We start from the raw sequence: 47487 nt of genomic DNA on the forward strand, positions 1-47487 counted from the left end.
CCCGACTTTTGACGCAGTGTCTTGTTAACAGGGGGATTTACCATGCTTATTGGCTATGTACGCGTATCAACAAATGACCAGAATACCGATCTACAACGTAATGCGTTGAACTGTGCAGGATGCGAGCTGATTTTTGAAGACAAGATAAGTGGTACAAAGTCCGAAAGACCGGGGCTGAAAAAACTGCTCAAGACATTATCGGCAGGCGACACACTGGTTGTCTGGAAGCTGGATCGGCTGGGGCGCAGTATGCGGCATCTTGTCGTGCTGGTGGAGGCGTTGCGCGAACGAGGCATCAACTTTCGTAGTCTGACTGATTCAATTGATACCAGCACACCAATGGGACGCTTTTTCTTCCATGTGATGGGTGCCCTGGCTGAAATGGAACGTGAACTGATTGTTGAACGAACAAAAGCAGGACTGGAAGCTGCTCGCGCACAGGGACGAATTGGCGGTCGCCGTCCCAAACTTTCACCAGAATAATGGGCGCAGGCCGGGCGACTAATTGCATCAGGAGTTTCTCGCCAGAAGGTGGCGATCATCTATGATGTTGGCGAATCGACTTTGTATAAGAGGTTTCCAGCCAGGGTTATATAAAACCGCAGACACGGCGTATACAAGAACGTGCTACGGTTGACTGAAAAGTTAATGTTGTATGTCACAGGCCTTTTGCGCCGTAAAGCCCCGTCCTTTAGGGCGCGGAGGACGTTAAAGAAAGTGGTGTTCTTTGTGTTGCTGAACTTATGCAAAATTTTTTTGCACCATAAATCCAACAACACATTCAATAACACATTGCTGTATCACTATGAAAATAAATGTGTTTTTATTTGATTTCACACATATCACAATTGATGCATTTTTTAGTGATTAACAGCGCCATAAGGAAACTCTCAAAACAACACAAACCGGGCGGGCATTATACGCGCATTCTTTACTCAGACCAGTTTTTTCACCAGCGCTTCACTATGACGAATACGTTCTGGTGCCAGTTCCAGATCCTGCTGAATCAGCGCAATGAACAGCAAATCCGTTAACATTCCCTGAGCGTGACAAGCAGAGATTGAAGCACTGTTTGTCGCTTGTTCTTCGGCAATGGTATACAGGCAATGAGAAGCACGCTGTTGCAGGGCATTCGGAGTAAAGCCGGTAATCGCCAGCACTTTTCCGCCCACTCGCAGCATCTCATCTGCCGCCAGGTTTAACTCGCGTCGTACACCGGTGTAGGAAATGGCTAATAACAGATCGTCAGGGGACGACGCCTGTACTGTTGCGAGTAGCGCATGCATATCGCGCAGTGCGGCAGCATTGAAGCCAATCTTCATCAGCTTCCAGGCAAAGTTTTGCGCCACCAGACCCGAAGCGCCAATACCGGTCAGAATTATCCGCCGCGCAGAGCGCAACATTGTTACGCATTCATGCAGTTTCTCTTCACTATTAACGTTTAGCGTTGCGTACATAGCGGCGGTATTTTCTTTAATCAGTTTTTCGCCGACCAGCCGTAACGGATCATCACCGCGGATTTGGTTATGAATGGGCACGGAGGGCGATTCCGGCTGGCTTGCCAGCGCTTCACTCAACGCCAACTTAAGCGCCGGAAAACCTTTATAGCCGAGTTTTTGCGCGAACTTCACGACGCTGGACTGACTGACTCCGGCTTCGTTGGCCAGTTGCTGAGAGCTTAAATGGCGCGCCGTATCAGGTTGTAGCAGCAGATAATCCGCCAGTTTTTTATCACTCTGGGCAAGCCCTTGGTAACGCTGACGGATACGAAGTAAGCCGTTCATATCTTTCCTCGCGATGAAATAGTGGCGACAACAGGCAATATGAGACACACGCGAGTGAATTTTATATTCCATTGCCGCTAATTGCCATGAATTAAAAATTCCAGTTAGCCATGATGCGGTCGATTGTTGCCGGAAAAGTGATGATCTATCTGTTAGGCTATGTAGTAGCGAAAATTAATCAGGATGTTTCAGTCCAGAGGAGTATGGTTTGGCAACTCACGAGCGTCGTGTGGTGTTTTTTGACTTAGATGGAACATTGCATCAGCAGGATATGTTCGGCAGTTTTCTGCGCTATTTACTGCGTCGCCAACCGCTGAATGCGTTACTTGTCCTGCCGTTGTTACCGATTATAGCCATTGCGTTATTGATAAAAGGTCGTGCGGCACGCTGGCCGATGAGTCTGCTTCTGTGGGGGTGCACTTTTGGTCACAGCGAAGCACGTTTACAGACGTTGCAGGCCGATTTCGTGCGCTGGTTTCGCGACAATGTTACCGCCTTTCCGCTGGTTCAGGAGCGATTAACCACCTACCTGTTAAGTTCCGATGCTGATATCTGGTTGATTACCGGCTCTCCGCAGCCGCTGGTTGAAGCGGTTTATTTCGATACGCCCTGGCTGCCGCGGGTTAATCTTATCGCCAGCCAAATTCAGCGTGGCTATGGTGGTTGGGTATTGACGATGCGTTGTCTGGGACATGAAAAGGTCGCACAACTGGAGCGCAAAATCGGCACGCCGCTGCGGCTGTACAGTGGCTATAGCGACAGTAATCAGGACAATCCGCTGCTTTATTTCTGTCAGCATCGTTGGCGAGTAACCCCGCGCGGTGAACTCCAGCAACTGGAATAGAGTAAAGCATAGCGTCCGTGTATAATGCGCCGCGCTTTTATAACCGGAGTTTTCTTTTTGTCTGAAGTCGAATTTAGCCACGAATATTGGATGCGTCACGCGCTGACGCTGGCGAAACGTGCCTGGGATGAGCGGGAAGTGCCGGTCGGCGCGGTATTAGTGCATAACAATCGGGTAATCGGCGAAGGCTGGAACCGCCCGATTGGTCGCCATGATCCCACCGCACATGCAGAAATCATGGCCCTGCGGCAGGGTGGTCTGGTGATGCAAAATTATCGTCTGATCGACGCCACGTTGTATGTCACGCTTGAACCATGTGTAATGTGTGCCGGAGCGATGATCCACAGTCGCATTGGTCGCGTGGTCTTTGGTGCGCGTGACGCGAAAACTGGCGCTGCGGGATCTTTAATGGATGTGCTGCATCATCCGGGTATGAATCACCGAGTGGAAATTACGGAAGGAATACTGGCGGATGAGTGCGCGGCGTTGCTCAGTGACTTCTTTCGCATGCGCCGCCAGGAAATTAAAGCGCAGAAAAAAGCGCAATCCTCGACGGATTAATTTTGTTTCTCTTCACTCCCTTTCCTGGAAAACAGCAGAGAGGGAGAATGGGTCAAATAGTTTGATGACGACTGGGAAAGAAACGAGAGAAAAGGAAATTTCTCTTTGCCCAACTCCGTAGGCGATACCGCCGGATAATCCTGCGCCAGTTGCATCGCCGCTTCTGTAGCCTGCTTCTCTTTCTCTTGCAGATAACCCACCAGGCTAATCTGATACTTACGAATATTTTCGACATAAGCGTAGGCTTCATGCCCACGAGCGTAGCCGTAAGTCAGCTTGCTGTAATAGGGTTTCTGGCTAAGTAAAGGCAGACGCTGTTTTACGTCAGCCCAACTGTCAGGATTCCCTTTGGTTTTTGCCGTCAGGGCGCGGGCATCCAGCATATGCGCATAGCCCATATTGTACGCAGCGAGGGCAAACCAGATCCGTTCGTTCTCCGGCACACTTTCCGGCACTTTACTCATCATATCCTGCAAATAACGCACGCCACCGCTGATGCTCTGTTCGGCATCGGTACGATCCGTAATGCCGAGGCTTTGCGCGGTATTTTTGGTTAACATCATCATGCCGCGCACACCCGTCGGTGAAGTGGCCTGTGCATCCCAGTGCGATTCCTGATAAGCAATAGCGGCCAGCAAACGCCAGTCAATTTCTTCGGCGTATTTCTCAAACAGGGGCTTTAACTGCGGCAGTACCGCATCGACGGCGCGTAAAAATGTGCGCGTATCGACGTAATCAAAATCATCGCCATGCCCCAGGTATTTCTCTTCAATGCGTGCCAGCGTACCGTCTTCATTCATTTCGTTGAAGAAGTCGAGCAGGGCGGCGGAAAGGGTATTATCGCCATCTAACGGGCTAAACCAAGTCACCGGTTGTTCATCGGTGATATCGAGCGCTACGGCGAGCTCCGGGTGAACGCGCTGAAACAGGCTGATGGCGACAGAATCAGCAATGGTGTAATCGAGTTTTCCTTCGATGACATCTTCCATTAATTCCGCAGAGCCTTTTTTGTCGTCTACCTTCCAGCTTAATTCCGGGAATTTTGTTTCTTTCAGGGTCTGGAGATCGTTAACTACCACATGACCCGGTGCAACGGTGAGTTGCTCCGCCGTCAGGTTGCCCAGCGTACGTGGGCGATACTGACCCACTTTATAAACCAGTTGTTGTGACACGGAATAATAGGTAGGGCCAGGCTGATAATTTTTTACCCGCTCACTGTTATAGACCAGTCCTGCCGCCAGCAGGTCGGCGTTACCATTATCAAGGTCGTCAAACAGCTGGCTGATATTCTGCCGCACGGTCACTTTCAGTTTTACGCCGAGGTAATCGGCAAACTGTTTCGCCAGTTCGTAATCCAGGCCAAAAGGTTTCCCGTTGATTTCGTTATAAGTCAGGGGAGTATGAATGGTGCTCACACGCAACTCTCCCCGCGCTTGAATGGCGGCGATACGGTTGTCGGCTTTACCAAACCAGGGAATGGATGGCCAGAGAGCGACCGCGAGCAGCAGTGCCAGAATGCCGATGAACAGATAATTAATCTTTAATTTTTTCAATTAGTTAATTCTCTGTGTCGTGCGCGTCCCAGCTTGAAAAAACGTAATAATAGTGAAAGGTTTACTCATAAATGAGCGGCATTTTGCGTAAACCTGCGCCAGATGGCAACTTATTACAGCCATTGGCGGCACGCGTTGCTAATTCACGATGGTGATTTTATTTCCACGCAAACGGTTTCGTCAGCGCATCAGATTCTTTATAATGACGCCCGTTTCCCCCCCCTTGGGTACACCGAAAGCTTAGAAGACGAGAGACTTATGATGGAAATTCTGCGTGGTTCGCCTGCACTGTCGGCATTCCGAATCAACAAACTGCTGGCACGTTTTCAGGCTGCCAGGCTCCCGGTTCACAATATTTACGCCGAGTATGTCCATTTTGCTGACCTCAATGCGCCGTTAAACGATGATGAGCACGCACAACTTGAACGCCTGCTGAAATATGGTCCGGCACTCGCCAGCCACGCCCCGCAAGGCAAACTCCTGCTGGTGACCCCGCGTCCTGGCACCATCTCTCCCTGGTCTTCGAAAGCGACCGATATTGCCCATAACTGCGGGCTACAACAGGTAAACCGCCTTGAGCGCGGCGTTGCTTACTATATAGAAGCCGGTACGCTGACCAATGAACAATGGCAGCAGGTTACCGCTGAACTGCACGACCGCATGATGGAAACGGTCTTTTTTGATTTAGATGATGCAGAGCAGTTGTTTGCCCACCATCAACCGACTCCGGTCACAAGCGTTGATTTGCTGGGGCAGGGCCGTCAGGCGCTGATCGACGCTAACCTGCGTCTTGGCTTGGCTCTGGCGGAAGATGAAATTGACTATCTGCAGGATGCTTTCACAAAGCTTGGTCGTAACCCGAACGACATCGAGCTGTATATGTTCGCTCAGGCGAACTCTGAGCACTGCCGCCACAAAATTTTTAACGCCGACTGGATTATCGACGGTGAACAACAGCCGAAATCGCTGTTCAGGATGATCAAAAATACTTTCGAAACCACGCCAGATCACGTTCTCTCTGCTTATAAAGATAACGCCGCCGTAATGGAAGGTTCTGAAGTGGGCCGCTACTTTGCTGACCACGAAACGGGCCGCTACAATTTCCATCAGGAACCGGCGCACATCCTGATGAAAGTCGAAACTCACAACCACCCGACGGCGATTTCTCCGTGGCCGGGCGCGGCGACCGGTTCCGGCGGTGAAATCCGCGATGAAGGTGCCACCGGGCGCGGCGCGAAGCCGAAAGCTGGTTTGGTTGGTTTCTCCGTATCCAACCTGCGAATTCCTGGCTTCGAACAGCCGTGGGAAGAAGATTTCGGTAAGCCTGAGCGCATTGTTACCGCGCTGGACATCATGACCGAAGGCCCGCTGGGCGGTGCGGCGTTTAACAACGAATTTGGTCGTCCGGCACTGAACGGCTACTTCCGTACTTATGAAGAAAAAGTGAACAGCCACAATGGCGAAGAGCTGCGCGGTTATCACAAACCGATCATGCTGGCGGGCGGGATCGGCAACATTCGCGCCGATCACGTACAAAAAGGCGAGATCAACGTCGGTGCGAAGCTGGTCGTTCTCGGCGGCCCGGCAATGAACATCGGTCTTGGCGGCGGCGCGGCGTCTTCCATGGCGTCTGGTCAGTCTGATGCCGACCTCGACTTTGCTTCCGTACAGCGCGACAACCCGGAGATGGAGCGTCGTTGCCAGGAAGTGATCGACCGTTGCTGGCAGCTTGGTGATGCTAACCCAATTCTGTTTATCCACGACGTCGGTGCGGGCGGTCTTTCTAACGCGATGCCGGAGCTGGTGAGCGACGGCGGACGCGGCGGTAAATTTGAACTGCGCGATATTCTAAGCGACGAACCGGGCATGAGCCCGCTGGAAATCTGGTGTAACGAATCCCAGGAACGCTACGTGCTGGCGGTTGCTGCCGATCAATTACCGCTGTTTGACGAACTGTGTAAGCGTGAGCGCGCACCCTACGCGGTGATTGGTGAAGCGACCGAAGAACTGCATCTTTCTCTGCACGATCGTCATTTTGATAATCAGCCGATCGATCTGCCGCTGGACGTCCTGCTTGGTAAAACGCCGAAGATGACCCGCGATGTACAAACGCTGAAAGCGAAGGGCGATGCGCTGGTCCGTGAAGGGATCACCATTGCAGACGCGGTGAAACGCGTACTGCATCTGCCGACCGTGGCGGAGAAAACTTTCCTGGTGACCATCGGTGACCGCAGCGTAACCGGCATGGTGGCGCGCGATCAGATGGTGGGGCCGTGGCAGGTGCCGGTCGCTAACTGCGCGGTCACTACCGCCAGCCTCGACAGCTACTACGGTGAAGCGATGGCGATTGGCGAGCGTGCGCCGGTTGCGCTGCTGGATTTCGCCGCCTCTGCCCGTCTGGCGGTCGGTGAAGCGTTAACCAATATTGCCGCAACACAGATTGGCGATATCAAACGCATTAAACTTTCCGCCAACTGGATGGCGGCGGCAGGCCACCCTGGTGAAGATGCGGGCCTGTATGAAGCCGTTAAAGCCGTGGGTGAAGAACTTTGTCCGGCGCTGGGCCTGACGATCCCGGTGGGTAAAGACTCTATGTCGATGAAAACCCGCTGGCAGGAAGGTAACGAAGAGCGCGAAATGACGTCGCCGCTGTCGCTGGTGATTTCTGCATTTGCCCGCGTGGAAGATGTACGTCACACCATCACGCCGCAGCTTTGTACCGAAGATAACGCACTGCTGCTGATTGATTTGGGCAAAGGCAATAACGCGCTGGGCGCAACGGCGCTGGCGCAGGTTTATCGTCAGCTTGGCGACAAACCGGCAGATGTACGCGATGTTGTCCAACTGAAAGGCTTCTATGACGCGATTCAGGCGCTGGTTGCACAGCGTAAGCTGCTGGCGTATCACGACCGCTCTGATGGAGGCCTGCTGGTAACGCTGGCGGAAATGGCCTTTGCAGGTCATTGTGGCATTGACGCGGATATCGCCTCTCTGGGTGACGATCGCCTGGCGGCGTTGTTTAACGAAGAACTGGGTGCGGTGATTCAGGTTCGTGCCGCTGACCGTGAAGCGGTCGAGTCCGTACTGGCACAGCATGGGCTTGCGGATTGCGTCCATTATGTTGGGCAGGCGGTTTCCGGTGACCGTTTTGTGATTACCGCCAACGGGCAGACTGTATTCAGCGAAAGCCGCACTACGTTGCGTGTCTGGTGGGCAGAAACTACCTGGCAGATGCAGCGCCTGCGTGACAACCCGGAGTGTGCCGATCAGGAGCATCAGGCGAAATCTAACGACGCCGATCCGGGCCTGAATGTAAAACTGTCGTTCGATATCAACGAAGATGTGGCAGCACCGTATATTGCCACTGGCGCACGTCCGAAAGTTGCCGTACTGCGTGAGCAGGGCGTGAACTCGCATGTTGAAATGGCGGCAGCTTTCCAACGTGGGGGCTTTGATGCTATCGACGTGCATATGAGCGACCTGCTGACTGGACGTACGGGACTGGAGGATTTTCACGCCCTGGTCGCGTGCGGAGGTTTCTCCTACGGTGATGTGCTGGGTGCCGGTGAAGGTTGGGCGAAGTCTATCCTGTTCAATGACCGTGTACGCGATGAGTTTGCAACCTTCTTCCATCGTCCGCAAACGCTGGCCCTGGGGGTATGTAACGGTTGCCAGATGATGTCTAACCTGCGTGAACTGATCCCGGGGAGTGAGTTGTGGCCACGTTTTGTGCGTAACACCTCCGATCGCTTTGAAGCGCGTTTCAGCCTGGTTGAAGTAACCCAAAGCCCGTCTCTGCTGTTGCAGGGGATGGTGGGCTCGCAAATGCCGATTGCTGTCTCTCATGGTGAAGGGCGCGTGGAAGTGCGTGATGCGGCGCATCTGGCGGCACTGGAAAGCAAAGGGCTGGTGGCACTGCGCTATGTCGATAACTTCGGCAAAGTCACTGAAACCTACCCGGCTAACCCGAACGGTTCACCGAACGGTATTACGGCGGTTACGACTGAAAGTGGTCGAGTCACCATTATGATGCCGCACCCGGAACGTGTTTTCCGTACTGTCAGCAACTCCTGGCATCCGGAAAACTGGGGCGAGGATGGCCCATGGATGCGCATTTTCCGCAATGCGCGTAAGCAGTTGGGGTAAGTCATCAGTTCATTGGTTTTGCAGCCCGGATGCGGCATTAAGCACCAACCACTATCATAAGCTCCCAACTCCGGGAGCTTTTTTGTGTCTGTAAATCACGACAATGGGTGGTTTACCGTGTCGCTTTCTGGCGACACTTAAATGATTGATTTTATTGCAATCTAATAAGTTTATCTTAAGTTGTCTCTTTTTAGCGACACAGTGGCTGATTTACATTCAAATAGCGAAGAAGCCATAAATCCCTCAAAGCAACGTATAATCAGTACGTTACCAAACTATTTTCTTTATTGGCACAGTTACTGCATAATAGTAAGCAGTGGCTCATTCACCGACTTATGTCAGCCCCTTCGGGACGTGCTACATAAAATTCGAATGACGCACAACAAGGTGCCTGCCGTCCAACTTCTGATATCAGCGTAGCTATATCAACCATCGGGCGAAACGTCGAGTTAGGCACCGCCTTATTCCATAACAAAGCCGGGTAATTCCCGGCTTTGTTGTATCTGAACTTCCCCTCGGTTAGCATCAGGCTATTCGCGTCTGACGAGAGTAACACCTTGAAACGCTGGCCCGTTTTTCCCCGCTCATTACGACAACTGGTAATGCTGGCATTTTTGCTAATTCTACTACCCCTGTTGGTGCTGGCATGGCAAGCCTGGCAAAGCCTGAATGCGCTTAGCGATCAGGCGGCGCTGGTTAACCGCACTACGCTTATTGATGCCCGGCGTAGTGAAGCGATGACCAACGCGGCGCTGGAGATGGAGCGTAGCTACCGTCAGTATTGCGTGCTGGACGACCCTACGCTTGCGAAGGTTTATCAAAGCCAGCGCAAGCGTTACAGCGAAATGCTCGATGCCCACGCAGGCGTACTGCCAGACGATAAACTTTACCAGGCATTGCGTCAGGATTTGAACAATCTGGCCCAACTTCAGTGTAACAACAGTGGTCCCGATGCTGCCGCCGCCGCGCGTCTTGAAGCCTTTGCCAGTGCCAATACCGAAATGGTGCAGGCCACGCGCACAGTGGTGTTCTCTCGTGGGCAGCAACTTCAGCGTGAAATCGCCGAACGTGGGCAATATTTTGGTTGGCAATCGCTGGTGCTATTTCTGGTGAGTCTGGTGATGGTGCTACTTTTCACGCGGATGATTATCGGGCCGGTGAAAAATATCGAGCGCATGATCAACCGTCTGGGGGAAGGGCGTTCTCTGGGCAATAGCGTTTCGTTCTGTGGACCGAGCGAGTTACGCTCGGTTGGGCAACGTATTCTTTGGTTAAGTGAGCGCCTGTCATGGCTGGAATCCCAACGCCATCAATTTTTAAGACATTTATCTCATGAATTAAAAACGCCACTGGCGAGTATGCGCGAGGGCACTGAATTACTGGCTGATCAGGTTGTCGGGCCGCTTACGCCAGAGCAAAAAGAGGTGGTGAGCATTCTTGATAGCAGCAGCTGCAATTTGCAAAAACTGATCGAACAACTGCTTGATTACAACCGTAAACAGGCGGACAGTGCGGTGGAACTGGAGAATGTTGAATTAGCACCGCTGGTGGAGACAGTGGTTTCTGCTCATAGCCTGCCCGCACGGGCTAAAATGATGCATACCGACGTCGATCTCAAAGCAACAGCTTGCCTGGCGGAGCCAATGCTGCTGATGAGCGTACTGGATAATCTTTACTCCAATGCGGTGCACTACGGGGCTGAATCCGGTAACATTTGCCTTCGCAGCAGTTTACATGGTGCGCGGGTTTATATTGATGTCATCAATACAGGCACGCCCATTCCGCAAGAGGAACGCGCCATGATCTTCGAACCCTTTTTTCAGGGAAGCCACCAGCGAAAAGGGGCGGTGAAGGGCAGCGGTCTGGGATTAAGCATTGCCAGGGATTGTATTCGCCGTATGCAAGGGGAACTGTATCTGGTCGACGAGAGCGGGCAAGACGTTTGTTTCCGCATTGAATTACCGTCGTCGAAAAACACGAAATAATGCTAACAGCCTATCCTATCAGGCTATTTTATTTGTCAGTTCGGCCCCGGGTAGTGCTCGAAATCTTCACGTACGATATGTACGCCCCGGTTTCTCCGCGCAGTCCATGTCCAGACTGTCTGCAACAATTACGCCCACTGGGATAGGCTTTAAGTCTGGTGAATATGCGACACATTTTTCAACGATTATTGCCCCGACGGCTGTGGCTGGCAGGGCTGCCATGTCTGGCATTGCTGGGTTGCGTGCAGAATCACAATAAGCCAGCCATTGATACGCCAGCAGAAGAAAAAATTCCGGTTTATCAACTGGCTGACTATCTTTCTACTGAATGTAGCGACATCTGGGCGCTGCAAGGTAAATCAACCGAAACCAATCCGCTTTACTGGCTGCGGGCGATGGATTGTGCTGATCGTTTAATGCCTGCGCAGTCGCGTCAGCAAGCTCGCCAATATGACGACGGCAGCTGGCAAAATACCTTTAAACAAGGGATTTTGCTCGCCGACGCCAAAATTACGCCGTATGAGCGCCGCCAGCTGGTCGCGCGTATTGAAGCGTTAAGTACCGAGATCCCGGCACAGGTTCGCCCACTGTATCAACTCTGGCGCGACGGTCAGGCGCTGCAACTGCAACTGGCGGAAGAGCGCCAACGTTACAGTAAACTCCAGCAGTCCAGCGACAGCGAGCTGGATACATTGCGCCAGCAACATCACGTTCTACAGCAGCAACTGGAACTCACCACCCGCAAGCTGGAAAACCTGACCGATATTGAACGCCAGCTCTCGACCCGCAAACCGGCTGGAAATTTCTCGCCGGATACGCCGCACGAGAGTGAAAAGCCCGCGCCATCCACCCATGAGGTCACTCCTGATGAGCCATAAACCTGCGCATTTATTATTGGTCGATGACGATCCGGGATTGCTGAAACTGCTTGGCCTGCGCCTGACCAGCGAAGGCTACAGTGTGGTCACGGCGGAAAGTGGCGCTGAAGGATTACGGGTACTGAATCGCGAAAAAGTAGATTTAGTTATCAGCGACCTGCGGATGGATGAAATGGACGGTATGCAGCTATTTGCTGAAATCCAGAAAGTGCAGCCGGGAATGCCAGTAATTATTCTTACTGCGCATGGTTCTATCCCCGATGCCGTTGCTGCAACACAGCAGGGCGTTTTTAGTTTCCTCACCAAGCCTGTCGATAAAGATGCGCTATATCAGGCAATTGACGATGCGCTGGAGCAATCCGCGCCAGCCACCGATGAACGCTGGCGCGAGGCAATTGTCACCCGCAGCCCGCTGATGCTGCGTTTGCTGGAACAGGCGCGGCTGGTGGCGCAATCAGACGTCAGCGTTTTGATTAACGGTCAGAGCGGCACCGGGAAAGAGATTTTCGCCCAGGCTATCCACAACGCCAGCCCGCGCAACAGCAAACCATTTATTGCTATTAACTGTGGCGCATTGCCCGAGCAATTGCTGGAGTCGGAGCTGTTTGGTCATGCGCGTGGCGCGTTTACTGGCGCTGTCAGCAATCGCGAAGGTTTATTCCAGGCGGCGGAAGGCGGAACGCTATTTCTCGATGAAATTGGCGATATGCCTGCGCCGTTACAGGTCAAACTGCTGCGCGTGTTGCAGGAGCGTAAAGTGCGCCCGCTGGGCAGTAACCGCGATATTGATATCAATGTGCGGATTATTTCTGCCACTCACCGTGATCTGTCAAAAGCGATGGCGCGCGGGGAATTCCGCGAAGATCTCTATTACCGCCTCAACGTTGTCAGCCTGAAAATTCCGGCACTGGCGGAGCGCACAGAAGACATTCCGCTACTGGCAAATCACCTGTTGCGCCAGGCGGCAGAGCGACATAAACCGTTTGTCCGCGCGTTCTCTACCGATGCGATGAAACGCCTGATGACCGCGAGCTGGCCGGGTAATGTGCGCCAGTTGGTCAACGTGATTGAACAGTGCGTGGCGCTGACCTCATCTCCGGTGATTAGTGATGCGCTGGTGGAGCAGGCGCTGGAGGGTGAAAATACGGCGCTGCCAACCTTTGTTGAGGCACGTAATCATTTTGAACTCAACTACTTGCGTAAGCTGCTGCAAATCACCAAAGGCAACGTCACCCACGCGGCGAGAATGGCGGGGCGCAACCGGACAGAATTTTATAAACTGCTTTCCCGACACGAGCTGGATGCAAACGATTTCAAGGAATGAATTGGCGTTATGTGTTACGTTTAGCAGATCAAAAGACAGGCAACCTTTTCAAGGAATAGCATGAAAAAGATTGATGCGATTATAAAACCCTTCAAGCTGGACGATGTCCGCGAAGCACTGGCCGAAGTCGGTATTACCGGCATGACGGTGACCGAAGTGAAAGGCTTTGGTCGCCAGAAAGGCCATACCGAGCTGTACCGCGGCGCGGAGTATATGGTGGATTTTCTGCCGAAAGTGAAAATTGAGATTGTCGTACCGGACGACATTGTCGATACCTGTGTCGATACCATTATTCGCACGGCGCAAACCGGCAAAATCGGTGACGGTAAAATCTTCGTCTTTGACGTGGCTCGGGTCATTCGCATCCGTACCGGTGAAGAGGACGACGCGGCAATTTAAACCGCGTCAAGGGTTGCCGGATGTTTCCATCCGGCAACATCAAATTACAGCACCTTATGCGGGCCAAAGCATTCGTAATGAATGTTTTCCTGCTTCACGCCCAGATCCACTAACTGTTTCGCGGTAAACTGCATGAAGCCAACCGGGCCGCAGAGATAGAACTGCATTGTCGGATCGCTGAACGCACCTTCCAGTTTGCTCAAATCCATCAGACCTTCGCTATCAAACTGACCTTTAGCGCGATCGGCTTCGCTCGGCTGACGATACCAGGTGTGCGCGGTAAAGCGCGGCAGTGACTGCCCCAGTTCCTTAACTTCATCAGCAAAGGCGTGAACTTCGCCATTTTCTGCCGCATGGAACCAGTTCACTTGTGCTGTGTGGCCTGCTTTTGCCAGCGTGTCGAGCATTGCCAGCATTGGCGTTTGACCAACACCGGTAGAGATTAACGTCACTGGTGTGTCATCTGCGACAGCCATAAAGAAATCACCTGCCGGAGCGACCAGTTTCACGACATCGCCAACATTGGCGTGATTGTGCAACCAGTTGGATACCTGCCCACCCTCTTCGCGTTTCACCGCGATACGATAGCCTTTGCCATCCGGTTTGCGAGTCAAAGAGTACTGACGAATTTCCTGATGCGGGAAACCTTCCGGCTTCAGCCAGACGCCGAGATATTGCCCCGGACGGTATTCTGCCACTGCGCCACCGTCGACCGGCTCCAGTTCGAAGCTGGTGATAAGCGCGCTGCGCGGTGTTTTAGCCACAATGCGGAAATCGCGAGTACCTTCCCAACCACCGGCTTTGCTGGCGTTTTCGTTATAGATTTCCGCCTCGCGATTGATAAATACATTAGCCAGTACACCATAGGCTTTACCCCACGCGTCCAGCACTTCCTGCCCCGGGCTGAACATTTCGTCCAGCGTTGCCAACAGGTGTTCACCGACGATGTTGTACTGTTCCGGTTTGATCTGGAAGCTGGTGTGCTTCTGCGCGATTTTTTCTACCGCTGGCAGCAGCGCAGGCAGGTTTTCAATATTACTGGCGTAGGCGGCAATAGCGTTAAACAGGGCTTCACGTTGATCGCCATTACGCTGGTTACTCATGTTAAAAATTTCTTTGAGTTCTGGGTTATGAGTAAACATACGGTCGTAGAAATGGGCGGTTAACTTTGGCCCCGTTTCCACCAGTAAAGGGATGGTGGCTTTTACTGTAGCGATGGTTTGAGCGTCAAGCATATGGTCTTCCTTTTTTGCATCTTAATTGATGTATCTCAAATGCATCTTATAAAAAATAGCCCTGCAATGTAAATGGTTCTTTGGTGTTTTTCAGAAAGAATGTGATGAAGTGAAAAATTTGCATCACAAACCTGAAAAGAAATCCGTTTCCGGTTGCAAGCTCTTTATTCTCCAAAGCCTTGCGTAGCCTGAAGGTAATCGTTTGCGTAAATTCCTTTGTCAAGACCTGTTATCGCACAATGATTCGGTTATACTGTTCGCCGTTGTCCAACAGGACCGCCTATAAAGGCCAAAAATTTTATTGTTAGCTGAGTCAGGAGATGCGGATGTTAAAGCGTGAAATGAACATTGCCGATTATGATGCCGAACTGTGGCAGGCTATGGAGCAGGAAAAAGTACGTCAGGAAGAGCACATCGAACTGATCGCCTCCGAAAACTACACCAGCCCGCGCGTAATGCAGGCGCAGGGTTCTCAGCTGACCAACAAATATGCTGAAGGTTATCCGGGCAAACGCTACTACGGCGGTTGCGAGTATGTTGATATCGTTGAACAACTGGCGATCGATCGTGCGAAAGAACTGTTCGGCGCTGACTACGCTAACGTCCAGCCGCACTCCGGCTCCCAGGCTAACTTTGCGGTCTACACCGCGCTGCTGGAACCAGGTGATACCGTTCTGGGTATGAACCTGGCGCATGGCGGTCACCTGACTCACGGTTCTCCGGTTAACTTCTCCGGTAAACTGTACAACATCGTTCCTTACGGTATCGATGCTACCGGTCATATCGATTACGCCGATCTGGAAAAACAAGCCAAAGAACACAAGCCGAAAATGATTATCGGTGGTTTCTCTGCATATTCCGGCGTGGTTGACTGGGCGAAAATGCGTGAAATCGCTGACAGCATCGGTGCTTATCTGTTCGTTGATATGGCGCACGTTGCGGGCCTGGTTGCTGCTGGCGTCTACCCGAACCCGGTTCCTCATGCTCACGTTGTTACTACCACCACTCACAAAACCCTGGCGGGTCCGCGCGGCGGCCTGATCTTGGCGAAAGGTGGTAGCGAAGAGCTGTACAAAAAACTGAACTCTGCCGTTTTCCCTGGTGGTCAGGGCGGTCCGTTGATGCACGTAATCGCCGGTAAAGCGGTTGCTCTGAAAGAAGCGATGGAGCCTGAGTTCAAAACTTACCAGCAGCAGGTCGCGAAAAACGCTAAAGCGATGGTAGAAGTGTTCCTCGAGCGCGGCTACAAAGTGGTTTCCGGCGGCACTGATAACCACCTGTTCCTGGTTGATCTGGTTGATAAAAACCTGACCGGTAAAGAAGCAGACGCCGCTCTGGGCCGTGCTAACATCACCGTCAACAAAAACAGCGTACCGAACGATCCGAAGAGCCCGTTTGTGACCTCCGGTATTCGTGTAGGTACTCCGGCGATTACCCGTCGCGGCTTTAAAGAAGCCGAAGCGAAAGAACTGGCTGGCTGGATGTGTGACGTGCTGGACAGCATCAATGATGAAGCCGTTATCGAGCGCATCAAAGGTAAAGTTCTCGACATCTGCGCACGTTACCCGGTTTACGCATAAGCGAAACGGTGATTTGCTGACAATGTGCTCGTTGTTCATGTTGGATGCGGCATGAACACCTTCTCAGGCCTACAAAATCTTGCAAATTCAATATATTGCAATCTCCGTGTAGGCCTGATAAGCGTAGCGCATCAGGCAATTTTTCGTTTATGATCATCAAGGCTTCCTTCGGGAAGCCTTTCTACGTTATCGCGCCATCAAATCTGTCGTAACTGCGCCTCAACATACAAATAGCCAATTCCCAGCACCTGTTGTGCGCGGCTTAATTGCCCGAAGCCAATTTGCGTCGCTTTCACGCTCGGTCCTTCGTCGCGGTCGAACGGGTTAAATCCTGTCTGGCGAATAATAGTATTAAGCCAGTTCTCACCAAAGGCACAACTGCGACCGTACAACCAAATCTGATTAATATTGAGGATGTTGAGGAAGTTATACAGACTCAAACCAATGGCATTGGCAGAGCGATCAACCCAGCTGGTGATCCACGGTTCTCCACTCTGCCAGGCAGCGATTAACTGCGCGGTTGTCAGTTTTTCAGGCTCAAGCTGAGTATTAACCGGTTGTGATTTTAGCCATACCCGCGCCTGTTTTTTTAATGCACTTAACGAGGCGACGGTTTCCAGGCTGCCGTAACGTCCACAGTCGCAGACGACTCCATCCGGATTAACGATGGTGTGACCAATCTGTCCGCTACCATACAAACTGCCGCGATAAATTTGCTCGTTAATCACGAACGACGAGCCAATGCCGTAATCAACGTTGATCACGCAGAAATCCCGTTCCTGCGAATTATTTTGCCATTTCTCCGCCAGCGCCAGCATCACGCAGTCATTATCGACCAGCACCCGAATGCCCAGCTTCTCTTCCAGCAGATACTTCACCTCAACTGGCGTTGTCCACGGCGCTTGCGGCATGGTTTGCGATACGCCGGTCACCGGATCAACCTGCCCGTGGATTGCCAGCGCCAGATTGATGGTGCGGTCCGGCCACAATTTACGGTGGCGATGCCAGCATTTTTCGATTTCGGACAGCAGCGCCTGCGGCGTCGGTACATCAATCTGTAAATACTCAAATTCGCCTTTCGGACTTAAACAAGCATTAGCAACCTGACACTCAATACTGGTGGGCGTCACGTTCAGGCACAGCGTCCAGTCACCTTCCGGCGCAATCAGCCATGTACCGCTACTATGCCCGCGCGTCTGGCTTTCATCGTCAATATTCACCACCCGTTTTTCGCTTTCCAGTTCCTGCAAAATATTACTGACTGCCGGAATCGAAATTTGCGCCAGCCGGGCCAGCGTTGATTTATTGGCGCGCTTTTGCCGGTACAGCAGTTCCAGAATCACGCATTTGTTATGGTGGCGAATCTGTTGATTGTTAATGCAGGCTCTCATCTTCACTAAACCTTGTTTAGTTAATTGCGTGATTATTCCGCGAAAACATTGCCAGATTGTTCAATACACTGCCACAAATCTTTTAATTCAGTATGTCTTGTTAATATTGAGGGCACCATGACTCCAGTAAAAGTGTGGCAAGAGCGCGTTGAGATCCCGACCTATGAAACCGGGCCGCAGGATATACATCCCATGTTCCTGGAAAATCGCGTTTATCAGGGATCGTCCGGCGCGGTTTATCCCTACGGCGTGACCGATACGCTGAGCGAGCAGAAAACCCTGAAATCCTAGCAGGCGGTGTGGCTGGAAAACGACTACATCAAAGTGATGATCCTGCCGGAACTGGGCGGTCGGGTGCATCGCGCATGGGATAAAGTGAAACAGCGCGATTTTGTCTATCACAATGAAGTCATTAAACCTGCGCTGGTGGGGATGCTGGGACCGTGGATCTCCGGCGGGATTGAGTTTAACTGGCCGCAACACCATCGCCCGACCACCTTTATGCCCGTTGATTTCACCCTCGAAGCCCATGAAGACGGTGCACAGACGGTGTGGGTCGGCGAAACGGAGCCGATGCATGGTTTACAGGTGATGACAGGTTTCACCCTGCGCCCTGACCGGGCGGCACTGGAAATCGCCAGCCGCGTCTATAACGGCAACGCCACGCCGCGTCATTTCTTGTGGTGGGTCAACCCGGCAGTGAAAGGGGGTGAAGGGCATCAGAGCGTTTTCCCACCGGATGTGACTGCGGTGTTTGATCACGGCAAACGGGCCGTCTCCGCTTTCCCCATCGCCACCGGCACTTACTACAAAGTGGACTACTCCGCCGGAGTGGACATTTCTCGCTATAAAAATGTGCCTGTTCCAACCTCATATATGGCCGAAAAATCGCAGTACGATTTTGTCGGCGCGTGGTGTCACGATGAAGATGGCGGTTTGCTGCACGTTGCCAACCACCATATTGCGCCAGGTAAAAAACAGTGGAGTTGGGGACACAGTGAATTTGGCCAGGCGTGGGATAAGAGTCTGACCGACAATAACGGCCCGTATATCGAACTGATGACCGGTATTTTTGCCGATAACCAGCCTGATTTTACCTGGCTTGATGCTTACGAAGAGAAGCGTTTCGAGCAGTATTTCCTGCCTTATCATTCTCTGGGCATGGTGCAAAATGCCTCCCGCGATGCGGTGATAAAACTCCAGCGTAGTGAGCGGGGGATTGAGTGGGGGCTGTATGCCATCTCTCCGTTGAACGGATACCGTCTGGCGATCCGCGAAATCGGCAAATGCAACGCGTTGCTCGATGATGCCGTGGCCCTGACACCAGCGACCGCCATCCAGGGCGTGTTGCACGGTATCAATCCTGACAGACTGACCATTGAACTCTCCGATGCCGACGGCAATATTGTACTGAGTTATCAGGAACATCAGCCGCAGGAGTTGCCGTTGCCGGACGTCGCCAAAGCGCCACTGGCAGCACAAGACATTACCAGTACAGATGAAGCCTGGTTTATCGGTCAGCATCTGGAGCAATATCATCACGCCAGCCGTTCACCGTTCGATTACTACCTGCGCGGCGTGGCGCTGGACCCGCTGGATTATCGCTGTAACCTGGCGCTGGCGATGCTGGAATATAACCGCGCAGATTTCCCGCAAGCGGTGGCGTATGCCAGTCAGGCGCTGAAACGTGCACATGCGCTGAACAAAAAACCGCAGTGTGGACAAGCAAGTTTGATTCGCGCCAGTGCTTACGAACGTCAGGGACAATATCAACAAGCCGAAGAGGATTTCTGGCGTGCGGTCTGGAGCGGCAATAGTAAAGCAGGCGGCTATTATGGTCTGGCACGACTGGCGGCGCGTAATGATAACTTCGACGCGGGTCTGGATTTTTGCCAACAAAGTCTTCGTGCCTGCCCAACCAATCAGGAAGTGCTTTGCTTGCATAATCTGCTGCTGGTGTTAAGTGGTCGTCAGGACAACGCGCGTTTGCAGCGCGAGAAACTGCTGCGTGATTATCCGCTGAACGCCACTCTGTGGTGGCTGAACTGGTTCGATGGTCGTAGCGAATCAGCCCTCGCGCAGTGGCGCGGTCTGTGTCAGGGACGCGACGTTAACGCTCTGATGACCGCCGGGCAACTGATTAACTGGGGAATGCCCACCCTGGCGGCAGAGATGCTGAACGCACTGGACTGCCAGCGCACGCTGCCGCTTTACCTGCAAGCCAGCTTGCTGCCGAAAGCCGAACGTGGCGAACTGGTCGCAAAAGCCATTGATGTCTTCCCGCAGTTTGTCCGTTTCCCGAATACGCTGGAAGAAGTGGCGGCGCTGGAGAGTATTGAAGAGTGTTGGTTTGCTCGCCATTTACTGGCCTGCTTCTACTACAACAAACGTAGCTACAACAAAGCCATTGCCTTATGGCAACGTTGCGTAGAGATGTCGCCGGAGTTTGCCGACGGCTGGCGCGGGTTAGCGATCCATGCGTGGAATAAGAAACACGATTATGAGCTGGCCGCGCGTTATCTTGATAATGCTTATCAGCTTGCGCCGCAGGATGCACGTCTGCTTTTCGAACGGGATTTGCTGGATAAGTTAAGTGGAGCCACACCGGAGAAACGACTGGCGCGTCTGGAAAATAATCTGGAAATTGCGCTGAAACGCGACGACATGACCGCAGAACTGCTCAATTTGTGGCATCTCACGGGTCAGGCAGACAAAGCGGCGGACATTCTCGCCACGCGTAAATTCCACCCGTGGGAAGGCGGGGAAGGGAAGGTCACCAGTCAGTTTATCCTCAACCAGTTATTACGCGCCTGGCAGCATCTTGATGCCAGAGAGCCGCAGCAGGCCAGCGAACTGCTTCATGCCGCGCTGTATTATCCGGAGAATTTAAGCGAAGGCCGTTTACCGGGGCAAACTGATAACGACATCTGGTTCTGGCAGGCGATATGCGCCAACGCGCAGGGCGATGAAACTGAAGCGATGCGTTGTTTACGTCTGGCGGCGACCGGCGATCGCACCATTAACATCCACAGTTATTACAACGATCAGCCGGTTGATTATCTCTTCTGGCAAGGAATGGCGCTGCGACTGCTGGGTGAACAGCAAACCGCACAGCAACTGTTTAGTGAAATGAAACAGTGGGCGCAAGAGATGGCGAAAACCAGTATTGAGGCGGATTTCTTTGCTGTTTCACAACCTGACCTGTTATCGCTGTATGGCGATTTACAACAGCAGCATAAAGAAAAATGCCTGATGGTGGCGATGCTGGCGTCCGCGGGACTCGGGGAGGTTGCGCAATATGAGTCTGCTCGCGCTGAATTGACGGCGATTAATCCGGCCTGGCCGAAAGCGGCATTATTCACCACTGTGATGCCTTTTATTTTTAACTACGTTCACTAAACCCTATTAACTGTAATATTTGAGCGGCACGCGCTGCCGCTCATCACAAAATAATTAGAATAAGCCGTTGTTAATAAAAACCCTACAGGAGGCACTATGCCTAAAAAAATGAGAACAACCCGTAATCTATTATTAATGGCTACGCTATTAGGTAGCGCACTATTTGCCAGGGCTGCGGATAAAGAAATGACCATTGGTGCAATATACCTTGATACCCAGGGATATTACGCTGGAGTGCGTCAGGGCGTTCAGGATGCGGCAAAAGATTCTTCAGTACAGGTACAGTTAATTGAAACTAACGCCCAGGGGGATATTTCGAAAGAAAGTACCTTTGTTGATACCCTCGTGGCGCGTAATGTCGATGCCATTATTTTATCGGCAGTGTCTGAAAATGGCAGTAGCCGTACCGTTCGTCGCGCCAGTGAAGCGGGTATTCCGGTGATTTGCTACAACACCTGTATTAATCAAAAGGGTGTCGATAAATATGTCTCGGCGTATCTGGTCGGCGATCCACTGGAATTTGGTAAAAACTGGGTAACGCTGCCGCCGATTATTTTATTGCCAATAAAATTGACCAGCCGAAAATTGCCGTCATCAATTGCGAAGCCTTTGAAGTTTGTGTGCAGCGACGTAAAGGATTTGAAGAAGTATTAAAATCCCGCGTTCCCGGCGCGCAAATTGTCGCTAACCAGGAAGGGACTGTTTTAGATAAAGCGATTTCCGTTGGTGAAAAACTGATTATCTCCACGCCGGATCTCAACGCCATTATGGGGGAGTCGGGCGGTGCGACACTCGGCGCGGTAAAAGCGGTACGTAATCAAAATCAGGCCGGAAAAATTGCTGTTTTCGGTTCGGATATGACAACCGAAATTGCTCAGGAGCTGGAAAACAATCAGGTGCTGAAAGCGGTAGTGGATATTTCCGGTAAGAAAATGGGCAATGCTGTTTTCGCGCAAACATTGAAGGTTATCAATAAACAAGCCGACGGTGAAAAAGTGATTCAGGTGCCAATCGATCTCTATACCAAAACGGAAGATGGTAAACAGTGGCTGGCAACGCACGTTGATGGTCTGCCCTAATCGCTGATTCGCAGAGGTCCCTATGTTCACGGCAACAGAGGCAGTCCCGGTAGCAAAAGTGGTGGCAGGAAATAAGCGTTACCCCGGCGTCGTTGCGCTGGATAACGTTAACTTCACGCTCAATAAAGGCGAAGTTCGTGCGCTGTTAGGTAAAAACGGCGCGGGCAAATCGACTCTCATTCGAATGCTTACCGGCAGCGAACGCCCGGATAGCGGTGATATCTGGATTGGCGAGACGCGACTGGAAGGTGACGAAGCTACGTTGACTCGCCGTGCCGCTGAACTGGGGGTTCGTGCGGTTTATCAGGAATTAAGTCTGGTGGAAGGGCTGACGGTGGCAGAAAACCTCTGCCTTGGTCAATGGCCTCGCCGCAACGGCATGATTGATTACCTGCAAATGGCGCAGGATGCCCAACGTTGCTTACAGGCGCTGGGCGTTGACGTTAGTCCTGAACAACTTGTTTCAACGCTAAGCCCGGCGCAAAAGCAACTGGTGGAAATTGCACGGGTGATGAAGGGCGAGCCGCGCGTGGTCATTCTTGATGAACCCACCAGCTCGCTTGCCAGTGCAGAAGTTGAACTGGTGATCAGTGCGGTGAAAAAGATGTCGGCACTGGGCGTGGCGGTGATTTATGTCAGCCACCGGATGGAAGAAATCCGCCGCATTGCCTCCTATGCCACCGTTATGCGCGATGGTCAGGTGGCGGGCGATGTGATGCTCGAAAACACCTCCACGCATCATATTGTGTCGCTAATGCTAGGGCGTGATCACGTTGATATTGCGCCGGTTGCCCCTCAGGAAATTGTGGATCAGGCCGTACTGGAAGTCCGTGCGTTACGCCATAAGCCCAAGCTGGAGGATATCAGCTTTACGCTACGTCGTGGCGAAGTGCTTGGCATTGCTGGCCTGCTGGGGGCAGGGCGCAGTGAATTGCTGAAGGCGATTGTTGGGCTGGAGACGTATGAACAGGGCGAAATTGTTATCAACGGCGAGAAAATCATGCGCCCCGATTACGGCGACATGCTGAAACGCGGCATTGGCTATACGCCAGAAAACCGCAAAGAAGCGGGGATCATTCCCTGGCTAGGCGTTGACGAAAATACAGTGCTGACCAATCGGCAAAAAATCAGCACCAACGGTGTGCTGCAATGGTCCACCATCCGCCGCCTGACCGAAGAGGTGATGCAGCGGATGACGGTCAAGGCTGCCAGTAGCGAAACACCCATCGGCACGCTTTCTGGTGGCAATCAGCAAAAAGTGGTGATCGGTCGTTGGGTCTATGCCGCCAGCCAGATTTTGTTGCTCGACGAGCCAACGCGCGGCGTCGATATCGAAGCCAAACAGCAGATTTACCGTATTGTCCGTGAGCTGGCTGCCGAAGGAAAAAGCGTGGTGTTTATCTCCAGTGAAGTGGAGGAATTGCCGCTGGTGTGTGACCGCATCCTGTTATTACAGCACGGCACGTTCTCGCAGGAGTTTCACTCGCCGGTCAATGTGGATGAGCTGATGTCCGCCATTCTGTCTGTGCACTGATGAATTTTACCGAGGAACCTGAAGATGTATGCTTCGTCATTACCATTGCCGCAGGGCAAGAGCGTCTCGCTCAAACAATTTGTCAGTCGCCATATTAATGAGATCGGTTTGCTGGTGGTGATTGCCATTCTTTATCTGGTCTTCTCCCTGAACGCGCCTGGCTTTATCTCATTGAATAACCAGATGAACGTGCTGCGCGATGCCGCCACCATTGGGATTGCCGCCTGGGCGATGACGCTGATTATTATCTCCGGTGAAATTGATGTCAGCGTTGGGCCGATGGTGGCTTTTGTCTCGGTGTGCCTGGCATTTTTGCTGCAATTTGAAGTTCCGTTGGCGATTGCTTGTCTGCTGGTGTTGCTGTTAGGCGCGCTGATGGGAACGCTCGCCGGGGTGCTGCGCGGCGTGTTTAACGTACCAAGTTTCGTTGCCACACTGGGGCTGTGGAGCGCTCTGCGCGGAATGGGGCTGTTTATGACCAACGCACTGCCAGTGCCGATTGACGAAAACGAGGTGCTGGACTGGCTGGGCGGACAATTTCTCGGTGTGCCAGTATCCGCGCTGATCATGATGGTGTTGTTTGCGCTGTTTGTGTTCATTAGCCGAAAAACCGCCTTCGGGCGCTCGGTTTTTGCCGTTGGCGGTAATGCCACGGCGGCGCAGTTGTGCGGTATTAACGTTCGTCGAGTGCGCATTCTTATCTTTACCCTTTCGGGATTATTAGCGGCGGTGACCGGCATTTTGTTGGCGGCACGCCTCGGTTCCGGTAACGCAGGTGCCGCAAACGGTCTGGAGTTTGACGTCATCGCCGCGGTCGTGGTCGGCGGTACGGCACTTTCCGGCGGTCGCGGTTCCCTGTTCGGTACATTGCTTGGTGTGCTGGTGATTACGCTAATCGGTAACGGTCTGGTGCTGCTCGGTATTAACTCCTTTTTCCAGCAGGTGGTACGCGGCGTCATCATCGTGGTGGCGGTGCTGGCGAATATCTTGCTGACCCAGCGAAGCAGTAAAGCGAAACGCTAAACCTTAACGCCCCTGGCGCGGGTGCTGCAGGGATGAAAATTAATCGTATTGTTAATGAGGGATTTATGAAAACGATGCTGGCTGCTTATTTACTAGGAAATTCAACCGTCGATCTGCGGGAAGTTGCGGTGCCGACGCCGGGGATTAACCAGGTACTGATCAAAATGAAATCCTCCGGGATTTGCGGAAGCGATGTCCACTATATCTATCATCAACACCGTGCCACGGCGGCGGCACCCGATAAACCGTTATACCAGGGATTTATCAACGGTCATGAACCGTGCGGGCAGATTGTGGCGATGGGGCAAGGCTGCCGCCATTTTAAAGAGGGCGACCGCGTGCTGGTGTATCACATTTCTGGCTGTGGTTTTTGCCCGAACTGCCGCCGCGGCTTTCCTATCTCTTGTACTGGCAAAGGAAAAGCGGCTTACGGCTGGCAGCGTGACGGCGGTCATGCCGAATATCTGCTGGCGGAAGAAAAAGATCTGATCCTCCTGCCGGATGCGCTGAGCTACGAAGATGGTGCGTTTATCAGTTGCGGCGTTGGCACGGCCTATGAAGGGATTTTGCGCGGCGAAGTTTCCGGCAGCGATAACGTGCTGGTGGTCGGTCTGGGGCCGGTCGGCATGATGGCGATGATGCTGGCGAAAGGTCGCGGTGCAAAACGGATCATCGGCGTTGATATGCTGCCGGAACGTCTGGCGATGGCAAAACAGTTAGGGGGGATGGATCACGGCTATTTAGCAACCACCGAAGGTCTGCCGCAGATAATTGCTGAACTTACCCACGGTGGCGCGGATGTTGCGCTCGATTGTTCCGGTAATGCCGCAGGTCGCTTGCTGGCACTGCAATCCACTGCTGACTGGGGGCGGGTGGTTTACATTGGTGAAACCGGAAAAGTGGAATTCGAGGTCAGCGCTGATCTGATGCACCATCAACGGCGGATTATCGGCTCCTGGGTGACCAGTCTGTTCCATATGGAAAAATGCGCCCACGATTTGACTGACTGGAAGCTGTGGCCGCGTAACGCCATTACCCATCGCTTCTCGCTAGAACAGGCAGGTGATGCCTATGTGCTGATGGCGAGCGGCAAATGCGGGAAAGTTGTGATTAACTTCCCGGATTAAGGAGTTAGCGGATGACCATCTATACCTTATCCCACGGGTCGCTAAAGCTGGACGTTTCTGACCAGGGCGGCGTAATCGAAGGCTTCTGGCGCGATACGACGCCGCTCTTACGTCCTGGTAAAAAAAGCGGTGTGGCAACCGATGCCTCATGTTTTCCGCTGGTGCCATTTGCAAACCGGGTGAGCGGCAACCGTTTTGTCTGGCAGGGGCGTGAGTATCAACTGCAACCGAATGTTGAGTGGGATGCGCACTATCTACACGGCGATGGCTGGCTGGGCGAGTGGCAATGTGTCTCGCACAGCGATGATAGTTTGTGTCTGGTGTATGAACATCGCAGCGGTGTCTATCACTATCGGGTAAGTCAGGCGTTTCATTTAACGGCGGATACGCTGACGGTGACGCTCTCTGTCACCAATCAAGGGGCAGAGACGCTGCCATTTGGTACCGGCTGGCATCCTTATTTTCCGTTGTCACCACAAACGCGGATTCAGGCGCAGGCGAGCGGTTACTGGCTGGAACGGGAGCAGTGGCTGGCGGGTGAGTTTTGCGAGCAGCTACCGCAGGAACTGGATTTTAACCAGCTCGCGCCGTTGCCGCGTCAGTGGGTGAACAATGGTTTTGCCGGATGGAATGGTCAGGCCCGCATCGAGCAGCCGCAGGAAGGTTATGCCATCATCATGGAAACGACGCCACCTGCACCGTGTTATTTCATCTTTGTTTCCGACCCTGCGTTTGATAAAGGATATGCGTTTGATTTCTTCTGTCTGGAACCGATGAGCCATGCGCCGGATGAGCATCATCGCCCGGAAGGGGGTGATCTCATTGCGCTAGCACCAGGGGAATCAACAACCTCAGAGATGTCGTTGCGGGTAGAGTGGCTGTAATTTATAAAATGCCGGATAAGGCGTTCACGCCGCATCCGGCATCTTTCCTAACGCCGATCGAGAGAAATTGCCCCCGGTCCGGTAATTGCCAATAGCAAGAACGCGCCAGCGATACTGACATTCTTCCAGAAATTAATCATATTTGGCCCAACCGCATCGCCGGTCATATCCCAGTAATGGTGACCAATCACCGCCGTACCCAGCGTGTAGAAAATAAACAGCACCGCCAGCGGACGGGTGAAAAAGCCAAGCACGATTAATATCGCGGCGGGCACTTCCATAACTACCGCAATAATCGCTGCCAGCATCGGCATTGGCGCGCCCAACGAGGCCATATATTGGACCGTACCGTCAAAGCCCATCATTTTGGGAAAACCAAAAATAATGAAAATTAAGACCACGGCGATACGGGCAATTAATAACAAAACGGGGCGGGCAGCTCCAAAATCAAAATAACGTAGTGTGTTCATAACCAATCCCTTTGCAAGATAATGTGATTTAAACGTAATACACACTCTTGCACCTCGCCACGCCCCAGGCATTGAGATATTCGCTAATTATCCTGATTACAGTGATTTAAGCGCGATGTTCTCATCTATCAGCAGTTTCGCATCAAACGTTTTGCCGCTCTGGATCCATTTGCGAATTGGGCGAATCTCACGGCCCTGATTCAGCGTGACCGCACCGATAAGCACGCCGTTTTGCAGATTAAACCAAATCGCCTTCTGAGTTTCCGGGTTGCCACGACAAAGCCAGTCATCGCCACGCATATCGCCAATAAACTGTAAGTTATCACTGTACTGATCGCTCCAGAACCACGGCGGCGGCAGTAGCGGTAGCGGTAGCCCTAACATTGCGGCAGCGGCAATTTGCGCCTGGTTATTGGCGTTTTCCCAGCTTTCGCAGCGGTGTAGTGCACCATTATCAAGACGAGTGATTGCCACATCGCCACCGGCAAAGATCGCGGGATCGCAGGTGCGGCAAGCCTCATCAATGACAATGCCATTGGCAGTATCAAGGTTGGCCTCGCGAGCCAGTTGCTCGTTGGCGCTGATACCAATACCGTAAATCACCACATCAGCCTGAAGCGTTTCCCCACTTTGCAGCGTCAGTTCTACTTTTTCACCATCGACCACATGTTCAATGGCATTATTGAGCAGAATGCGCACACCAGCCTGCTGATGGCGCTGTAAAAGATAGCGTTGCACGGGCGGTGGTGCATTACGGCCCATGACGGTTGCCGCCAGTTCAATCACTGTCACCTTACATCTGCGCTGCGCTGCGCTGCGCTGCGCTGCGCTGCGTGGCGCTGGCAGCCAGTTCCAGACCAATAGTTCCGGCACCGACAATCACGACTGACCGTTCGGGCTGCAGAACTTCTCGCAGTCTGGCGGCATCACCGGCATGGTGTAGGGTAAAGCAGCGTTCTCCCAGTGCATCAAGCAACGGCAGCGGTCGAGCTGCCGCGCCGGTTGCTATAAAAAGCTGATCCCAGTGCCAGCTTTCGCCGTTGGTTAACACTAACTCTCGTGTGTCGCGACCCAGCGTTTTGATGGTTACACCGGAATGCAGATGAACATTGTTTTCCTGCCACCAGTTAGCGGGTAACACCTGCTGTAACTGCGGGGAATCTTCCAGCAACATGGATTTCGAGAGTGGAGGTCGTTCATAAGGAAGATGTCGCTCATCGGAAAACAGATGCAGCTCACCGGTGAACCCTTGCTGGCGTAGCGAGGCCGCAGCCATTGCCGCCGCTTGCCCGCCACCGACAATAATGATCGTTTTTTCTTTCATCGTGCTTCCTTAAAGATCCAGCCCAGCCGCTACGTGGCGAATGCCGCGAATCGCTAAACCCGCATCAGCGTTGATCATCACACCGCTTAATGCGCGATTATTGCGCCGCGATGCCAACATCACATACGGCCCCGTAAAATCCGCCGGTTGCGGGAAAAATTGCAGCGGTAAAATGGCGGCAATTTTCTCCGGCGTCAGAGACTGCATTATCGAGGTTTCACTTTGCCCGAGCGCCTGTGGGCCGCGCAGGTCGCTGGCCATACCACACGGGCCGACGCCATTCACCCGCACTTTCGGTGCCAGTTCATAAGCCAGTTGGCGAATAAGTCCGGTTGCGGCATGTTTACTGGTGGTGTACAGCGGGCCACCGCCGCCAGGATACCAGGCGGCATTTGACAGTGTGAAAATCATGCTGCCTTCACTGGCGATTAACGCCGGAGCGCAGGCTTTTGCGCCCAGCAGGTAACCGAGTACGTTGACGTTAAACAGCTCGTGGAAGCCGGTTTCGAGCGTCTCTGCGGGAGTATTAACCAGTGAGGCATTGTGATCCCAGATGCCTGCATTGCCGATAAAACAATCCAGCTTGCCGGAACGAGTCAGGATCTGATCGACCGCGCGTTGATAATCGGCATAACAGGTCACGTTACCTTCCACCGCCAGAATATGTTCGCCAAATCGCTGACGCAGACTGGCGACTTTTGCCGCCGACAGTTCCAGCGTGGCAACTTGCGCGCCTTCTTCGATAAATCGCTCGACCAGCGCCAGCCCTAATCCCGATCCGCCGCCGGTAATAAAAATGGACTCGTTATGCAGATCGCTCATGGCTGCGCCTCCGGTAAGTCGATGAAAATGTCACCACCTTCAACGTGTACTGGATAAGTGGTGAGCGGATCGGTGGCGGGCAGGCATAACGCTTTCCCCGTTTTCAGGCAAAAACTGGCGGCGTGTAGCGGGCACTCCACCGTGGCGTCATCTTCCAGATACCCTTCTGACATCGACGCATTACCATGGCTGCAACGATCGTTAATGGCATAAAACTCGCCGCCCACGTTGAACAAGGCGATGACGGGCGAGGTATCTATCCGGAGAGCCTCACCCTCCGGCACATCCGCAACGGGACACGCATAAATTCGATTCATCAGAACAGTACACTCAGGTTATGGGAAGTGATCACCGCTTGATCCAGGACGATATCCCGTTCCAGCAAGCGCCAGTTGTCATCTTCCAGACGGCGAACTTTGTCGAAACGCGTTCCAACATAGAATGTTTCATCGCGCTCTTTTTGTGCCCGATAAAGTAGATAATTCACCCTCACGGCAAATACGTTTGGGATGTCGGTTTCGCTTACCTGGCAGTTGCTGATTAAGTGACGAGTGCGTGACGGCGGCTCTTCTGCCCAGGCCATGCCCGTTTCCAGACGGGCGATTCGCCGCTCCAGCTGGTCTTTGGTGTCATTGAAAATCCAGGTCGTCGGCGGCTGGACGCCTTTGCGACGGTCGCGTGTTTGCGCGTTAACCGTGGTGCGCATGGTGTAACGAATCTCTTCGTCGAGCTGTGCCAACCAGTCACGAAATTTCCAGTCATCCAGCAGACTGGCTTCGTGAAAGAGAAACTGGCTAATGCGGTGATGTAACTCCAGTGAAACTTGCGCACTCATTTCATCACCTCCTGCTGGTAAGCGGCGGTTTTATCGAGCACTTCCTGCCAGCTTTCGCTACTCAGAAGATCGGCCCAGCGTTGGTACATTCCACGAGCGGCAGTTTCTGAAAAGATATAGTTAGTAATGCCAGGAATGCCGTCGTCGCGGCGCTTTTCCTGACCAAGCCCCATTTCCAGACACAGTTTGCTGTTGCGGGCGCGGTGGCCTTTAAGCAATTTCTGGATTTCACACCAGTTCTCCGAGTCATCCTGCTCGAGAAAACCAGCAGGACCAAAAGCACGAGTGGCGCTGTTTTCAAAAGCGGCTTTAACTTCATCGGAGGCGGCTTTGTCAGTAATACAGAACGCCCACACTTCAACTTGATCAGGGCCGCGCGGATGCCAGACGCGGAGTGTGGCAGTGCCGTTTAGCCATGAAAGCGTGGGGAATATATTGTTATGACCCGCCAGGCGCAGGGCGCGAACTTCACCTAAACGTTGTTCTGCTTCGGCATAGGTTTCGCGGTAATAGCTTGAAACTGCGCCATCGACCCAGACATTAGCATCCGGTTTTTCAGTAAAGAAGAAACCGCTACCGTGACCGTCCTGACCAAATTGCAGCGCATCTTTGGCGGTTTCCCACACCGGGCGGGCGGTTTGTCCATCACCGAGGCGCTTATCGCTGCCATCATCTTTCGCCCCTAATACCTGAACGGCAGAAGCATGGCTGAACAGAGCATGATACTGGTCACTGGCGAACTGCTCTGCCGGGAATTTCCAGTTACAGTTGATCACCCACTTTTGTACGCCGCCGACAATTTCGGTGCCGCCTTCGCGACGATCCAGCATGCCATCCAGATACCAGGCAATGTCACCCAGGTAATCATGCAGGCCCGGTGCGCTGGTATCCCAGTTGCCAAAAATCAGTCCTTTATAACTCTCCACACAAGGAACTTCGTTTAGCCCCCAGTGGGATTTACACAACCCTTGTGGGTAGGCGCGAGGTTCCAGCGGTACATCGATCAACTCGCCGTTAATGCCATAAGACCAGCCGTGATACGGGCAGGTAAAGGCGCGACTGTTGCCACAATCTGCATAACTCACACGCATGGCCCGGTGGCGGCATTGGTTGAGAAACGCCTTGATGCTGCCGTCTTTCTGGCGCACCACGACAACTGCATCTTCTCCCATGTAGGTGTTAAAGAAATCACCGGGTTTTGGGATCTGGCTTTCGTGGGCGAGAAATAGCCAGCAACGACCGAAAATACGCTCAAGCTCCAGTTGGTAAATGTCCGGGTCGGTATAAATACGCGGAGTGACCCGACCGTTTTGGGTGTCAATCAGTTGGTAAATGTTCAAATCTGAGGGTGTGGTCATATTTTTTAATCCTGAAAGATAAGATGTATTGACCTTCTATTTTTGTGCCATAAGGATGTTGCTGGTTGGTTGCTAATATGTGAAATAGTTAATTTCTACCAGCTGAGACGTTTTTTCGATAACAAGGGGAAGGTGATGGAACTACGGCATTTACGCTATTTCGTCGCAGTGGCGCAGGCACTGAACTTTACCCGTGCGGCGGAAAAACTGCATACCTCACAGCCTTCGTTAAGCAGCCAGATCCGCGATCTTGAAAACTGTGTCGGTGTTCCGTTACTGGTGAGGGATAAGCGCAAAGTCGCGTTGACGGCGGCGGGAGAATGTTTTCTCCAGGACGCGCTGGCAATCCTCGAACAAGCGGAAAATGCCAAATTACGGGCGCGGAAAATTGTTCAGGAAGACAGACAATTAACCATTGGCTTTGTGCCATCGGCGGAAGTGAATTTATTGCCAAAAGTATTACCGATGTTTCGTCTCAGACAGCCAGACACCTTGATTGAGCTGGTGAGTTTAATCACCACGCAACAGGAGGAAAAAATTCGCCGTGGTGAACTCGACGTCGGCTTAATGCGCCATCCTGTTTATAGCCCGGAGATTGATTATCTGGAGCTTTTTGACGAACCATTAGTGGTGGTGTTACCGGTTGATCACCCTTTAGCACATGAAAAAGAGATCACCGCCGCGCAACTGGATGGCGTGAATTTCGTCAGTACCGATCCGGCGTATTCCGGTTCGCTTGCGCCGATCGTTAAAGCGTGGTTTGCGCAAGAAAACAGCCAGCCAAATATCGTCCAGGTGGCAACGAATATTCTGGTGACCATGAATCTGGTGGGCATGGGGCTGGGCGTCACTTTGATACCCGGTTATATGAATAATTTTAATACCGGGCAGGTTGTTTTTCGTCCCATTGCCGGAAATGTGCCTTCCATTGCTTTACTGATGGCGTGGAAGAAAGGGGAGATGAAGCTGGCATTACGCGATTTCATCGCCATTGTGCAGGAACGTTTGGCAAGCGTAACGGCATAATTACGCATTATTTTTGCAACATGCGTCGCGGATCGCAGTTTTTTAGTGCTTGTGAACTGGCGTTACAGACATCGGGAAGCAGGCTCGAATATTCTTATTTTTCAACTTGCACCAACATTCGATTAACCCCAGACTAACGCCTCCTGACGGGAGGGACTCATGGTTTTGCAATCCACGCGCTGGTTGGCGCTCGGCTATTTCACATACTTTTTTAGTTACGGCATTTTTTTACCTTTCTGGAGCGTCTGGCTTAAAGGGATTGGTTTAACGCCAGAAACCATCGGCCTGTTATTGGGGGCAGGTCTGGTTGCCCGTTTTCTCGGGAGTTTGCTCATCGCGCCCCGCGTCAGCGATCCTTCCCGCCTGATTTCCGCCTTGCGCGTGCTGGCACTGCTGCCACTTCTCTTTGCTGTCGCCTTCTGGGCGGGGGCGCACGTAGCGTGGCTGATGCTGGTGATGATTGGCTTTAACCTCTTTTTCTCACCGCTGGTACCGTTGACCGATGCACTGGCGAATACGTGGCAAAAGCAGTTCCCGCTTGATTACGGCAAAGTGCGACTGTGGGGCTCGGTGGCGTTTGTCATTGGCTCGGCGCTGACGGGCAAACTGGTCACTATGTTTGATTATCGGGTGATCCTCGTGCTGTTGACGTTGGGCGTGGCATCCATGCTGCTCGGCTTTCTCATCCGTCCGACGATTCAGCCACAAGGGGCAAGCCGCCAGCAGGAGAGCACCGGTTGGTCTGCGTGGTTGGCGCTGGTTCGCCAGAACTGGCGCTTTCTGGCCTGCGTTTGTTTATTGCAGGGGGCACATGCGGCCTATTACGGTTTTAGCGCCATTTACTGGCAGGCAGCTGGCTACTCGGCCTCGGCGGTGGGGTATTTGTGGTCGCTGGGCGTGGTGGCGGAAGTCATTATCTTTGCGCTGAGTAATAAACTTTTCCGCCGTTGTAGTGCTCGCGATATGCTGTTGATCTCGGCGATTTGCGGCGTAGTGCGCTGGGGCATTATGGGAGCAACTACGGCGTTGCCGTGGTTGATAGTGGTGCAAATTCTGCATTGCGGCACCTTCACGGTCTGCCACCTGGCCGCCATGCGTTATATTGCTGCTCGCCAGGTTAGCGAAGTCATCCGTTTACAGGCGGTTTACTCTGCCGTCGCGATGGGCGGCAGTATCGCTATCATGACCGTTTTCGCCGGTTTCCTGTATCAATATCTGGGCCACGGCGTGTTCTGGGTAATGGCGCTGGTGGCGCTTCCGGCAATGTTTTTGCGCCCGAAAGTTGTTCCCTCATGCTGATTCGAGCATTTTGCGGATCTGCTCCTGTTGATGTGTTGTCAGCGTCAGGTCCGTATAGATCAGCGGTGGTGAAAAGAGCGGTAACGGCATGGTATAAGGCGCAATAATCAGTGCCGCGCCACGCGGAGCGCCTGTCTGCAAAAATGCCTTTACCGACATATGCTTAATGTTGAGCGGCAGTAACGTTAGTTCGCGTAACTGCTGCTCAATCTGCGCTTCTCGCTCGCTATCATTCCCGGTCAGTAGAATAATCTGTTTTTCATGCAGATCGTTTTCCTGCATTAGCCAGGCACCGAAAATCACCGCGACCAGACCACTTTCCTCATCAGAAAGATGGACGCCGTATTCACTTTCAAATCCGGCCAGCGCCGCGCGGGTGGTGCGTACCAGGCGTGGATACAGTCTGGCGAACTCTTCCTGCAGGGTATTATCAATACCGATGGCAAACAAACTGCGATTTAACGCCTGGGCGAGGTGGATATAAAGCTGATCACATAACCCCTGTTCATCATAAAAACGAACATTTCCCAGCTCACGAAAATGGTTTACCAGACGTTTGATAGACTGACGCAATTGTCTGTCCCGCTGATGCGCATCCCGCAGTGGATCGGGAACCCGCAACATGGAAAAAAGTAATGCCATAAACAGTGGCTCATCAGGCGGTACATGCTGGAGCGCCCGACGCTGCCAGTGGCGTCCAATTTCCTGCGCTACCTGAAATTCAAGGCAGGATTCCGCCCAGCGACGTTGGAGCGGATTAAACTGAGGCGTAATTCCAGCGTGGTGCTGCAGCAAACAATATTGCAGATACAGACACAGGAAATGAATATCGCGCGATTCAAAGCGTTTTTGCAGCCGTCGGGAGCAGAGATTCACTAACGCTTGTAGATTGGTATCGTCGTAAAAGTTACGCGCAATTCCGCGCCGCTTCAGTTCACTCTTCAGGGCGGGGGTGAATTGGCTGGTAATAAATGACGGACACAGACGGAAACCACGTCGTAGCCAGTGAAATAAACACAAACGTTGGTTAAGCACTGTACCTTCAACCCGGTAGCTACCGTCATAACCAGTCGTCAGTGTGAGTTGATGATAGCGCAGGATCTCCCGTCCTGTTTCGCTGATATCAAGACTGGCAATATCATCATCCACACCATTAAGCTCGCTGAAGGTTGCCATGGTGGCGGTCAACCCCGGCTGAAAGAGCGTCAGCAAGATCTGGCAGCGGCGCTGGGGAGCCGAAAGGACAGATGGTGGAGCAAGCGTAGGCATCATCTGTAGATCTCCCATAAGCATAATTGATAAGAATAGCTAAAGTTTGCTCAGGGAAATGGCGAAGGGAATGCTAATCATCAGAAATGTTGGCAAGCGTCACAGAATTTTTCTCATTTTAAACTGTTCTGACCAGTGGATTAGCATGTCTTAAGGTGGTTTTGTGAATGATTATCGTGCTAGCGATCATGGGTTAGTTCTGCGGATTCAACGCGCTAAGGATAAAGTCCACCATCTGTTCGCGATAAACATTGCCGTGACGATCGGAAAAAGCATCAATGTGTTCGCCATCCGGGATTAGGATCAACCGTTTTGGCTCTTTTGCCAGGCTATACAACTTTTCGCTGTGCTGCCATGGGATAACGTGATCGGCTTTACCGTGAATGAGTAAAAGCGGGATCGGGCTGACGCTGGCGATGTAATTTTCGCCGCTGTAACTCTCATCAAGTAAGTAGCCACTGCCGGGGATCATCTGGTTGGCGATGGTTGCATAAGAGGCAAATGTGGAGTCGAGGATCACCGCACGTATGCCTTCACGATCACCCTGACCAATAACAGCAAGAATATTCGCCCCGCCAATACTCTGCCCGAACAGCACCAGCTGTTGTGGGTTTACATCACTGCGATGGCGCACCACATTGATGGCGCTTTGCGTATCGTCCAGCAATCCGGCCTGGGACGGAGTGCCTTTTGATTTACCAAACCCGCGATAATCAAACATAAAAACGTTGAAATTACGCTCAGGTAACCAACTGACCAGCGGCCAGTGGGCGGACATATTTCCGGCATTGCCGTGAGCATGAATGATGGTTGCGATGGCGTTGTCAGCAGGGCCCGTCGAAGAAGGAATAAACCAGCCTTGCAGACGAGTACCGTCCTTAGCCGTAAATTCGACGGATTCCGCCGACCAGGGGTCGGGACCGTAAATTTTATCGTCAGGATAATAGAAGAAGTTGATGGCAACGCGCGGCACTAAATAAACGCAGAAGGCAACAACAAAGAGAATAAACAGAATTTTGGGAACGCGTTTGTTCACTGGCAGTGCCATAACCTTTCCTTGCGACTTCTTTATCATCCATTAATCGGGGAAAGATGGTGGGAGAGTGACGAAAGAAAGTAAAGCGGTGAGGAAGTATTTCGGAATAGCGCCTGAAAGGCGAGGGCGGGTGAGTGATATCACCCGCCTGAGTCATTAATGCTTCAGAGCGTCGCTTAACTCGTCACGCATGTTCGCCAGTATGGCTTTCACAACACGCGGGTTACCAGCAACGATGTTACCGGTCAGCATATAGTTATGACCACCGGTGAAGTCGCTGACGATGCCGCCCGCTTCACGAACCAGCAGCTCGCCTGCCGCGAAATCCCACGGACGCAGACCGATTTCAAAGAAACCGTCAACACGACCCGCAGCGACGTAAGCCAGATCCAGCGCCGCAGAACCGGTACGACGGAAGTCTGCACATTCGTTGAACAGCTTGCCGACGATGTTGATGTAGGTAGTGGCGTACTGTTTTGCTTTGAACGGGAAGCCGGTCGCCAGAATGGTACCGTCGAGATCGCGAGCGGTGCTACCGCGCAGACGGTAGCCGTTCAGCTGTGCGCCTTGACCGCGAGTGGCGGTGAACAGTTCGTTACGCATAGGATCGTATACCACAGCAACTTCGGTGCGGCCTTTGATACGAACGGCGATAGATACCGCGAAGTGCGGCAGACGTTTGATAAAGTTGGTAGTACCATCCAGTGGATCGATAACCCATTGAACATCCTGATCAGTACCTTCAAGTTCACCGCTTTCTTCGGTGATGATGGTGTGCTGTGGGTAAGATTTACGAATCGTGTCGATAATCACCGCTTCGGCAGCTTTATCTACGTTGGTCACGAAATCGTTACTGCCTTTCTGGCTCGCTTCTACAGCGTCCGGGGTTTCATAGTTTTTGGCAATTAAATTACCCGCCTTGCGCGCTGCGCGCACGGCGATGTTCAGCATCGGATGCATCGGTCTCTCTCACTGGATGTTAAAGAACGGGAAAACGGCGCAGAGTATAGCAGCGAGATCGGCATCTGTCTTCGTTTTATGATAAGATGCGTGAATAATCTTTAGATGAAGAAAGACAATGCTGCAAAATATTCGAATTGTGCTGGTGGAGACGTCACACACCGGCAATATGGGTTCTGTTGCCCGTGCCATGAAAACAATGGGATTAACCAATCTGTGGCTGGTTAATCCACTGGTGAAACCCGACTCCCAGGCGATTGCCCTGGCTGCAGGGGCCAGCGATGTGATTGGTAATGCTCACATCGTCGATACGCTCGACGAAGCGTTAGCCGGTTGTAGCCTGGTGGTGGGCACCAGCGCACGCTCCCGCACGCTGCCGTGGCCGATGCTCGACCCGCGCGAATGCGGTCTGAAAAGCGTCGCTGAAGCGGCAAATACCCCGGTGGCGCTGGTGTTTGGTCGTGAGCGCGTCGGCTTGACCAATGAAGAGTTGCAGAAATGCCATTATCATGTCGCGATTGCGGCAAACCCGGAATACAGTTCGCTGAACCTGGCAATGGCGGTTCAGGTTATTGCCTATGAAGTGCGTATGGCCTGGCTGGCAACTCAGGAAAATGGCGAGCAGGTCGAGCATGAAGAGACGCCGTATCCGCTGGTCGATGATCTGGAGCGTTTTTATGGTCATCTGGAACAAACGCTGCTGGCAACCGGTTTTATCCGTGAAAACCATCCGGGGCAGGTGATGAATAAATTGCGCCGTCTGTTTACCCGTGCGCGCCCGGAAAGCCAGGAATTGAATATCCTGCGCGGGATTCTGGCTTCTATTGAGCAGCAGAATAAAGGTAACAAGGCCGAATAACAGTGGTTGCCTGATGCGACGCTTAACGCGTCTTATCAGGCCTACAATGTACAGAATCGTAGGTCGGATAAGGTGTTCACACCGCATCCGACAACAGGTACAAACGCCACGATAAAAAAATGGCACTGAAGGTTAAATACCCGACTAAATCAGTCAAGTAAATAGTTGACCAATTTACTCGGGAATGTCAGACTTGACCCTGCTATGCAATACCCCCACTTTTACAATAAAAAACCCCGGGCAGGGGCGAGTTTGAGGTGAAGTAAGACATGAGACTGACATCTAAAGGGCGCTATGCCGTGACCGCAATGCTTGACGTTGCGCTCAACTCTGAAGCGGGCCCGGTACCGTTGGCTGATATTTCCGAACGTCAGGGAATTTCCCTTTCTTATCTGGAACAACTGTTTTCCCGTCTGCGTAAAAATGGTCTGGTTTCCAGCGTACGTGGACCAGGCGGTGGTTATCTGTTAGGCAAAGATGCCAGCAGCATCGCCGTTGGCGAAGTGATTAGCGCCGTTGACGAATCTGTAGATGCCACCCGTTGTCAGGGTAAAGGCGGCTGCCAGGGCGGCGATAAATGCCTGACCCACGCGCTGTGGCGTGATTTGAGCGACCGTCTCACCGGTTTTCTCAACAACATTACTTTAGGCGAACTGGTTAATAACCAGGAAGTGCTGGATGTGTCTGGTCGTCAGCATACTCACGACGCGCCACGCACCCGCACACAAGACGCGATCGACGTTAAGTTACGCGCTTAATAAAAAGAATTCAGAATCAGGCCGGAGTGCTAAATACTCCGTAAACACGGTCGTACATCCAGCCGGTAGCCTGATTCCTTGCATTGAGTGATGTACGGAGTTTATAGAGCAATGAAATTACCGATTTATCTCGACTACTCCGCAACCACGCCGGTGGACCCGCGTGTTGCCGAGAAAATGATGCAGTTCATGACGATGGACGGAACCTTTGGTAACCCGGCCTCTCGTTCTCACCGTTTCGGCTGGCAGGCTGAAGAAGCGGTAGATATCGCCCGTAATCAGATTGCCGATCTGGTCGGCGCTGATCCGCGTGAAATCGTCTTTACCTCTGGTGCAACCGAATCTGACAACCTGGCGATCAAAGGTGCAGCCAACTTTTATCAGAAAAAAGGCAAGCACATCATCACCAGCAAAACCGAACACAAAGCGGTACTGGATACTTGCCGTCAGCTGGAGCGCGAAGGTTTCGAAGTCACCTACCTGGCACCGCAGCGTAACGGTATTATCGACCTGAAAGAACTCGAAGCGGCGATGCGTGACGACACCATCCTTGTTTCCATCATGCACGTAAATAACGAAATCGGCGTGGTGCAGGATATCGCGGCTATCGGCGAAATGTGCCGTGCTCGTGGCATTATCTATCACGTTGATGCAACCCAGAGCGTGGGCAAACTGCCAATCGACCTGAGCCAGTTGAAAGTTGACCTGATGTCTTTCTCCGGTCACAAAATCTATGGCCCGAAAGGTATCGGTGCGCTGTATGTGCGTCGTAAACCGCGTGTACGCATCGAAGCGCAAATGCACGGCGGCGGTCACGAGCGCGGTATGCGTTCCGGCACTCTGCCTGTTCACCAGATCGTCGGAATGGGCGAAGCCTATCGCATCGCAAAAGAAGAGATGGCGACCGAGATGGAACGTCTGCGCGGCCTGCGTAACCGTCTGTGGAACGGCATCAAAGATATCGAAGAAGTTTACCTGAACGGTGACCTGGAACACGGTGCGCCGAACATTCTCAACGTCAGCTTCAACTACGTTGAAGGTGAGTCGCTGATTATGGCGCTGAAAGACCTCGCAGTTTCTTCAGGTTCCGCCTGTACGTCAGCAAGCCTCGAACCGTCCTACGTGCTGCGCGCGCTGGGGCTGAACGACGAGCTGGCACATAGCTCTATCCGTTTCTCTTTAGGTCGTTTTACTACTGAAGAAGAGATCGACTACACCATCGAGTTAGTTCGTAAATCCATCGGTCGTCTGCGTGACCTTTCTCCGCTGTGGGAAATGTACAAGCAGGGCGTGGATCTGAACAGCATCGAATGGGCTCATCATTAATCGGTATCGGAATCAGGAGAATTTATAATGGCTTACAGCGAAAAAGTTATCGACCATTACGAGAATCCGCGTAACGTGGGTTCCTTTGATAACAACGACGAGAACGTCGGCAGCGGCATGGTGGGTGCACCGGCCTGTGGCGACGTAATGAAGTTGCAGATTAAAGTCAACGATGAAGGTATCATTGAAGACGCGCGTTTTAAAACTTACGGCTGCGGTTCCGCTATCGCTTCCAGCTCCCTGGTCACCGAATGGGTGAAAGGGAAGTCTCTCGACGAAGCGCAGGCGATCAAAAACACCGATATTGCTGAAGAACTTGAACTGCCGCCGGTGAAAATTCACTGTTCTATTCTGGCAGAAGACGCGATCAAAGCCGCCATTGCGGACTATAAAAGCAAACGTGAAGCAAAATAAGAGTTGAGGTTTGGTTATGTCGATTACACTGAGCGACAGTGCAGCAGCGCGAGTAAATACCTTTCTGGCTAACCGCGGCAAAGGGTTTGGCCTGCGTCTGGGCGTGAGAACCTCCGGATGTTCAGGTATGGCTTATGTACTGGAATTTGTTGACGAACCGACGCCGGAAGACATCGTGTTTGAAGACAAAGGCGTGAAAGTCGTGGTCGATGGCAAAAGCCTGCAATTTCTGGACGGTACGCAGCTGGACTTCGTAAAAGAAGGCCTGAATGAAGGGTTTAAATTCACCAACCCGAACGTTAAAGATGAGTGTGGTTGCGGCGAAAGCTTCCACGTTTGATGCGCATACCGATAACCCCACCGTGGTCGCCTGCGCGTGGGGTTTGTTTTACCTGATTCGCCGTTATCGCGGCGGATCGCAGCCCTGAGAATGTTATGGATTACTTCACCCTCTTTGGCTTGCCTGCCCGTTATCAACTCGATACCCAGGCACTGAGCCTGCGTTTTCAGGATCTACAACGTCAGTATCATCCTGATAAATTCGCCAGCGGAAGCCTGGCGGAACAACTCGCCGCCGTACAGCAATCTGCAACCATTAACCAGGCCTGGCAAACGCTGCGTCATCCGTTAATGCGCGCGGAATATTTGCTTTCTTTACACGGTTTTGATCTCGCCAGCGAGCAGCATACTGTGCGCGACACCGCGTTCCTGATGGAACAGTTGGAGCTGCGCGAAGAGCTGGACGAGATCGAACAGGCGAAAGATGAAGCGCGGCTGGAAAGCTTTATCAAACGTGTGAAAAAGATGTTTGATACCCGCCATCAGTTGATGGTTGAACAGTTAGACAACGAGGCGTGGGACGCGGCGGCGGATACGGTGCGTAAGCTGCGTTTTCTCGATAAACTGCGGAGCAGTGCCGAACAACTCGAAGAAAAACTGCTCGATTTTTAATTTCTGGAAGCTAAACATGGCCTTATTACAAATTAGTGAACCTGGTTTGAGTGCTGCGCCGCATCAGCGTCGTCTGGCGGCTGGTATTGACCTGGGCACAACCAACTCGCTGGTGGCGACAGTGCGCAGCGGTCAGGCCGAAACGTTAGCCGACCATGAAGGCCGTCACCTGCTGCCATCTGTTGTTCACTATCAACAGCAAGGGCATTCGGTGGGTTATGACGCGCGTACTAACGCAGCGCTTGACACCGCCAACACCATTAGTTCTGTTAAACGCCTGATGGGGCGCTCGCTGGCTGATATCCAGCAACGCTATCCGCATCTGCCTTATCAATTCCAGGCCAGCGAAAACGGCCTGCCGATGATTGAAACGGCGGCGGGGCTACTGAACCCGGTGCGCGTTTCTGCGGACATCCTCAAAGCACTGGCGGCGCGGGCAACTGAAGCCCTGGCAGGCGAGCTGGATGGTGTAGTTATCACCGTTCCGGCGTACTTTGACGATGCCCAGCGTCAGGGCACCAAAGACGCGGCGCGTCTGGCGGGGTTGCATGTTCTGCGCTTACTTAACGAACCGACTGCTGCGGCTATCGCCTACGGGCTGGATTCCGGTCAGGAAGGCGTGATCGCTGTTTATGACCTCGGTGGCGGGACGTTTGATATTTCCATTCTGCGCTTAAGTCGCGGCGTGTTTGAAGTGCTGGCAACCGGCGGTGATTCCGCGCTCGGCGGCGATGATTTCGACCATCTGCTGGCGGATTACATTCGCGAGCAGGCGGACATTCCTGATCGTAGCGATAACCGCGTTCAGCGTGAACTGCTGGATGCCACCATTGCAGCCAAAATCGCGCTGAGCGATGCGGACTCCGTGACCGTTAACGTTGCGGGCTGGCAGGGCGAAATCAGCCGTGAACAATTCAATGAACTGATCGCGCCACTGGTAAAACGAACCTTACTGGCTTGTCGTCGCGCGCTGAAAGACGCGGGTGTAGAAGCTGACGAAGTGCTGGAAGTGGTGATGGTGGGCGGTTCTACTCGCGTGCCGCTGGTGCGTGAACGGGTAGGCGAATTTTTCGGTCGTCCACCGCTGACTTCCATCGACCCGGATAAAGTCGTCGCTATTGGCGCGGCGATTCAGGCGGATATTCTGGTGGGTAACAAGCCAGACAGCGAAATGCTGCTGCTTGATGTGATCCCACTGTCGCTGGGCCTCGAAACGATGGGCGGCCTGGTGGAGAAAGTGATTCCGCGTAATACCACTATTCCGGTGGCCCGCGCTCAGGATTTCACCACCTTTAAAGATGGTCAGACGGCGATGTCTATCCATGTAATGCAGGGTGAGCGCGAACTGGTGCAGGACTGCCGCTCACTGGCGCGTTTTGCGCTGCGTGGTATTCCGGCGCTACCGGCTGGCGGTGCGCATATTCGCGTGACGTTCCAGGTCGATGCCGACGGTCTTTTGAGCGTGACGGCGATGGAGAAATCCACCGGCGTTGAGGCGTCTATTCAGGTCAAACCGTCTTACGGTCTGACCGATAGCGAAATCGCTTCGATGATCAAAGACTCAATGAGCTATGCCGAGCAGGACGTAAAAGCCCGTATGCTGGCAGAACAAAAAGTAGAAGCGGCGCGTGTGCTGGAAAGTCTGCACGGCGCGCTGGCTGCTGATGCCGCGCTGTTAAGCGCCGCAGAGCGTCAGGTCATTGACAATGCTGCCGCTCACCTGAGTGAAGTGGCGCAGGGCGATGATGTTGACGCCATCGAACAAGCGATTAAAAACGTAGACAAACAAACCCAGGATTTCGCCGCTCGCCGCATGGACCAGTCGGTTCGTCGTGCGCTGAAAGGCCATTCCGTGGACGAGGTTTAATATGCCAAAGATTGTTATTTTGCCTCATCAGGACCTCTGCCCTGATGGCGCTGTTCTGGAAGCTAATAGCGGTGAAACCATTCTCGACGCAGCGCTGCGTAACGGTATTGAGATTGAACACGCCTGTGAAAAATCCTGTGCTTGCACCACCTGCCACTGCATCGTTCGTGAAGGTTTTGACTCACTGCCGGAAAGCTCAGAGCAGGAAGACGACATGCTGGACAAAGCCTGGGGACTGGAGCCGGAAAGCCGTTTAAGCTGCCAGGCGCGCGTCACCGACGAAGATTTAGTGGTCGAAATCCCGCGTTACACTATCAACCATGCGCGTGAGCATTAACAGAGGTTAGTATGGGACTTAAGTGGACCGATAGCCGCGAAATTGGCGAAGCACTGTACGATGCGTATCCCGATCTTGATCCGAAAACGGTTCGATTCACCGATATGCATCAGTGGATTTGCGATCTGGAAGATTTCGACGACGACCCGCAGGCATCCAACGAGAAAATCCTCGAAGCGATTTTGTTAGTCTGGCTGGACGAAGCCGAGTGAATGAACGGGCTGCCTGGGGGTAGCCCGTTTTGCTGTTAAACGAATAAGGATAACTAAAATGACAGAAGCGATGAAGATTACCCTCTCTACCCAACCTGCCGACGCGCGCTGGGGAGAAAAAGCAACTTACAGCATTAATAATGACGGCATTACCCTGCATTTGAACGGGGCAGACGATCTGGGGCTGATCCAGCGTGCGGCCCGCAAGATTGACGGTCTGGGCATCAAGCATGTTCAGTTAAGCGGTGAAGGCTGGGATGCGGATCGCTGCTGGGCATTCTGGCAAGGTTATAAAGGCCCGAAAGGCACGCGTAAAGTGGAGTGGCCGGATCTGGACGATGCCCAGCGCCAGGAACTGGATAACCGCCTGATGATCATCGACTGGGTGCGTGACACCATCAACGCACCGGCAGAAGAATTGGGACCATCGCAACTGGCACAGCGTGCTGTTGATCTGATCAGCAACGTCGCGGGCGATCGTGTGACTTATCGGATCACCAAAGGCGAAGATCTGCGTGAGCAAGGTTATATGGGGCTGCACACTGTCGGGCGCGGTTCAGAACGTTCTCCGGTATTGCTGGCGCTGGATTACAACCCAACTGGCGATAAAGAAGCACCGGTGTACGCGTGCCTGGTAGGTAAAGGTATCACTTTTGACTCCGGCGGCTACAGCATCAAACAGACTGCGTTTATGGACTCGATGAAGTCGGACATGGGCGGCGCGGCAACGGTTACCGGGGCGCTGGCATTTGCCATTATGCGCGGACTGAACAAGCGCGTGAAGCTGTTCCTCTGCTGTGCGGATAACCTGATTAGCGGCAATGCGTTCAAGCTGGGCGATATCATCACCTATCGCAACGGTAAAAAAGTTGAAGTGATGAACACTGATGCCGAAGGGCGTCTGGTGCTTGCCGATGGTCTGATTGATGCCAGTGCGCAGAAACCGGAAATGATCATTGATGCGGCGACCCTCACCGGGGCGGCGAAAACTGCGCTGGGTAATGATTATCACGCGCTGTTCAGTTTTGACGATGCGCTTGCCGGTCGTTTACTGGCGAGTGCCTCACAAGAGAACGAACCATTCTGGCGTCTGCCGCTGGCGGAATTCCACCGCAGCCAGCTGCCGTCTAACTTTGCCGAACTGAACAATACCGGAAGCGCGGCGTATCCGGCAGGCGCGAGCACGGCGGCGGGCTTCCTGTCGCACTTTGTTGAGAACTATCAGCAAGGCTGGCTGCATATCGACTGCTCGGCGACTTACCGTAAAGCGCCGGTTGAACAGTGGTCTGCGGGCGCTACGGGACTTGGTGTGCGCACGATAGCTAATCTGTTAACGGCGTAAACTAATATGCCGGATGCGGCGTAAACGCCTTATCCGGCCTACAAATTCTGCAAATTCAACAAATTGCGAATCCCTTGTAGGCCTGATAAGCGTAGCGCATCAGGCATTTGCGCCCCGAACGTTGAATGAATTGTGGTTCTTATGTCCGAAACAAAAAACGAACTTGAAGACCTGCTGGAAAAAGCAGCAACCGAACCGGCGCACCGCCCGGCCTTTTTCCGTACTCTACTGGAATCCACCGTCTGGGTGCCTGGTACGGCGGCGCAGGGCGAGGCTGTGGTTGAAGATAGTGCGCTTGATTTACAGCACTGGGAAAAAGAAGACGGCACCAGCGTCATTCCTTTTTTCACCTCGTTAGAAGCGCTTCAACAGGCGGTTGAAGACGAACAGGCATTTGTCGTAATGCCCGTTCGCACATTGTTTGAGATGACCCTTGGCGAAACGCTCTTCCTTAATGCCAAACTGCCGACCGGTAAAGAATTTATGCCGCGTGAAATCAGTTTGTTGATTGGTGAAGAGGGAAATCCGCTGAGCAGCCAGGAAATCCTGGAAGGCGGTGAATCGCTGATATTATCGGAAGTCGCAGAGCCGCCAGCACAAATGATTGATTCACTCACCACCTTATTTAAAACCATTAAGCCGGTGAAGCGTGCTTTTATTTGTTCAATTAAAGAGAACGAAGAGGCACAGCCTAATTTACTTATTGGCATTGAAGCCGATGGTGATATCGAAGAAATTATTCAGGCGACGGGAAGTGTAGCGACCGATACATTACCTGGCGATGAACCAATCGATATTTGTCAGGTGAAAAAAGGGGAAAAAGGAATTAGCCACTTTATTACCGAACATATTGCGCCATTCTATGAACGTCGCTGGGGTGGTTTTTTGCGTGACTTTAAACAAAACCGGATAATCTAAAATATGCCGCCCTAAAGGGCGGCATTCGGGCTTACTTGCTGCTCTGAAGGTTGTTAACCACCAGTAAATTGTCGCCGGAGAGACTCCGGTTATTATTTACTTGGGAAAACAGCGCACCAGAAACAATAAGTACGATACAGAAGCACCGTATCTTCATTGTGCGGTCCATGCGAAGACCGCATCACGACAGCACCACTGGCGATATTGCCGCGATAGCAAGCGCTGAGACGCGCTTGCTCTAACGGTCGCGGAACATCCTTTCCTTAAGCCAGCGCCCGCTTGCGAGACGGCGGAAAGGGCCGCAGTGGATAATACACTAACAGAACAATAATAACTCTCTTTTGCTTGACAAAAAGAGAGTTACTGGCGAGTATTGTCTCCGCTGAGACGCGCTTGCATTACTACGGTAATACAACCTGCTGGAAAGGCCGCGAACCGGACCAGCAACAAATAACCGCCTGATTTTGGCGGTTTTTTGTTTTTTAAAGGAAAGTAAATTTACATGTTTAAGTAATATCTTTTACCGGTTAGAATTTTTAATTTTGAGCAGGATTTGTTTATATTTGTCTGAATTCGGACTAATAAGCCAGGTTATTTTATTACCGAACACGGCGGAAAGGGCCGGTGTCGATAATACGCTAAATAAACAATAATTACTCTCTTTTGCTTGACAAAAAGAGAGTTACTGGTGAGTATTGTTTTGCTGTGAAGCACCTGCGTTGCTCATGTAACACAAGTCAACCTGCTGGAAAGGCCGCGAACCAGACCAGCAATAAAAAAACGCCAAATTCGGCGGTTTTTTATTGCCTGTAATATACTTATTTCACTGGCTCAACCGGTAAATCTGCCCGCGCGCCCCATTCACTCCATGCGCCGTCGTACAGTTTCACGTTTGGCACATCCAGCGTCGCGAGTGCTAACAAAACCACGGCTGCCGTTACACCAGAGCCGCAGCTGACGATAATCGGTTTGTCATAGCTGACGCCGCGACCAAAAAATATCGCATCCAGTTCATCGGTCGTTTTTAGTTCGCCTTCGCGCACCAGTTCCGTCCACGGAACGTTCAATGCACCGGGAATATGTCCGCGACGTAAACCTGGGCGAGGTTCATCAACTTCTGCGTTAAAACGTGCAGCCGGGCGGGCATCAATAATTTGCGCCGTATTTTCATGGCTTGCCAATAACACATCGGTTACTTTCACCACTGCTTCAGGATTAAACGCGGCGTTAAACTCTCCTTCCGGCAGCTCTACTGCACCTTCTTCTAATAGCAGGTCATCGCGCTGCCAGCCTGCAAGTCCCCGTTACTTTATTCGTACCCCTTATAATGGGGTGTTAGCCAGCCAGACCCGGCATGATTACTGCCCCCAGTCGTCCA

General features: G+C 52.5%; 38 protein-coding genes and 5 pseudogenes. 28 read left to right on the forward strand and 15 right to left on the reverse strand.

Annotation, left to right across the window (positions count from 1 at the left end):
- Window positions 1–42: 42 nt before the first annotated feature.
- Window positions 43–597: pseudogene (gene pinE / locus ABZJ92_RS07615) on the forward strand (site-specific DNA recombinase).
- 338 nt (window positions 598–935) lie between these two features.
- On the opposite strand, the gene ABZJ92_RS07620 reads toward pinE, so the two are convergent.
- Window positions 936–1784 carry a MurR/RpiR family transcriptional regulator gene (locus tag ABZJ92_RS07620; RefSeq protein WP_001013778.1) on the reverse strand — a complete coding sequence of 283 codons (849 nt, stop codon included), beginning with the start codon at window positions 1782–1784 and terminating at the stop codon, window positions 936–938.
- A gap of 208 nt (window positions 1785–1992) precedes the next feature.
- On the opposite strand from ABZJ92_RS07620, the gene yfhb reads away from it, so the two are divergent.
- Both yfhb and tadA read left to right on the forward strand, forming a co-directional pair.
- Window positions 1993–2628, forward strand: a complete 636-nt coding sequence (gene yfhb, locus ABZJ92_RS07625) for a phosphatidylglycerophosphatase C (RefSeq protein WP_000190655.1) — start codon at window positions 1993–1995, stop codon at window positions 2626–2628.
- A gap of 57 nt (window positions 2629–2685) precedes the next feature.
- Window positions 2686–3189, forward strand: coding sequence for a tRNA adenosine(34) deaminase TadA (tadA, locus tag ABZJ92_RS07630; protein WP_001297409.1), 504 nt, complete (start codon window positions 2686–2688; stop codon window positions 3187–3189).
- Here the strand turns inward: tadA and mltF are convergent.
- Window positions 3186–4742, reverse strand: a complete 1557-nt coding sequence (gene mltF / locus ABZJ92_RS07635; protein ID WP_000734212.1) for a membrane-bound lytic murein transglycosylase MltF — start codon at window positions 4740–4742, stop codon at window positions 3186–3188. The two genes, tadA and mltF, sit on opposite strands and share 4 nt — an antisense overlap.
- A 258-nt stretch (window positions 4743–5000) precedes the next feature.
- Here mltF and purL point away from each other — a divergent pair, with 258 nt between their 5' ends.
- The 5 genes from purL (at window position 5001) to glnB (ending at window position 13474) form a co-directional block, all read left to right on the forward strand.
- Window positions 5001–8888 carry a phosphoribosylformylglycinamidine synthase gene (purL, locus tag ABZJ92_RS07640; RefSeq protein WP_000970142.1) on the forward strand — a complete coding sequence of 1296 codons (3888 nt, stop codon included), beginning with the start codon at window positions 5001–5003 and terminating at the stop codon, window positions 8886–8888.
- Window positions 8889–9445: 557 nt separating this feature from the next.
- On the forward strand, window positions 9446–10873 hold the full coding sequence (gene qseE, locus ABZJ92_RS07645) for a two component system sensor histidine kinase QseE/GlrK (RefSeq protein WP_005047325.1): 1428 nt from the start codon (window positions 9446–9448) through the stop codon (window positions 10871–10873).
- A gap of 164 nt (window positions 10874–11037) precedes the next feature.
- A complete protein-coding gene (qseG, locus tag ABZJ92_RS07650) occupies window positions 11038–11751 on the forward strand; it encodes a two-component system QseEF-associated lipoprotein QseG (RefSeq protein ID WP_001215861.1) in 714 nt (237 codons plus the stop codon).
- Entirely contained in the window at window positions 11741–13075 is a 1335-nt protein-coding gene (gene glrR / locus ABZJ92_RS07655) for a two-component system response regulator GlrR (RefSeq protein ID WP_005047323.1), read from the forward strand. The genes qseG and glrR overlap by 11 nt, the downstream gene beginning before the upstream one ends.
- A gap of 60 nt (window positions 13076–13135) precedes the next feature.
- Window positions 13136–13474 carry a nitrogen regulatory protein P-II gene (gene glnB, locus ABZJ92_RS07660; RefSeq protein ID WP_000717694.1) on the forward strand — a complete coding sequence of 113 codons (339 nt, stop codon included), beginning with the start codon at window positions 13136–13138 and terminating at the stop codon, window positions 13472–13474.
- A 44-nt stretch (window positions 13475–13518) separates the two neighbouring features.
- Here glnB and hmpA read toward each other — a convergent pair whose 3' ends face one another.
- Complete coding sequence (gene hmpA, locus ABZJ92_RS07665) at window positions 13519–14709, reverse strand: NO-inducible flavohemoprotein (protein ID WP_000883129.1); 1191 nt, start codon at window positions 14707–14709, stop codon at window positions 13519–13521.
- A gap of 326 nt (window positions 14710–15035) precedes the next feature.
- Between hmpA and glyA the strand changes: the two genes are divergently transcribed.
- Window positions 15036–16289 (forward strand): serine hydroxymethyltransferase, encoded by a 1254-nt coding sequence (gene glyA, locus ABZJ92_RS07670; RefSeq protein ID WP_000919159.1) that lies wholly within the window; start codon window positions 15036–15038, stop codon window positions 16287–16289.
- 197 nt (window positions 16290–16486) lie between these two features.
- Here glyA and ABZJ92_RS07675 read toward each other — a convergent pair whose 3' ends face one another.
- Window positions 16487–17680 (reverse strand): ROK family protein, encoded by a 1194-nt coding sequence (locus tag ABZJ92_RS07675; protein ID WP_005047319.1) that lies wholly within the window; start codon window positions 17678–17680, stop codon window positions 16487–16489.
- 117 nt (window positions 17681–17797) lie between these two features.
- Between ABZJ92_RS07675 and ABZJ92_RS07680 the strand changes: the two are divergent.
- The 6 genes and pseudogenes from ABZJ92_RS07680 (at window position 17798) to ABZJ92_RS07705 (ending at window position 26726) form a co-directional block, all read left to right on the forward strand.
- A pseudogene (locus tag ABZJ92_RS07680) lies at window positions 17798–21079 on the forward strand (DUF5107 domain-containing protein).
- Window positions 21080–21175: 96 nt separating this feature from the next.
- Window positions 21176–22158, forward strand: a pseudogene (locus ABZJ92_RS07685) (substrate-binding domain-containing protein).
- A 22-nt stretch (window positions 22159–22180) separates the two neighbouring features.
- A complete protein-coding gene (locus tag ABZJ92_RS07690; RefSeq protein ID WP_000493489.1) occupies window positions 22181–23692 on the forward strand; it encodes a sugar ABC transporter ATP-binding protein in 1512 nt (503 codons plus the stop codon).
- Window positions 23693–23716: 24 nt separating this feature from the next.
- Window positions 23717–24715, forward strand: a complete 999-nt coding sequence (locus ABZJ92_RS07695) for an ABC transporter permease (RefSeq protein WP_000271335.1) — start codon at window positions 23717–23719, stop codon at window positions 24713–24715.
- A gap of 32 nt (window positions 24716–24747) precedes the next feature.
- Entirely contained in the window at window positions 24748–25842 is a 1095-nt protein-coding gene (locus ABZJ92_RS07700) for a zinc-dependent alcohol dehydrogenase family protein (protein WP_000700776.1), read from the forward strand.
- Between the two features lie 11 nt (window positions 25843–25853).
- Window positions 25854–26726 carry an aldose 1-epimerase gene (locus ABZJ92_RS07705; RefSeq protein ID WP_000158544.1) on the forward strand — a complete coding sequence of 291 codons (873 nt, stop codon included), beginning with the start codon at window positions 25854–25856 and terminating at the stop codon, window positions 26724–26726.
- Between the two features lie 47 nt (window positions 26727–26773).
- Here ABZJ92_RS07705 and ABZJ92_RS07710 read toward each other — a convergent pair whose 3' ends face one another.
- The 6 genes and pseudogenes from ABZJ92_RS07710 to hcaE form a co-directional block, all read right to left on the reverse strand.
- Window positions 26774–27196, reverse strand: coding sequence for a DoxX family protein (locus ABZJ92_RS07710; protein ID WP_001094726.1), 423 nt, complete (start codon window positions 27194–27196; stop codon window positions 26774–26776).
- A gap of 96 nt (window positions 27197–27292) precedes the next feature.
- A pseudogene (hcaD, locus tag ABZJ92_RS07715) lies at window positions 27293–28520 on the reverse strand (phenylpropionate dioxygenase ferredoxin reductase subunit).
- Window positions 28521–28529: 9 nt separating this feature from the next.
- The gene (hcaB, locus tag ABZJ92_RS07720) at window positions 28530–29342 is read right to left on the reverse strand and encodes a 3-phenylpropionate-dihydrodiol/cinnamic acid-dihydrodiol dehydrogenase (RefSeq protein ID WP_001281382.1); all 813 of its coding nucleotides are present in this window, start codon (window positions 29340–29342) and stop codon (window positions 28530–28532) included.
- Window positions 29339–29659, reverse strand: coding sequence for a bifunctional 3-phenylpropionate/cinnamic acid dioxygenase ferredoxin subunit (locus ABZJ92_RS07725; RefSeq protein ID WP_001080102.1), 321 nt, complete (start codon window positions 29657–29659; stop codon window positions 29339–29341). Before ABZJ92_RS07725 ends, hcaB begins: the two co-directional genes overlap by 4 nt.
- Window positions 29659–30177, reverse strand: a complete 519-nt coding sequence (gene hcaF, locus ABZJ92_RS07730) for a 3-phenylpropionate/cinnamic acid dioxygenase subunit beta (RefSeq protein ID WP_001276076.1) — start codon at window positions 30175–30177, stop codon at window positions 29659–29661. The genes ABZJ92_RS07725 and hcaF overlap by 1 nt, the downstream gene beginning before the upstream one ends.
- Window positions 30174–31535 (reverse strand): 3-phenylpropionate/cinnamic acid dioxygenase subunit alpha, encoded by a 1362-nt coding sequence (hcaE, locus tag ABZJ92_RS07735; protein WP_000211158.1) that lies wholly within the window; start codon window positions 31533–31535, stop codon window positions 30174–30176. The genes hcaF and hcaE overlap by 4 nt, the downstream gene beginning before the upstream one ends.
- Before the next feature lie 135 nt (window positions 31536–31670).
- On the opposite strand from hcaE, the gene hcaR reads away from it, so the two are divergent.
- Together hcaR and ABZJ92_RS07745 are read left to right on the forward strand one after the other, a co-directional pair.
- Window positions 31671–32561, forward strand: a complete 891-nt coding sequence (gene hcaR / locus ABZJ92_RS07740) for a DNA-binding transcriptional regulator HcaR (RefSeq protein WP_000423255.1) — start codon at window positions 31671–31673, stop codon at window positions 32559–32561.
- A 159-nt stretch (window positions 32562–32720) separates the two neighbouring features.
- Window positions 32721–33860, forward strand: coding sequence for a 3-phenylpropionate MFS transporter (locus ABZJ92_RS07745; protein ID WP_000244177.1), 1140 nt, complete (start codon window positions 32721–32723; stop codon window positions 33858–33860).
- On the opposite strand, the gene csiE is transcribed toward ABZJ92_RS07745, so the two are convergent.
- From csiE to suhB, 3 genes are all read right to left on the reverse strand, one after another.
- Entirely contained in the window at window positions 33852–35132 is a 1281-nt protein-coding gene (gene csiE / locus ABZJ92_RS07750; protein WP_025745380.1) for a stationary phase inducible protein CsiE, read from the reverse strand. The two genes, ABZJ92_RS07745 and csiE, sit on opposite strands and share 9 nt — an antisense overlap.
- Window positions 35133–35322: 190 nt before the next feature.
- Window positions 35323–36177 carry an alpha/beta hydrolase gene (locus ABZJ92_RS07755; protein WP_005047302.1) on the reverse strand — a complete coding sequence of 285 codons (855 nt, stop codon included), beginning with the start codon at window positions 36175–36177 and terminating at the stop codon, window positions 35323–35325.
- Between the two features lie 144 nt (window positions 36178–36321).
- Window positions 36322–37125, reverse strand: a complete 804-nt coding sequence (gene suhB, locus ABZJ92_RS07760) for an inositol-1-monophosphatase (protein WP_000553449.1) — start codon at window positions 37123–37125, stop codon at window positions 36322–36324.
- 118 nt (window positions 37126–37243) lie between these two features.
- Between suhB and trmJ the strand changes: the two genes are divergently transcribed.
- The 11 genes from trmJ to sseB all read left to right on the forward strand — a co-directional run bounded on the left by trmJ (window position 37244) and on the right by sseB (window position 46109).
- Window positions 37244–37984 carry a tRNA (cytosine(32)/uridine(32)-2'-O)-methyltransferase TrmJ gene (trmJ, locus tag ABZJ92_RS07765; protein ID WP_000940019.1) on the forward strand — a complete coding sequence of 247 codons (741 nt, stop codon included), beginning with the start codon at window positions 37244–37246 and terminating at the stop codon, window positions 37982–37984.
- A 269-nt stretch (window positions 37985–38253) separates the two neighbouring features.
- Window positions 38254–38742, forward strand: coding sequence for a Fe-S cluster assembly transcriptional regulator IscR (iscR, locus tag ABZJ92_RS07770; RefSeq protein WP_001241357.1), 489 nt, complete (start codon window positions 38254–38256; stop codon window positions 38740–38742).
- A gap of 111 nt (window positions 38743–38853) precedes the next feature.
- A complete protein-coding gene (gene iscS, locus ABZJ92_RS07775; RefSeq protein ID WP_001295373.1) occupies window positions 38854–40068 on the forward strand; it encodes a cysteine desulfurase in 1215 nt (404 codons plus the stop codon).
- Window positions 40069–40095: 27 nt separating this feature from the next.
- Window positions 40096–40482 carry a Fe-S cluster assembly scaffold IscU gene (gene iscU, locus ABZJ92_RS07780; RefSeq protein WP_000331707.1) on the forward strand — a complete coding sequence of 129 codons (387 nt, stop codon included), beginning with the start codon at window positions 40096–40098 and terminating at the stop codon, window positions 40480–40482.
- 16 nt (window positions 40483–40498) lie between these two features.
- Window positions 40499–40822 (forward strand): iron-sulfur cluster assembly protein IscA, encoded by a 324-nt coding sequence (gene iscA / locus ABZJ92_RS07785; RefSeq protein WP_000028953.1) that lies wholly within the window; start codon window positions 40499–40501, stop codon window positions 40820–40822.
- A 95-nt stretch (window positions 40823–40917) separates the two neighbouring features.
- Complete coding sequence (gene hscB, locus ABZJ92_RS07790; RefSeq protein WP_000384405.1) at window positions 40918–41433, forward strand: co-chaperone HscB; 516 nt, start codon at window positions 40918–40920, stop codon at window positions 41431–41433.
- Window positions 41434–41449: 16 nt separating this feature from the next.
- On the forward strand, window positions 41450–43300 hold the full coding sequence (hscA, locus tag ABZJ92_RS07795; RefSeq protein WP_001196601.1) for a Fe-S protein assembly chaperone HscA: 1851 nt from the start codon (window positions 41450–41452) through the stop codon (window positions 43298–43300).
- A 1-nt stretch (window position 43301) separates the two neighbouring features.
- Window positions 43302–43637 (forward strand): ISC system 2Fe-2S type ferredoxin, encoded by a 336-nt coding sequence (gene fdx / locus ABZJ92_RS07800; RefSeq protein WP_001124469.1) that lies wholly within the window; start codon window positions 43302–43304, stop codon window positions 43635–43637.
- Window positions 43638–43648: 11 nt separating this feature from the next.
- Complete coding sequence (gene iscX, locus ABZJ92_RS07805) at window positions 43649–43849, forward strand: Fe-S cluster assembly protein IscX (RefSeq protein WP_000523616.1); 201 nt, start codon at window positions 43649–43651, stop codon at window positions 43847–43849.
- Window positions 43850–43907: 58 nt separating this feature from the next.
- The gene (gene pepB / locus ABZJ92_RS07810; RefSeq protein ID WP_000133598.1) at window positions 43908–45191 is read left to right on the forward strand and encodes an aminopeptidase PepB; all 1284 of its coding nucleotides are present in this window, start codon (window positions 43908–43910) and stop codon (window positions 45189–45191) included.
- Between the two features lie 141 nt (window positions 45192–45332).
- Window positions 45333–46109 (forward strand): enhanced serine sensitivity protein SseB, encoded by a 777-nt coding sequence (gene sseB / locus ABZJ92_RS07815; protein ID WP_001295479.1) that lies wholly within the window; start codon window positions 45333–45335, stop codon window positions 46107–46109.
- Window positions 46110–46140: 31 nt separating this feature from the next.
- Here the strand turns inward: sseB and timP are convergent, their stop codons facing one another.
- Together timP and sseA are read right to left on the reverse strand one after the other, a co-directional pair.
- The gene (gene timP, locus ABZJ92_RS07820) at window positions 46141–46266 is read right to left on the reverse strand and encodes a small toxic inner membrane protein TimP (RefSeq protein ID WP_001385884.1); all 126 of its coding nucleotides are present in this window, start codon (window positions 46264–46266) and stop codon (window positions 46141–46143) included.
- A 661-nt stretch (window positions 46267–46927) separates the two neighbouring features.
- Window positions 46928–47410, reverse strand: a pseudogene (gene sseA / locus ABZJ92_RS07825) (3-mercaptopyruvate sulfurtransferase); the annotation flags it as partial.
- Window positions 47411–47487: the final 77 nt, after the last annotated feature.

Source organism: Shigella sp. FJ200513 (assembly GCF_040495915.1).
Taxonomy (GTDB): Bacteria; Pseudomonadota; Gammaproteobacteria; order Enterobacterales; family Enterobacteriaceae; genus ECMA0423.

What these genes read in the sequence shown, in the direction of transcription:
- glnB (WP_000717694.1), top strand. Translation starts at nt 13,136, where the DNA reads ATGAAAAAGATTGATGCGATTATAAAACCCTTCAAGCTGGACGATGTC.
- hscA (WP_001196601.1), top strand. Translation starts at nt 41,450, where the DNA reads ATGGCCTTATTACAAATTAGTGAACCTGGTTTGAGTGCTGCGCCGCAT.
- ABZJ92_RS07695 (WP_000271335.1), top strand. Translation starts at nt 23,717, where the DNA reads ATGTATGCTTCGTCATTACCATTGCCGCAGGGCAAGAGCGTCTCGCTC.
- qseG (WP_001215861.1), top strand. Translation starts at nt 11,038, where the DNA reads ATGCGACACATTTTTCAACGATTATTGCCCCGACGGCTGTGGCTGGCA.
- ABZJ92_RS07725 (WP_001080102.1), bottom strand. Translation starts at nt 29,659, where the DNA reads ATGAATCGAATTTATGCGTGTCCCGTTGCGGATGTGCCGGAGGGTGAG.
- iscR (WP_001241357.1), top strand. Translation starts at nt 38,254, where the DNA reads ATGAGACTGACATCTAAAGGGCGCTATGCCGTGACCGCAATGCTTGAC.
- ABZJ92_RS07700 (WP_000700776.1), top strand. Translation starts at nt 24,748, where the DNA reads ATGAAAATTAATCGTATTGTTAATGAGGGATTTATGAAAACGATGCTG.
- iscU (WP_000331707.1), top strand. Translation starts at nt 40,096, where the DNA reads ATGGCTTACAGCGAAAAAGTTATCGACCATTACGAGAATCCGCGTAAC.
- hcaR (WP_000423255.1), top strand. Translation starts at nt 31,671, where the DNA reads ATGGAACTACGGCATTTACGCTATTTCGTCGCAGTGGCGCAGGCACTG.
- hcaB (WP_001281382.1), bottom strand. Translation starts at nt 29,342, where the DNA reads ATGAGCGATCTGCATAACGAGTCCATTTTTATTACCGGCGGCGGATCG.
- hcaE (WP_000211158.1), bottom strand. Translation starts at nt 31,535, where the DNA reads ATGACCACACCCTCAGATTTGAACATTTACCAACTGATTGACACCCAA.
- iscA (WP_000028953.1), top strand. Translation starts at nt 40,499, where the DNA reads ATGTCGATTACACTGAGCGACAGTGCAGCAGCGCGAGTAAATACCTTT.
- hmpA (WP_000883129.1), bottom strand. Translation starts at nt 14,709, where the DNA reads ATGCTTGACGCTCAAACCATCGCTACAGTAAAAGCCACCATCCCTTTA.
- fdx (WP_001124469.1), top strand. Translation starts at nt 43,302, where the DNA reads ATGCCAAAGATTGTTATTTTGCCTCATCAGGACCTCTGCCCTGATGGC.
- iscX (WP_000523616.1), top strand. Translation starts at nt 43,649, where the DNA reads ATGGGACTTAAGTGGACCGATAGCCGCGAAATTGGCGAAGCACTGTAC.
- iscS (WP_001295373.1), top strand. Translation starts at nt 38,854, where the DNA reads ATGAAATTACCGATTTATCTCGACTACTCCGCAACCACGCCGGTGGAC.
- csiE (WP_025745380.1), bottom strand. Translation starts at nt 35,132, where the DNA reads ATGATGCCTACGCTTGCTCCACCATCTGTCCTTTCGGCTCCCCAGCGC.
- ABZJ92_RS07620 (WP_001013778.1), bottom strand. Translation starts at nt 1,784, where the DNA reads ATGAACGGCTTACTTCGTATCCGTCAGCGTTACCAAGGGCTTGCCCAG.
- ABZJ92_RS07675 (WP_005047319.1), bottom strand. Translation starts at nt 17,680, where the DNA reads ATGAGAGCCTGCATTAACAATCAACAGATTCGCCACCATAACAAATGC.
- hcaF (WP_001276076.1), bottom strand. Translation starts at nt 30,177, where the DNA reads ATGAGTGCGCAAGTTTCACTGGAGTTACATCACCGCATTAGCCAGTTT.
- ABZJ92_RS07705 (WP_000158544.1), top strand. Translation starts at nt 25,854, where the DNA reads ATGACCATCTATACCTTATCCCACGGGTCGCTAAAGCTGGACGTTTCT.
- glyA (WP_000919159.1), top strand. Translation starts at nt 15,036, where the DNA reads ATGTTAAAGCGTGAAATGAACATTGCCGATTATGATGCCGAACTGTGG.
- suhB (WP_000553449.1), bottom strand. Translation starts at nt 37,125, where the DNA reads ATGCATCCGATGCTGAACATCGCCGTGCGCGCAGCGCGCAAGGCGGGT.
- timP (WP_001385884.1), bottom strand. Translation starts at nt 46,266, where the DNA reads ATGAAGATACGGTGCTTCTGTATCGTACTTATTGTTTCTGGTGCGCTG.
- ABZJ92_RS07755 (WP_005047302.1), bottom strand. Translation starts at nt 36,177, where the DNA reads ATGGCACTGCCAGTGAACAAACGCGTTCCCAAAATTCTGTTTATTCTC.
- ABZJ92_RS07690 (WP_000493489.1), top strand. Translation starts at nt 22,181, where the DNA reads ATGTTCACGGCAACAGAGGCAGTCCCGGTAGCAAAAGTGGTGGCAGGA.
- hscB (WP_000384405.1), top strand. Translation starts at nt 40,918, where the DNA reads ATGGATTACTTCACCCTCTTTGGCTTGCCTGCCCGTTATCAACTCGAT.
- purL (WP_000970142.1), top strand. Translation starts at nt 5,001, where the DNA reads ATGATGGAAATTCTGCGTGGTTCGCCTGCACTGTCGGCATTCCGAATC.
- trmJ (WP_000940019.1), top strand. Translation starts at nt 37,244, where the DNA reads ATGCTGCAAAATATTCGAATTGTGCTGGTGGAGACGTCACACACCGGC.
- glrR (WP_005047323.1), top strand. Translation starts at nt 11,741, where the DNA reads ATGAGCCATAAACCTGCGCATTTATTATTGGTCGATGACGATCCGGGA.
- ABZJ92_RS07710 (WP_001094726.1), bottom strand. Translation starts at nt 27,196, where the DNA reads ATGAACACACTACGTTATTTTGATTTTGGAGCTGCCCGCCCCGTTTTG.
- pepB (WP_000133598.1), top strand. Translation starts at nt 43,908, where the DNA reads ATGACAGAAGCGATGAAGATTACCCTCTCTACCCAACCTGCCGACGCG.
- ABZJ92_RS07745 (WP_000244177.1), top strand. Translation starts at nt 32,721, where the DNA reads ATGGTTTTGCAATCCACGCGCTGGTTGGCGCTCGGCTATTTCACATAC.
- sseB (WP_001295479.1), top strand. Translation starts at nt 45,333, where the DNA reads ATGTCCGAAACAAAAAACGAACTTGAAGACCTGCTGGAAAAAGCAGCA.